38 protein-coding genes and 6 pseudogenes are annotated in these 42,138 nt (G+C 36.0%); 36 read left to right on the forward strand and 8 right to left on the reverse strand.

The features are described 5' to 3' along the window. Nucleotides 1-523 precede the first annotated feature (523 nt). The 15 genes and pseudogenes from WG67_RS08065 to WG67_RS01205 form a co-directional block, all read left to right on the forward strand. Nucleotides 524-652 (forward strand): annotated as a pseudogene (locus WG67_RS08065) (Holliday junction resolvase); the annotation flags it as partial. 314 nt (nucleotides 653-966) lie between these two features. Continuing rightward, nucleotides 967-1,335 (forward strand): annotated as a pseudogene (locus WG67_RS01140) (Holliday junction resolvase); the annotation flags it as partial. A 126-nt stretch (nucleotides 1,336-1,461) separates the two neighbouring features. After that, nucleotides 1,462-2,691, forward strand: coding sequence for a DNA modification methylase (locus WG67_RS01145; RefSeq protein ID WP_070356774.1), 1,230 nt, complete (start codon nucleotides 1,462-1,464; stop codon nucleotides 2,689-2,691). 16 nt (nucleotides 2,692-2,707) lie between these two features. Then, on the forward strand, nucleotides 2,708-3,199 hold the full coding sequence (locus WG67_RS01150) for a MarR family transcriptional regulator (protein ID WP_070357038.1): 492 nt from the start codon (nucleotides 2,708-2,710) through the stop codon (nucleotides 3,197-3,199). Between the two features lie 169 nt (nucleotides 3,200-3,368). Next, nucleotides 3,369-5,195: a phage terminase large subunit family protein gene (locus WG67_RS01155; protein ID WP_070356775.1), complete on the forward strand. Its 1,827-nt coding sequence runs from the start codon at nucleotides 3,369-3,371 to the stop codon at nucleotides 5,193-5,195. Next, nucleotides 5,195-5,416 (forward strand): gpW family head-tail joining protein, encoded by a 222-nt coding sequence (locus tag WG67_RS01160; RefSeq protein ID WP_010082193.1) that lies wholly within the window; start codon nucleotides 5,195-5,197, stop codon nucleotides 5,414-5,416. Before WG67_RS01155 ends, WG67_RS01160 begins: the two co-directional genes overlap by 1 nt. 45 nt (nucleotides 5,417-5,461) lie before the next feature. Next, nucleotides 5,462-5,875 (forward strand): hypothetical protein, encoded by a 414-nt coding sequence (locus WG67_RS01165; protein WP_010082194.1) that lies wholly within the window; start codon nucleotides 5,462-5,464, stop codon nucleotides 5,873-5,875. Nucleotides 5,876-6,075: 200 nt separating this feature from the next. Further along, nucleotides 6,076-6,297 (forward strand): hypothetical protein, encoded by a 222-nt coding sequence (locus WG67_RS01170; RefSeq protein WP_010082195.1) that lies wholly within the window; start codon nucleotides 6,076-6,078, stop codon nucleotides 6,295-6,297. Then, nucleotides 6,278-6,586: a type II toxin-antitoxin system RelE family toxin gene (locus WG67_RS01175; protein ID WP_010082196.1), complete on the forward strand. Its 309-nt coding sequence runs from the start codon at nucleotides 6,278-6,280 to the stop codon at nucleotides 6,584-6,586. Before WG67_RS01170 ends, WG67_RS01175 begins: the two co-directional genes overlap by 20 nt. A 119-nt stretch (nucleotides 6,587-6,705) precedes the next feature. Next, nucleotides 6,706-8,123 (forward strand): annotated as a pseudogene (locus WG67_RS01180) (phage portal protein). 65 nt (nucleotides 8,124-8,188) lie between these two features. Next, nucleotides 8,189-9,283 (forward strand): S49 family peptidase, encoded by a 1,095-nt coding sequence (locus WG67_RS01185; protein WP_070356776.1) that lies wholly within the window; start codon nucleotides 8,189-8,191, stop codon nucleotides 9,281-9,283. Nucleotides 9,284-9,712: 429 nt separating this feature from the next. After that, nucleotides 9,713-10,725 (forward strand): IS110-like element ISWpi14 family transposase gene (locus tag WG67_RS01190; RefSeq protein WP_076611893.1). Its coding sequence is split into 2 segments (ribosomal slippage): nucleotides 9,713-10,601 and nucleotides 10,601-10,725, totalling 1,014 coding nucleotides; the frame shifts between segments, so codons are not numbered across the junction. A 23-nt stretch (nucleotides 10,726-10,748) separates the two neighbouring features. Continuing rightward, entirely contained in the window at nucleotides 10,749-11,120 is a 372-nt protein-coding gene (locus WG67_RS01195) for a head decoration protein (RefSeq protein ID WP_070356777.1), read from the forward strand. A gap of 77 nt (nucleotides 11,121-11,197) precedes the next feature. Next, complete coding sequence (locus WG67_RS01200; RefSeq protein WP_010962476.1) at nucleotides 11,198-12,199, forward strand: major capsid protein; 1,002 nt, start codon at nucleotides 11,198-11,200, stop codon at nucleotides 12,197-12,199. A gap of 90 nt (nucleotides 12,200-12,289) precedes the next feature. Continuing rightward, nucleotides 12,290-12,550: a head-tail joining protein gene (locus WG67_RS01205; protein WP_010082171.1), complete on the forward strand. Its 261-nt coding sequence runs from the start codon at nucleotides 12,290-12,292 to the stop codon at nucleotides 12,548-12,550. Between the two features lie 185 nt (nucleotides 12,551-12,735). Here WG67_RS01205 and WG67_RS01210 read toward each other — a convergent pair whose 3' ends face one another. Then, entirely contained in the window at nucleotides 12,736-13,758 is a 1,023-nt protein-coding gene (locus tag WG67_RS01210) for an IS110 family RNA-guided transposase (RefSeq protein ID WP_070357039.1), read from the reverse strand. Nucleotides 13,759-13,938: 180 nt separating this feature from the next. Between WG67_RS01210 and WG67_RS08070 the strand changes: the two genes are divergently transcribed. The 14 genes and pseudogenes from WG67_RS08070 to WG67_RS01270 all read left to right on the forward strand — a co-directional run bounded on the left by WG67_RS08070 (nucleotide 13,939) and on the right by WG67_RS01270 (nucleotide 23,069). Beyond that, nucleotides 13,939-14,082 carry a head-tail joining protein gene (locus tag WG67_RS08070; protein WP_156768651.1) on the forward strand — a complete coding sequence of 48 codons (144 nt, stop codon included), beginning with the start codon at nucleotides 13,939-13,941 and terminating at the stop codon, nucleotides 14,080-14,082. Further along, nucleotides 14,083-14,580, forward strand: coding sequence for a phage tail protein (locus WG67_RS01215; protein WP_010962479.1), 498 nt, complete (start codon nucleotides 14,083-14,085; stop codon nucleotides 14,578-14,580). It begins immediately after the preceding gene. Between the two features lie 6 nt (nucleotides 14,581-14,586). Beyond that, nucleotides 14,587-15,061: pseudogene (locus WG67_RS01220) on the forward strand (hypothetical protein). Then, nucleotides 15,048-15,512: a phage baseplate assembly protein V gene (locus tag WG67_RS01225; protein WP_015588920.1), complete on the forward strand. Its 465-nt coding sequence runs from the start codon at nucleotides 15,048-15,050 to the stop codon at nucleotides 15,510-15,512. Before WG67_RS01220 ends, WG67_RS01225 begins: the two are co-directional and overlap by 14 nt. A gap of 2 nt (nucleotides 15,513-15,514) precedes the next feature. After that, nucleotides 15,515-15,769 carry a PAAR domain-containing protein gene (locus WG67_RS01230; RefSeq protein ID WP_070356778.1) on the forward strand — a complete coding sequence of 85 codons (255 nt, stop codon included), beginning with the start codon at nucleotides 15,515-15,517 and terminating at the stop codon, nucleotides 15,767-15,769. Further along, a complete protein-coding gene (locus tag WG67_RS01235; protein WP_015588922.1) occupies nucleotides 15,766-16,101 on the forward strand; it encodes a GPW/gp25 family protein in 336 nt (111 codons plus the stop codon). The genes WG67_RS01230 and WG67_RS01235 overlap by 4 nt, the downstream gene beginning before the upstream one ends. 2 nt (nucleotides 16,102-16,103) lie before the next feature. Further along, the gene (locus WG67_RS01240) at nucleotides 16,104-16,913 is read left to right on the forward strand and encodes a baseplate assembly protein (RefSeq protein WP_070356779.1); all 810 of its coding nucleotides are present in this window, start codon (nucleotides 16,104-16,106) and stop codon (nucleotides 16,911-16,913) included. Further along, nucleotides 16,913-18,073, forward strand: coding sequence for a phage tail protein (locus tag WG67_RS01245; RefSeq protein ID WP_015588924.1), 1,161 nt, complete (start codon nucleotides 16,913-16,915; stop codon nucleotides 18,071-18,073). Before WG67_RS01240 ends, WG67_RS01245 begins: the two co-directional genes overlap by 1 nt. 173 nt (nucleotides 18,074-18,246) lie before the next feature. Continuing rightward, entirely contained in the window at nucleotides 18,247-18,849 is a 603-nt protein-coding gene (locus WG67_RS01250) for an ankyrin repeat domain-containing protein (RefSeq protein ID WP_010962484.1), read from the forward strand. A gap of 261 nt (nucleotides 18,850-19,110) precedes the next feature. Beyond that, on the forward strand, nucleotides 19,111-19,701 hold the full coding sequence (locus tag WG67_RS01255) for an ankyrin repeat domain-containing protein (protein WP_070357040.1): 591 nt from the start codon (nucleotides 19,111-19,113) through the stop codon (nucleotides 19,699-19,701). A 32-nt stretch (nucleotides 19,702-19,733) separates the two neighbouring features. After that, nucleotides 19,734-20,162 (forward strand): DUF2924 domain-containing protein, encoded by a 429-nt coding sequence (locus WG67_RS01260; RefSeq protein WP_015588926.1) that lies wholly within the window; start codon nucleotides 19,734-19,736, stop codon nucleotides 20,160-20,162. 2 nt (nucleotides 20,163-20,164) lie between these two features. Continuing rightward, nucleotides 20,165-21,667 carry a recombinase family protein gene (locus WG67_RS01265; RefSeq protein ID WP_010962487.1) on the forward strand — a complete coding sequence of 501 codons (1,503 nt, stop codon included), beginning with the start codon at nucleotides 20,165-20,167 and terminating at the stop codon, nucleotides 21,665-21,667. 69 nt (nucleotides 21,668-21,736) lie between these two features. After that, a complete protein-coding gene (locus WG67_RS06575; RefSeq protein WP_010962488.1) occupies nucleotides 21,737-21,880 on the forward strand; it encodes a hypothetical protein in 144 nt (47 codons plus the stop codon). Continuing rightward, nucleotides 21,855-23,069, forward strand: coding sequence for a WD_0033/WD_0034 family tandem repeat-containing protein (locus WG67_RS01270; RefSeq protein WP_070356780.1), 1,215 nt, complete (start codon nucleotides 21,855-21,857; stop codon nucleotides 23,067-23,069). The genes WG67_RS06575 and WG67_RS01270 overlap by 26 nt, the downstream gene beginning before the upstream one ends. Before the next feature lie 160 nt (nucleotides 23,070-23,229). Here the strand turns inward: WG67_RS01270 and WG67_RS01275 are convergent, their stop codons facing one another. The 4 genes from WG67_RS01275 to WG67_RS05925 form a co-directional block, all read right to left on the reverse strand. Then, nucleotides 23,230-23,904 (reverse strand): ankyrin repeat domain-containing protein, encoded by a 675-nt coding sequence (locus tag WG67_RS01275; protein WP_245683383.1) that lies wholly within the window; start codon nucleotides 23,902-23,904, stop codon nucleotides 23,230-23,232. A gap of 101 nt (nucleotides 23,905-24,005) precedes the next feature. Further along, on the reverse strand, nucleotides 24,006-26,123 hold the full coding sequence (locus tag WG67_RS01280) for an ankyrin repeat domain-containing protein (RefSeq protein ID WP_070356781.1): 2,118 nt from the start codon (nucleotides 26,121-26,123) through the stop codon (nucleotides 24,006-24,008). Between the two features lie 344 nt (nucleotides 26,124-26,467). After that, nucleotides 26,468-28,093 carry an ankyrin repeat domain-containing protein gene (locus WG67_RS01285; RefSeq protein WP_179945727.1) on the reverse strand — a complete coding sequence of 542 codons (1,626 nt, stop codon included), beginning with the start codon at nucleotides 28,091-28,093 and terminating at the stop codon, nucleotides 26,468-26,470. Nucleotides 28,094-28,097: 4 nt separating this feature from the next. Continuing rightward, nucleotides 28,098-28,493: a leucine-rich repeat domain-containing protein gene (locus WG67_RS05925; RefSeq protein WP_156768675.1), complete on the reverse strand. Its 396-nt coding sequence runs from the start codon at nucleotides 28,491-28,493 to the stop codon at nucleotides 28,098-28,100. Nucleotides 28,494-28,675: 182 nt separating this feature from the next. Here WG67_RS05925 and WG67_RS01295 point away from each other — a divergent pair, with 182 nt between their 5' ends. Beyond that, complete coding sequence (locus WG67_RS01295; RefSeq protein WP_220468173.1) at nucleotides 28,676-29,338, forward strand: hypothetical protein; 663 nt, start codon at nucleotides 28,676-28,678, stop codon at nucleotides 29,336-29,338. Here WG67_RS01295 and WG67_RS01300 read toward each other — a convergent pair. Then, the gene (locus WG67_RS01300; protein WP_070356784.1) at nucleotides 29,327-30,238 is read right to left on the reverse strand and encodes an Rpn family recombination-promoting nuclease/putative transposase; all 912 of its coding nucleotides are present in this window, start codon (nucleotides 30,236-30,238) and stop codon (nucleotides 29,327-29,329) included. The genes WG67_RS01295 and WG67_RS01300 overlap by 12 nt on opposite strands. 580 nt (nucleotides 30,239-30,818) lie before the next feature. Between WG67_RS01300 and WG67_RS08075 the strand changes: the two are divergent. From WG67_RS08075 to WG67_RS01335, 6 genes and pseudogenes are all read left to right on the forward strand, one after another. Then, nucleotides 30,819-31,916: pseudogene (locus WG67_RS08075) on the forward strand (IS3 family transposase). A 654-nt stretch (nucleotides 31,917-32,570) separates the two neighbouring features. Beyond that, nucleotides 32,571-33,335: pseudogene (gene coxB, locus WG67_RS01315) on the forward strand (cytochrome c oxidase subunit II). Between the two features lie 15 nt (nucleotides 33,336-33,350). Then, nucleotides 33,351-34,901, forward strand: coding sequence for a cytochrome c oxidase subunit I (gene ctaD / locus WG67_RS01320; RefSeq protein WP_070356785.1), 1,551 nt, complete (start codon nucleotides 33,351-33,353; stop codon nucleotides 34,899-34,901). 1 nt (nucleotide 34,902) lies between these two features. Beyond that, the gene (locus WG67_RS01325; protein ID WP_010081859.1) at nucleotides 34,903-35,790 is read left to right on the forward strand and encodes a heme o synthase; all 888 of its coding nucleotides are present in this window, start codon (nucleotides 34,903-34,905) and stop codon (nucleotides 35,788-35,790) included. 175 nt (nucleotides 35,791-35,965) lie between these two features. Next, a complete protein-coding gene (gene rnhA / locus WG67_RS01330; protein WP_010082655.1) occupies nucleotides 35,966-36,403 on the forward strand; it encodes a ribonuclease HI in 438 nt (145 codons plus the stop codon). Then, nucleotides 36,396-39,518 (forward strand): YhdP family protein, encoded by a 3,123-nt coding sequence (locus WG67_RS01335; RefSeq protein WP_070356786.1) that lies wholly within the window; start codon nucleotides 36,396-36,398, stop codon nucleotides 39,516-39,518. The genes rnhA and WG67_RS01335 overlap by 8 nt, the downstream gene beginning before the upstream one ends. Before the next feature lie 562 nt (nucleotides 39,519-40,080). Here WG67_RS01335 and groL read toward each other — a convergent pair. Both groL and WG67_RS01345 read right to left on the reverse strand, forming a co-directional pair. Further along, entirely contained in the window at nucleotides 40,081-41,730 is a 1,650-nt protein-coding gene (groL, locus tag WG67_RS01340) for a chaperonin GroEL (RefSeq protein ID WP_070356787.1), read from the reverse strand. 100 nt (nucleotides 41,731-41,830) lie between these two features. Further along, nucleotides 41,831-42,112 (reverse strand): co-chaperone GroES, encoded by a 282-nt coding sequence (locus WG67_RS01345; RefSeq protein WP_173862895.1) that lies wholly within the window; start codon nucleotides 42,110-42,112, stop codon nucleotides 41,831-41,833. Between the last annotated feature and the right edge of the window lie 26 nt (nucleotides 42,113-42,138).

Genomic DNA, 42,138 nt, shown 5'->3' on the forward strand with positions numbered 1-42,138 from the left:
TTTTTCAGAAAATCCCGGAAAAAGTGGTGAGAAATCCGGAGTATAGGGGCATTGAGTGTAGATGTGCTTCAAACACAAAAGTCGGCAAATAAACAGAGTAGAAAAGATTGAAGGAAGCAAAAGAAATTTAGGCTTTTGGTAAGTTACGTAATTGAGAATTTGTATTTTTTTAGATGAGGTAAAAACTTTGTTTTAAGGCTAGATGCAACTTTAGGGTACAAATACTACTATTACCAAAGAACGCATATAATACCCCTTAGAACTCGAATAAATGGCATTCTTAGCAATTCTATTACTGTATAGCAAACTCACAGGTGAGTTTAGCACGTTTTTTACGCTTTGCAAAGAAAAATTAAAAAAAAGTGANNNNTTTTTGTAAAATCGGTGAATATATATAATACCAAATCCTAACTAAGGTAGGTAGCATAAGATTCTTGTCATTGGCCAACAAAAACCCATTCATAGCATATTTTGAAGGAACCAGACGATATTTAGCGCTACTTATAGTTTTAAATAATAGCAAATGTCAATCCTCACACTCGACCTCGGCAAACAAACCGGCTGGGCTATTCTTACAGATGGAGTAACTCAAAGTGGGAGTGAAAGTTTTCATGGTAATCGTTTCAGCGGAGGTGGAATGGCTTTGTTGCATCGCTACTTATGAAAGGCTAACTATAGTTAGGATTATAAGCAACCTATTGAAAATCTTGTTTTTTTGCAATCAATCTGATCAAATTTAAGAATAGTAATTTGTTATTTATATTAATAAATTTAATTCTATTGAAAATAGCTAAAGCATTGAAATTCTTGAATTTTAGCCAGATTAGTGAGTGGTAGTGAAATTTCTTTTACTCAAATTTAGGTATTCACTGACCGTTCTTGTTATAAATACCAGAATAATAAGCTACTGATATTCGCTATCTTTTTTATCTTTAATCCATCATAGCTAGTGATGCAACAAAGCCAGGTGGAATGCACTTCTTAAATTTTCGTAGGTGGCTCAATGAGATGAGGGAAAGATTTTCAGATATTGAAGCAGTGTATTTTGAAGAAGTAAGAAGACACCTTGGAACTGATGCTGCTCATTGCTAAGGAGGCTTTCTAGCTCATTTAACAGCTTGGTGCGAGGAAAACAATATACCTTATCAAGGTGTACCTGTCAAGACGATAAAACGCTTTATCACCGGTAAGGGTAATGCAAGTAAAAGTGAAGTTATTGAAGCTGTGAAGGGAAAAGGGTTTATTCCTCAAGATGACAATGAGGGGGATGCTTTGGCGTTGATGTTCTATGTTAATAATTTTAGTAAAGATTTTAACATGCTAGATAGCACATAGGAAGTGGGTCCTTCCAGCCAGCAAGGCTGATTTGGGAGCGAAACCCCGGACCTTCTCCAGCGTCAGACGTTTTTTAATTATTAACTTTTTGTTAAGAATTTAAACATAGCAATTTAATACACTAATATGAACTTAGCAACACACTACTATCCTATTGAAAATCTTGTCGAATATGATCGCAACCCTCGCAAGAATGACGATGTAGTAAACAGAATGTGCGCCTCTATTCGGGAATTTGGGTTTCGTATTCCAATAGTTGCAAAAAGCGATGGCACTGTGGTTGATGGTCATTTACGCCTCAAAGCAGCAAGAAAACTGGGTATGGAAAGTATTCCAGTAGTCCTCAGTGATAACTTAAGTGAAGCCCAAACCAAAGCTTTTCGGTTACTAGCAAATCAATCAGCTAACTGGGCAAAGTGGGACGATGATCTTTTGAAGTTGGAAATTCAAGAGTTAGAAGATTTGCAGTTTGACCTAAAAATGACTGGATTTGAGCTGGAAAAGGTTCAACGTTTTCTTGATGATTTAGATGGAGAAAACAGTGAAAAAGAAGATTTTTCCGACTTAGCCGGTGATAGCAAAAAGGTAAAAATAACAAAACCAGGGGATCTATGGATTTTAGGTGGTCATCGAATCTACTGTGGTGATAGTTGTCTGGTTGAATCATTTAAAGCGGTATTAGACGATAAAATGGCAGATATTACCGTGTGTGACCCTCCGTATAACGTAGCATATGGTGACAGTCAGGAAAGAGAAGACAAAAAAATACTAAACGATGATCAAGGTGAAAAATACGAACTTTTTCTGTATGACATTTGTTCTCACGTTTTAGCGTACACCAAAGGTGCAATTTACATCTGTGCATCATCATCCGAGCTGGCAACGCTGCAAAAGGTATTTGAAGAAGCAGGTGGTCGTTGGTCGACATTTATAATTTGGGCAAAGAATCATCTTACGCTAGGAAGATCTGATTATCAAAGACAATACGAAACAATACTCTACGGTTGGAAAAATGGCAATAAGCGTGAGTGGCATGGAGGACGTAATCAAAGTGATCTCTGGTTTTACGATAAGCCAACGTACAACTCACTGCACCCAACGATGAAACCAGTGGAGTTAATAGAGAGAGCGATAGTAAACAGCAGTAGACCAGGGGACATAGTTCTTGATCCATTTAGCGGGTCTGGGAGTACGTTGATTGCATGTGAGAGGACAGGAAGAATCTGTAGAACGATAGAGCTAGATCCTACGTTTGTAGATGTGACCATAAAACGTTGGCAAGTATACACGGGAAGAGAAGCGATACTTTCCAATACTGGCAAAACCTTTGCCCAAATTCAAGAAGAAAAACGGTAAAAGAAGGGAGAAAAAAGTGGAAGGAGGAAAAATCACGCAGACGGAATGGGCAAGAGAACTAGGAGTTTCAAAGCAATACGTCTGTTACTTAGTAAAGAAAGGAATAGTTGAGCTGGAGGATGGTTTGATTGACCGAGAACAAGCAAATGAAGCGGTGGCAGCAATACGAGATCCAAGTCAACCACTGAGGAGAAAAAATCCAGAAGGTGAAGAAGTGGGAAATAATAAACTTTCCATGATGTTGCTAAAAACGCGGATAAAAAATGAGATGGAGCGGGGAAGACTGCTCGAGGCAAAAGCAAAAGCTGAGATTGGTGAACTTATCTCAGTAGAAGAAGTAAAGACTGAAGCATTTAATGTTGCAAGAGTTGTCCGTAATAATTTGCTTAACATTCCAGATAGGGTTTCAGCGTTACTAGCATCGATAAATGACACAGAGAAGATCCATGAGACACTGACTGAGGAAATCAGAACAGCTTTAGAAGAGCTGACACGAAGTGTATTTTAATGACTACATATAAATTACTGAAAAAGCGTCTTATCGCCTTGGTGAGCCTAATTCACATATTAGTTGCAATAATGATTTTAAGTAAAGCGTCAGCAGATACTTATTGTAGAGGGAAAATACCTTTTTCTCTTAGCTGTGTAAAAGTATAAAAATTGCAGCAGATGGCATTATGATATATAGCAGTAGCTTTTATACAGGGTTAAAGCCAGATCCACTGCTCAAAGTATCAGAGTGGGCAGATAGAAATCGTCAACTTTCAACGATAGCATCATCAGAGCCGGGGAAATGGAGAACAGAGAGAACGCCGTACCTTAAGGAAATAATGGATTCACTATCTTCGTCTTCACCGGCCGAAAAAGTGGTATTCATGAAAGGAGCGCAGATAGGCGGAACAGAAGCTGGGAATAACTGGATAGGATATATAATCGACCAAACACCAGGCCCTATGCTGGTAGTACAGCCAACAGTAGAAATGGGCAAGCGTTGGTCAAAGGGAAGATTTGCGCCGCTCATTGAAGATACGCCATGTTTAAGGAGTAAAATAAAAGACCCAAGGTCGAGAGATTCAGGCAACACTGTACAAAGTAAGGAATTTCCCGGAGGAACGGTAGTAGTAACAGGTGCCAACAGTCCAGTGGGTTTACGTTCAATGCCGGTAAGATATCTTTTTTTAGATGAAGTAGATGCATATCCAGGAGATTCAGGAGGAGAAGGAGATCCAGTTTTACTCAGCATAGCCCGAACTAATACATTTACGCGGAGAAAAATATTCTTAGTTTTAACACCAACGGTTCACGGAATAAGCAGAATAGAGAAGGAATTTGAGAGTTCAGACAAACGATACTTTTTTGTACCTTGTCCACATTGTGATCACTATCAGGTGCTGAAATGGTCACAGATAAAGTGGAAAGATAAAGATCCCTCAACAGCCCATTATGTGTGTATAGAATGCAGCGGCAAAATAGAAAACCATCAAAAAACAGAGATGCTAGCTAGAGGTGAATGGAGAGCAACTAGGAAGGAGGGAAAAAAAGAGGCAAAAATAGGGTTTCATTTATCGAGCTTGTATAGCCCAGTTGGTTGGTATAGTTGGAAACAAGCAGTGGAAGATTATCTGCATGCAAAGGAAAATGAACAATTACTAAAAGTTTGGATAAATACAACACTCGGAGAAACCTGGGTAGATAAGGGAGAAGTACCAGACTGGAAGCAACTATTTGAGCGTCGAGAAAATTTTCCGATAGGCATGGTGCCAAAAGGTGGAAAAATAGTGTTAACGGCAGGGATTGATGTACAAAAAGACCGCTTAGAAGCAGAAGTAGTAGCATGGGGTATGGGTCGTGAGAGTTGGTCAATAGACTATCAGGTATTAGAAGGTGATACTGGAAGTGGAGAAGTATGGGGGAAACTGTCAGAGCTCTTGAATCATCATTTTATCGGTGAAAATGGGCTTGAATACATGATAAGTATGATGGCGGTAGATGCTGGGTATGCAACACAGGAGGTATACAATTGGGTAAGAAGTCATCAAGGATCGGGAAGAGTAATGGCAGTGAAAGGGGCAAACAAAGCCCTAGTGCCGCTTAACAGCCCAAGTAGAGTAGATGTAACAGTTGGCGGACAAAAGCTAAAAAGAGGAATAAAGCTCTGGCCAGTTGGAGTATCGATATTAAAGTCAGAATTGTTTCAGTTGCTGAATGTTTTAACAGAAGGGGCGCCGGGATATTGTCATTTTCCCGAATATCCACCTGAATATTTTAAGCAGCTAACCGCAGAGCAACTAATTACCAAAGTAGTAAAAGGATATACCAAACAAGAGTGGCAAAAGATAAGAGACCGAAATGAAGTATTAGATTGCAGAGTTTACGCAAGAGCAGCGTCTATTGCCCTGGGGATTGATCGTTGGCCAGAGAGTAAGTGGGAGAGTTTAGTAGGTGAAAAAGCTAAAAAGTCAAAAAAAGTGAGAAGAAGTCAATGGTTGAGTGAGCAAAGTTGATGTACAACCAAGAATATTTAACTCAAGTAAAAGAAGCGATAAAGAAGCTACAGAGCGGGGAAAGAGTAGTATCGATTGCATATGGCGATCACGTGGTTAGGTACGGAGAAGTGCAGATAAATGACCTCTTGAGCTTAAGACAACGCATTAAAGCTGAGCTGAAAGTTGCAGGTGTGAAGAGAAAGATTGTTATTTCAACGAATAAAGGAATTGACAAGTGAAAATGTAATACTGTACGTTAGATAATTTATAAATATAGGGGTAACATGATAGGAAATGTAGAAAGATTGCAAAGAGAACTACTTGAAGAAATGGGGTCTATTTCTTTGGGGAGTAGTAATACAAGGGCATTAGAGATTGTCAATCAATTAGGAGAAGATCACATTAATGATACTATTATGACCCTTGATGGCAGGCAGTTTACAGCTTTAGATTGTGCAATTATGTTTGACAGTCAAGGTAATAATCCAAGAATAAATGAAAGGCCGAGAATAAATAACAATGCATTTAGAGAATTAGAAGGTGCTATTAGGAGTGCTGGAGGAAGAACATCAGAAGAATTGGGTAGAAGACAAGATATTCCTTATGATCGAGAAAGCTTTAATGAGCAAGTGAGTACGTTTTTAACAGACGTTACTATAGAGCATGTTATGGCAGGGAGACTACATCTAATGGTTTAAATTGAATGCGGAAAAAATTATCCTAACGGAAAAAAGCTGAGGAAATTGGTTAACCAATTGTTAAGTATTTAAAGGAGATCCGGGACGTAAAGAGGAGAGTTGTGATTTCGACGAACAAAGGGATTGTATAAAGAAATACTTATTGAAAAATTAAAAGAGATACTGTATAATTAGTGTAACATCTAGGTTTGGTTAAACATATGGTAAACTCAAGAGTTAATGTAACCTTCAATCCAAAAACTTCACAGCATCTTATTGAACTAGCTAAAGCAACTAAGCAGTCTGTTCAAAAATTAACAGAAAAGCTAATCAAAGAAGCAATTGAGCTTGAAGCAGAAGACATTGCGTTTTCCAAAATTGTTAGGGAGCTTGATGCTGACGATTCAGAAGAAGTAGAGGATAGTGAAGACATCTGGAAATAAGCGGTACACTATAAAATACCTTAAGCATGTTCTTAAAAGGAATTTGCCCTCCTTACCAGAAGCTATAAAGCCAAAAATTAAAGATGCAATAAGAGAGTATCTTGCAACTGATCCCATTGGTAATGGTGTATTGCTACGTAATAGATTAAAAGGACACAGAAGAATAAGAGTTGATGATTATCGTGTCGTCTATCGTGTAAATACTGCAGAACGTAAAGTAACTATTGTTTCAATAGGACACAGGGACAACATTTACAAGCAGGCAATATTAGATCTACTAAAACATTAAGAAAAGACATTTGTGCAGGAATCTCTTGCATAAATAGAAAATGTCAACAGCTTGTTTTCTCCAGCAGCTTGACGTAATTTTAAATAGCGCAACAATTTATTGCCCAATTAATAGTCTAAATGTTACTCAAATCATTCAAACAATTATTCCGCAAACCAAAAATCAAGAGCTCAGCCTGGGATGCGTCAGGCTCAGGAAGAAGATTATTGCACTTTCAACCAGAAGTAGGAAGTATAAATAGCTTACTTTCCCAGAGCCTTGAACACCTGCGTAGTCGGTCACGTGACATGGTAAGAAAGAACTCCTATGCGGCAAACATAATCGATACGATAGTGAGTAATTGCGTTGGAACGGGAATAAAACCGCAATCAAAAGCCAAGGATGGAGAATTTCGGAAAAAAGTGCAAGAATTATGGCTGAGATGGACAGATGAAGCAGACAGTAGTGGAGTAAGTGATTTTATGGGTTACAAGCTTTGGTTTGTAGGAGCATGATAGAAGGAGGAGAATGTTTTGTAAGACTTCGAACAAGAAAACGAGAAGATGGTCTTTGTGTGCCGTTGCAATTACAAGTACTTGAGTCAGAGCATTTAGACAATAAGAGCAATCAAACCCTTGCCAATGGTAATGTAATTAGAAACGGGATTGAATTTAACCGACTTGGGCAAAGAGAAGCGTATTACCTTTTTCGAGAACATCCGGGTGAAGGCTCGTTTGGAGAATCAGTTAGAGTGCCAGCAAACGATGTTTTACATATCTATAGACCACTAAGACCTGGGCAGATTCGAGGAGTACCATGGTTGTCCAGTGTACTGTTAAAGCTCTATGAACTTGATCAATACGATGATGCGGAATTAGTCAGAAAAAAGACTGCAGCAATGTTTGCGGGATTTATTACCAGACTTGATCCTGAAGCAAACATCATGGGAGAAGGAGAGAGTAATGAACATGGAGTAGCGCTGTCTGGCTTAGAACCTGGGACTATGCAATTACTTGATCCCGGAGAAGATATTAAGTTCTCGGAACCATCAGACGTTGGGGGAAGTTATGAAGCATTCATGAAACAGCAGCTTAGGGCAATAGCAGTAGGCACAGGGATAACTTACGAGCAGCTAACAGGAGATCTAAGTGGTGTCAATTATTCATCAATAAGAGCTGGGTTAATAGAGTTTCGTAGGAAGTGCGCGATGTTACAGCATAACGTGGTAGTATTTCAGCTTTGCCGGCCAGTATGGAATAGGTGGCTAGAATTAGCACTACTCTCTGGAGAACTGGACATAGGTGAAAATTGGGCAAAAGAAACAGCAAAAGAGGTAAAATGGATACCGCAAGGGTGTGCTTACGTAGATCCACTAAAAGACCAGCAAGCACAGCAAATGGCAGTAAGAAATGGATTTAAGAGTCGATCGGAAGTGGTTTCAGAACTAGGTTATGATGTAGAAGAAATAGACCAAGAAATTGCTGAGGATCAAAGACGTGCGAGTGAACTGGGCTTAAGTTTTGATTCTGATGTGAATTCTAATGCTGAAATGATATAAAATTCTATTTCTATGACAAATGGGTTTTTATTGCCCCAGACACAAATAAAAAATTTTAAAAACATATGACGACACAAATAAATTGGATGAATAAGCCGATGATGATAGAGCAAAGGAGTTTTGAATTATTGTCATTACATGCTGGAAAACACCCTACGTTTAAAAACATAAAACACACTGCAGAAAACAACGTAGAAAAAATAGCAATAATACCAATACATGGAATTTTGACCAAGAAACCAGGAGCTTTTGATGACATGTTGGGACTGACATCATATGAGAAGATACGTGAAGAGATAGAAAAAGCTTTAATAGATGAAGAAGTAGAAACAATAATTTTGGACATAGACAGCCCTGGAGGGGAAGTAAACGGTTTATTCGACCTTTCTGATTTTATTTACGAAGCAAGGGGATTAAAAAAGATCGTAGCAATAGCAAATGATGATGCGTATTCTGCGGCGTATGCAATAGCGTCAAGTGCTGAAAAAGTATTGGTAACGAGGACTTCAGGAGTTGGAAGCATAGGAGTAATAGCAAGTCATATAGATCAAAGTGGGTTTGATGAAAAACAGGGGATAAAATATACCACAGTATTTGCAGGAAAGAGAAAAAACGATTTAAATCCGCATGAGCCGATAACATCAGAAAGTGTGGAAAGCTTACAAGATGAAGTAGACCGCCTATATGAGATGTTTGTCGAGCTTGTAGCAAGAAATAGGAATCTTTCCACGGAAAAAATCAAATCAACGGAAGCAGGGCTATATTTTGGTGAGAAAGCAATAGAGATTGGACTTGCTGATGAAGTGATAACATATTCTGAATTTATAGATAGGAGAAACAATATGAGTAAAGCTGAATTTAACTATAAGGGCCACACCATCGATGCTGATGAGTTAATGGAAGAATCAAAACGAATAGGTTATGAGAGGTGCCGCAAGGAAGTATTAGAGGTAATAAGATTGTGTAATTTGTCAAAGATGCCAGAGAAGATAGGAGAATTTATTGAGCAGGATGTAAACGCAAAACAAGCCCAAGAGATATTAATGTCGATACTGGCGGAGAGAACGAAGAAGACAGAGATACTGAGCACAATACCACAAAGTTCATCAGAAGATTTAATGATGCAGGTAGCAAGAACTCGAGCGCAATCTGGCATTTGAGAAATTTAGGTACCAGCAATTACAAATGCCGCGGTAAACAAGTCCGCCAGAATAGCCAATTATAAAGTTTTCACCGCGACGTATAGCAACTTTAAACACCGCGGTAAACAAATCTTGTAACCGCCGTATATAACACTAACAAAAGCGGCGGTAAAACAATTAAGGAGATGGTATGAATAGTTATTGCTTGGTTGGAAGCATGAGAAGATAATACCTTCTCAGAGTGGATAGGTGGCAGATTGAAAATGTTTGTGAGGCCCTTTCTGCTTTTTGCAGTATAGGAAAAAGACCTCGTGAAGGAGATTAATCGCCCCTGCCACCGAAAACCATCGTGCGGCCTATAAAATTTAGTGACCGCGTATAGGAGAATGGACCAACCGGTAATATTCTACTCTGATATGTTGGAGTATTCAATAAGGGAGAAGATTTATGCGTTACATAGGTGTTGATTTACATACTAATAGTTTCACTGCTTGCTACTTAGAACAGGAAAAACCAGAGTATATTAAAACGTTTCGCTTACAGGATTTAGGTAATTTTATCAAAAATCTTCAAGAAACAGATGAAGTAGCCTTAGAGGCAACGGGAAATAGCTGTTTCTTTTATGATGAAGTGTCACCTTACGTTAAGCGCGTTGTTGTGGTTGCTCCCTTGCAATTTGAAGTTATTCGTCGTTCTGTGAACAAAACAGATAAACATGATGCAAGAGCTATTGCTTTTTTTCTCAGCAAAGATATGTTGCCTGAAGCAAAATGCAAGAGCAAACAATGCCAACAGTTAGCTTCTCTTCTTAAAACAAGAGATCAGTTAGTAAAATCACGGGTATCTTTAATCAATAAAATACATGGACTTTTCAATTACCACGGAATAAAGATTAAAAAGGAAGTACTGACAATCAAAGCGGGATTTGAATGCTCTCTTGGTAAACATGATTGGAGTCACTTGGAAAAGGTTGAGATTGAAGTGATTAGCAGTAATCTGGAAGTCATTCGAGAAAGTCTCAAAAAACTTGAAAAGGAAATTATAGCTTTTGCTCAGCAGCTTCCTGGATTTAATAATCTCATCAGCATTAAAGGTATTGGTGCGATTTCTGCAGCAGTTTTTGTTGCAACAATTGGTGATATTAATGATTTTAGTAATCCTGAAAAACTTACAGCTTATTTTGGAGTTGTACCGCGAGTTTCTCAATCCAATCAACAATGCACAATTGGAAGAATTACTAAACGTGGATCAAAAATTGGGCGTACTTCTTTAGTACAGTGTACTTGGATTGCTATACGTTATAGTCCTTATCTGAAAAGTTTTTACGAGCGTGTGAAAAAAAGCGTGGTTCTGCTAAGGCTATTATTGCTACTGCTAGGAAGTTTCTCACAACTATTTTCTATACTCTTAAAAACAACTGGATTTTCAAAGATTTTACAAAATATGAAATTTCTTATTGACAACAATCATAGGAGAAACATTTATGAGTTGTATAACCGAACAAAATAACCTTGGTGACCTATTAAAGTATGAGGCATCAAATCTATACTCAAGAGACCAAATAACAGTAGCAAAGGGGCAAAACCTAAGCTTGGGTACTGTAGTTGGCTGTAATATTGAAGATAATGTAATTAAGATTATCAATCCAACTGCAACAGATGGTACGCAAACAGCTATAGGAGTGATAGCAAGTGATGTAAACGTGAAAGAAAATACCAAAGCAGTAATCATTACACGTATAGCAATGCTAGCAGATCATGCAGTTGTGTGGCCAGCAAATATAACAGAAGAGCAGAAAGCTGCAGCAATAAAGCAACTTGAAGCACGAGGCATCATTATCCGCAAAGGGGTTTAGAAGCCCAGCAAACATCTTAATCATTCGCAAAGGGCTTAAAAGCCAACAAACATCTACAGCATTAAAGGGGAAAAAACATGCAAAATCCATTTACAAATTCAGCATTTAGTATGACGGAATTAACTAAAGCAATAAACATATTGCCGATAAATTATGGTCGAACAGAAAGCTTAAATTTATTTCCAAGTAGATCGGTAAGATTCCGACATATTACGATAGAAGAGCAAAACGGTGTTTTGAGCCTATTACCAACGCAAGTTCCCGGAGCACCAGCAACAGTGGGAAAACGTGGAAAACGAAAAATAAGAACGTTTACGATACCACATATTCCCCATGATGACGTAGTGTTACCTGAGGAAGTGCAAGGGATAAGGGCATTTGGGTCAGAGAATGAACTGAAAGCGTTGGCTAACGTGGTAACAGATCATCTGGAATTGATGAGGAACAAGCACGCGATAACGTTAGAACATTTGCGAATGGGGGCGTTGAAAGGGATTATTCTGGACGCTGATGGCAGTGAATTGTTAAATCTTTACAACGAATTTGAAATTACGCCAAAAGTAGTAAATTTTGCACTGGGAATAGCAACAACAGATGTAAAGCGTAAGTGTATGGAAGTACTCCGGCATATAGAAGATAATCTAAGTGGTGAATATATGACAGGAGTACATGCTTTGGTAAGCCCTGAATTTTTTGATGCATTAACTTCGCATAGTAAAGTAAAAGAAGCATATGAAAGATGGCAAGAAGGAGCAGCGCTTCGGAATGATATGAGATCAGGATTTACGTTTTGTGGAATAACATTTGAGGAATACAGAGGACAAGCAACTGATCCTGAAGGAACCGTGAGAAGATTTATTGAGAAAGATACAGGTCACTGTTTTCCACTTGGTACAGCAAGCACATTTACTACTTACTTTGCGCCAGCGGACTTTAATGAAACGGTAAATACACTAGGACAACCGCTCTATGCAAAACAAGAGCCAAGAAGATTTGATAGAGGGACTGACCTTCATACCCAATCAAACCCTCTACCAATGTGCCATCGACCAGGTATACTTGTAAAACTTGCTGCATAACAGGTGAGGTAAAGCTAAGTGCAGATTGTTTTTAATACCCCGAACAGGAAGCATTATATCAACTAAAGAATAAAAAGCAACTAAAAAATTATGTTTAGAGATATTAAAAGATTATTTGCAGATTGTTTTGCACATCTAGGGCAGCAAGCGTTGTATGAATCAAAGGATAAGTCATATATGGTGCAAATATTAAAACAACAGCCAGATAAATTATACGAGATTGGTGAAGGACAATTTGTAGGGGAGATATTGATTTTGGAGGTGAGTATATTCGATGTATTGCAGCCAGTAGTAGATACCGTCTTGCAAGTCAACAAAAAAATTACAAAAATTGTTCAAGCTGTATCATAAAATTAAAAAATACTTCCAATTCACATTTTGTGTAACGGTACACAGATTATAGTTAGTGAATATGTTGATAAGTAAATTTCCGCTTTTTTGTACGTATAAAATTAATTTACTTATCAACATATTCACTAACCAGTTACAAAATTTGTGTAAGATACTATTTTACATAATTGGAGCGTTTTTTGATTTTAAAGCACTAAACTTTCAGCCAAACTCCTAGCTCTGTAGTTTTTGATATGATCTGGATCAAAAGCCTTCTTTGACCTTAAAACACCAAAAACAATATGGAGTAACTTACGCATTGCAGCTCCCACAATGGCCATGTTATGCTTGCCTTTCTCTTTTAACCTTTTGCAAAAAGTCATAATAGTAGGATTATGATTCTTAGCTACTATGGCAGGAAAGTACATTGCCTTACATAATGTTCGTGAACCGGATTTACTTAATCTGGGCTTGGCATGTACAGACGTACCTGACGTTATATTTCGTGGTATAGCTCCAGCATATGCTGCCAATTGCCTGGCATCCTTGAAAGCTTTTATGTTAGGAACTTCAGCCAAAATAGCTACTGCTGATTCTTCTCCTATTCCTGGAATGGTCAATAGAAGTTGAAAATTTTCCAACAATTCTTTGTGTTTATTTAATAGTTCACGTAAGGAGTTTTTTATTCTTTCTATTTTTTGTTTTATGTTCATTGCAAGGTCTTCCCAAGCATTTGCAACTTCTTTAGGCAGTCTCTCTTTTTTTTCTAAGTGGTTATTTACTAATGTCAATTCATCTTTTAACGCAGCCGAGCAACGATAAAGATGCTTTAATTTCTTTAACTCAGGAGAAGGTGGTGCCCAACGAATAGGTTCCTGTCTTTGGCAATAATCGGCAATTATCTCTGCATCAGTCTGATCATTCTTTTGTCGTATAAGCTTACTTTTTGCATAAAATCTTATACAAGCTGGATTAACAACACTCACAAAATGTCCAGTATTGTGTAGAAATTCAGCTAAGGCTTCACTATAACAACCAGTAGCTTCCATGCAGGCTTTTACTTGTTCTACATTATGCTTTTGTAGAAAGCTCAGTAAACCTTGAAACCCATGATCATTATTCTTGAAACTCCTTTTCCTGGTTTCACGTTTTCCTTTGTTGCTTATGAATGAAAGAGAAACATCAAAGCGATCTTTTGATATGTCTATACCCAAAAAGTTGTTGATCATATATAACTCCATACGTTACTATTAAAATGAAAAGTAAGGCTAACCTTGTGGATACAGAATTATAACCATTTAGGTCTTTCTACGATACCGTTCAGCCTATACTTTTGAGAAGGGAACTCTTGTCTACCACACAGATTTTATATCTAAGGAGATATTCAAAGTTCTTCCCTTCTCCACCTAATGCTTAAGCTTAAAACATCAGATGCTTTTGACAAGATACAAGGAGATATCTTTATTATTGATAAGCGTAAGTACAAAGTATATGCACCACCACTTAGGGACAATTCGGGAATGCTATGGAAAATTCAAGCGTCAGGGGTGTAGATGCGTATTAACATCGAAGTCACCGGTAGTATTATACAAAGTATAGATGCTGAAAGGAAAAAAGTGGAAAAAGCAACGGTGAGGGCACTAAACAAAACAGCACTATGGGTAAGGTCACAAACTGTCAAACAAGTTAGCGAAGAAAAACAAATACCAAAAAAAGCAATGAGAAAAAAGTTAAGTGTGGATAAAGCAAATAGAAAGCGCTTATGGTCAGTAGTAAAGCTCAGTTCGCAGTGGATAGGAGTAGCAAAACTTGGGAGTATAAAACAGACAAAGATAGGAGCAAAAGTAGGAAGCCGTACGTATGAAGGAGCATTTATAGCAACAATGAAAAATGGTCATATAGGAATCTTCAGACGAAGGTATACCACGTCTTTGCCAATAGATGAAATTAAAATAAATACCCATGCTCGGGAAACAATGAAAGAGTTAGTCTCTAATGAAGTAGAGAGAGTATTTGAGAAGTATTTTGACCATGAACTTAATTTTATTTAAGAGCGTATGTTTTGGAGAGATCTACATCAGAAGATTTGTAAAACGCTAAAAGAAGAAATCCCAGCAATACAAACGTGCGAAGTGTATCCAGCAATACGTAGGGAAATAATAGCGCCAGCAGCATTTGTAGAGCTTGCAAGTTTAGATACCAGGGAAAGATCCGGGGACTGAGGAATTAGCGTTGAGGGCAAGATTTGAGGTAAGAGTGGTAGTTGATGGAACAGTTGAGGATTCTCAGGTAGTGGTAAGGTCACTGGCAGCGGAAATTGCAAGGGTAGTGAATAAGAATACTTGGGACGTGGAAAATGTTTCAGCAGGTGAATTTATATCAGCAGGAGGGGATGATTTTAAACCAGAGTTGGATGCATATTTGGTGTGGTTGGTCGAATGGGTTCACGAGCTACATACAGGTCAATCAATGTGGTTAGAAACTGGTATCATACCACATACAATAAGTGTTGGCGAAAATGTTAGAGCATAATTTTGCAATTTCAGAGCTGAATAGGAAGTTAGCGAACATTATTCGTATAGGTCTAGTTAAAGAAGTAGATTATGAAAAAGCAAGAGTGCGGGTAAAAATAGGGGAATTTTTAACGGATTGGCTTCCGTGGGTAACGGCAAGAGCAGGAGAAGATAGAAGTTGGTTTGCGCCGAATATTGATGAGCAAGTAATAGTATTATCGCCATATGGAGAGTTGTCATTAGGGGTAGTATTACCAGCAATATATCAGGAGAAATATCCCCCTCCGGAGAATAAAAAGGAAATAAATAGTGTAAAATTTCAAGATGGGACAAAGTTATCATATGAGCAAGAAAAGCACCATCTTAAGATAGATGTAGTGGATAAAATAACGTTGAAAGTAGGAGAATCAAGTATGAAGATTACCAAGAGAGGCATAAAACTCAAAGCAAAGAGAATCGACCTTAATTAAGTATGGCTAAAGCTGTGGTTTGTATAGGGGATTATTGCAGTGGAATACCAGCACATGTTTGTATGAGTGGAAGCAGCGATGTTTTTGTAAACGGTAGATCTGTGTGTCGAAAAGGAGATATCTTAACTCTAGGGGAGAAACTAACTCCGGGATCAAATAGCGTATTTGTTAATGATATTGGCATAACAAGAACAGGTGACTTGGTATCGTGTGGTTTTCATGTGATGGGTGATAGCAAAAATGTATTTGCAGAATGAGAGGCATGAATGCTAGCACGGGAAAGGAATTGGAAGGATTAAACCATCTAAAGCAATCGATAGTTGACATACTGACCACGCCGATAGGATCACGTGTTATGCGAAGGGATTATGGGTCAAGACTACTTGAATTAGTAGATAAGCCAATTAATAGGGATTTAACTTTGGAAATCTATGCAGCAGTAGCAGAAGCTCTACAAAAGTTGGAGCAAAGATTTAAGTTAGAAAAAGTAAAAATTACAGAAGTGAAAGAAGGAAAGGTCAATATTTCATTAGATGGTATTTATCTACCAAATGGGAAAAATATTCATTTTGATGGGATTATGGTATAGAGATGGAGCAGCCAAATATTATCGAACCACTGAACTTTGAAGAGATTTTTTCCCGGATGAAAGAAGAATTAGTAAGTCGTGATGAAAGTTTTACGGCATTAGTAGAAAGTGACCCAGCAATAAAGATTTTAGAGGTAGCAGCATGGCGAGAACTTTTGCTGAGAGAAAGAATAAACGAAGCGGCAAGGAGCAACTTACTGAAGTTTGCAAGGGGGGAAGAACTTGATAATTTAGCTGAGTTTTATGGAGCAGAGAGGCAAGATGGAGAAGAAGATGAACGATTTAGAAAAAGAATCAAGGCAAAAATAAAAGGCTGGTCAACTGGAGGAAGTCAAGAACATTATCGATATCATGCACTCTCAGCAGATAGAAGAGTAAAGGATGCGCTGGTTGAATCAAAAGTGCCAGGGAGTGTAGAGATCTCGATTTTATCCACGGAGTTATCCACAAATGGCATAGCATCTGAAGAACTACTTGATATTGTAAGAAAGCGAGTCACCAGGGATGATATAAGGGTATTGACAGATACGATAACAGTAGTTGGTTGCAATATTATTGAAATAGATATCCACAGCAAAATTAGCATTAAAAGACCGGATATTATTGAAACGGTGAAGAAGAAATTTATCGAAAAATTTGAAGCAACGAAAAGATTGGGATGGAAGGTGACAAAATCATGGATCATAGCAAATCTATTTGTAAAAGGGGTAGAAAACGTGGAATTAATAGAGCCAAGAAAAGATGTTGTGGTACTGGGGAATGAGTGCGTTTGTTTAGGCAAGCTAGAAATCGAATTAATGGGCAAAAGCTAATGTTACTTCCACCTAATAGCACAAAAGAAGAAAGAGCCATAGTAGAGGCTATCGATTACAAAGTTGATCCAAGCAGGATAAAAGGATTTAAGTTTAATTCTAAAGATGAAATACTACCGTGGATAATAGAAGAATATGGATTGGGGGAAATTCTGCGTTGGGTAAAAGACAAAGGAAAGGCGATAAGAGAAGGAATAAAATTTCAAAGACTGCGTGGCACACCTGCCTCACTGAAAATAGCATTAAAGTGGGCAAATATAGAAGATATTACGATCATTGAAGAGCCACCCGGTAAACACTTTTTTGAGTTGCAGGTAGGGATAAGAGATGTTCCGAACGACTTCTTCGTGGATGCAGTAGTAGAACTAGCAAAACTATCATTGCCAGCAAGATCGAGGCTAATGAGGCTTTTCAATGACCACTATAATATTGGAAGATTTATTTTAGATGAAAGCTTTTTTGGCAGCTTATTATCAGACTACTCTGGTACAAAGATCGAAAAAGATGGACCAGTGTTATCATTTGGGAGAGTAAATTTTTTCAGGTCTAGTGGTCCAGTTGTTAGGATTATAGAGAACTATCTACGCAATCATTATGAACAAGCTTTGAGCAATGATATATATCGCCTAGATGTAGCAATACTTGGAGAAACCGAGCCTCATACTAAGAACTATAACGGTATTTATGAAAGGAATCATGTGTGGTATAACTTCAAAGCGCTATATCCGCTACCACAGAGCTTATTACCGGCAATTAAGTTTGCTAAGGCACAAATAGTATTATCAGATAGCTGGAACTTAGGGGAAATAAACGCATGTTTTCCGGTTACTAGTATAGAAGAGGAAGGGGATAAATTTTTATTGGGAAGTAGCAAACTATCTGAACAACTGTGGAATTTAAAATATAAACCAGTTTTAGAAAGGTTTAGCGTTACTCACCACTACAAGGTAGAAGATTTTACCAACCAGAAAGTTATAAGATTTGGTTTAGCAGAACACAATGTTCATTTTGAAAGCGATTTAGATTCAGAGCAAAAGGATTCAATACATGAGTTAGAAAGGTACATTTTAGTGTTTTACCCAGGTGTACTAACATGGCACGAACATCGACATTTGAACAGAAGTTGGGAAGAAAAACAGGTCGTATGTTTAATGAGTTAAATACATATACTTATATCTTCATACACTACATTAATATTCGGTAAAAATGTGTGTTTTTTGAAAAAAAGAAGTTGCTTTTCCATGCCAAAACACCTATAAATTAGGTAGGTGTAGGTAAACAAAAAAGATTTACCAAACGCTAGAAGTTAGGAAGTTTTATAGTGAGGTACATCATGTGGATTAGTCAAGAAGAAAGGGATGATTTTAATGAATTATTTCAAGAGTTGCTTGCAGGCAAATTGTCTAAAAAGCATATAAATAGAAAAAATGAAAACGGTGAAACAATGTTGCACCGAGCAGCAAAAATGTCGACGAGAAAAAAAGTAAACTGGCTGATATGGGAAGGAGCAGATGTAGATGCAAGAGATAACGAAGGTTATACACCACTGCACTCAGCAGCGCTTGGAATGCGTCTGGAAAACGTAAAAGAATTAATAGAAGCCAGAGCAGATATAAACGCAACCGAAGAAGATGGAAATACGGCACTACATCTAGCGTGTATGGTAGGTGGAAAAAAGATAGTAGAAGAGTTAATAAAAGCAGGGGCAGAAATAAACCTGGTAAGTATATCAGGATTTAGCCCAATGTATTACGCAAGTGATGAAGAGACAAGGGAGGTATTAAAGAAAAAAGGAGGAAAAATAGTGAACAAACAGAGGGAGTTAATGGAAAAAATAAGTAAGGTATCGGAAAAGCAGGTGGTAAATGGTGGAAAGAAGCTAAATGATGTGGAGGAAAGGGCTGTAGATGTTTGCAGACTTTTTGTGAGGAAATAAGAGGCTAAATATATGGAAAAAATAGAAGAGAAAAGCTGGCAACAGCAGGAGAGGAATTGCTATTATTTAACAGATTAAATATATAGATTTATATCTTAATATAATATGCTGAAAAAATGTGTATGTTTTGTAAAAAAAACTTGCTTTTTATGCCAAAACAGCCCTAAGTGAAAAAGTAGCTGGTAAACAAACAAAGTTTGCTAAGCGCTAAAGTGAGCCAAATTGGAGCCACTTTATATTGCATTAATAGCTGAGGAACTTATGGTAAAATTTAGTAAGAAAGAAAGAGAAGAATTTAATAAGTCGTGGAAAGAAGTATTAGATAACTCAATAGAAAATATTAACAAAAAAGACACAAAAGGAAGGACGATACTACATTACGCGGTGGGAATGCCAGATCCGAAAAAAGTGAAATTATTAATCAAAAAGGGAGCAGATGTAGATGCAGCAGATGCCGGGAAATATAGACTACTACACCTAGCAGTGATGGGGCAACGTCTAGAAAATACAAAAGAGCTGATAAAGGCAGGAGTCGATGTAAACGCAGTGGAACGAAGTAGCAAATTTGCCGCGTTACACCTTGCGTGCATGGTAGCAGAGATAAAAATAGTAGAAGAGCTAGTAAAAGCGGGAGGGAATGTGGAACAAAAAGATAAATTTGGCAAGACCCCAATGGATTATGTGAGAAATAATAAAGAGATAAAAGAAGTGTTAGAGAACGTAAAAATGGCAAATAAACAGAGGGAATTTATAGAAAGAATAAGAGTTGTATCGGAAAGTACAGCAGCAGGTGTGATAGTAGCAAAAGAAGAGGTGAAAGAGCTAGAAACTATGGATGAAAAAGTGCTATGAGCCGCAACTTTTTTTTAAATTCAGAAGCTAGGATGGAAGGAATAGAAAAGAAAGTATTGAATTTAGAGAAAAAAGCGTTGGAAGAGCTGAGAAAAATATGGAGGAAGGTCTTTGTGGAAGAAGCGCCTAGAAACTCAAAGAAATATTTGATACCAAGATTGGCGTATAGGTTGCAGGAGAAAGCGTATGGAGAAATATCAAGAAAAGGAGCAAAAAGACTAAAATACCTGGCAGATCGGCTAGAACAGGGAAAAAGGATAAGTAGCGATAAACTGCCAGCAGTAGGAACGGAGTTGATATTAGAAAGAGGTGAAGAAACGCATGCAGTGATGGTAACAGATAAGGGTTTAATCTACAGAGAAGAATTTTTTACGTCATTATCAGCGGTAGCCGGAAAAATAATGGGAATGAGCTACAACGGTCCTTTATTATTTGGGATGCGTGATAAAAAGGTAAGTTGAGAATGCTAAAAGAGGTAAGGTGTGCGATATATACGAGAAAATCAAATGAAGACGGGCTAGAGCAGAAGTTTAATAGTCTTGATGCACAGCGAGTAGCATGTAAAAAATATATAAAAAGCCGAGAAGGGTGGGTAGCATTAGCCAAAAGGTATGATGATGGAGGCTATTCAGGAAGTAATTTAAATAGACCAGCGATAAAGGAATTATTTGAAGATGTAAAAGCCGGAGAGGTAGACTGCGTGGTAGTATACACGTTGGACAGGTTATCAAGGGAAACGAAGGATTGCATAGAAGTAACGTCATTTTTTAGAAGGCACCGGATAAGTTTTGTAGCAGTGACGCAAATATTTGATAACAACACACCAATGGGAAAATTTGTACAAACAGTGTTATCAGGAGCGGCACAGCTAGAAAGAGAAATGATAGTAGAGAGAGTAAAAAATAAAATAGCAACATCGAAAGAGGAAGGATTATGGATGGGAGGGAATGTGCCACTAGGGTATGATGTAAAAGAGAAGGAATTAATAATAAATGAAAAAGAAGCAAAAGTAATAAAGCATATATTTGAGAGATATATGGAGCTGAGATCAATGGCAGAATTGGCAAGAGAGTTAAACAGAGAAGGATATCGAACGAAAGCAAAATCAGATATCTTTAAAAAGGCCACAGTGAGGAGAATAATAACAAATCCGATATATATGGGAAAAATACGGCATTATGAGAAGCAGTATAAAGGAAAGCATGAGGCAATAATAGAAGAAGAAAAATGGCAAAAGGCACAGGAATTAATAAAGAATCAGCCATATCGAGGCAAAAAATATGAAGAGGCGCTACTAAAGGGGATGATAAGATGCAGATGCTGCAAAGTAAACATGACGCTGACATACTCAAAAAAAGAAAATAAAAGGTATCGATATTATATATGCAATAACCATTTAAGAGGAAAAGGTTGCAAGTCGATGAACCGAACAGTAGTAGCCGGAGAAGTGGAAAAAGAAGTAATGAAGAGAGCGGAATGCTTATATGAGAATTGGGAAAAAGGGGCAAAAAAAGAAAAATGGGAAAATTTAAGTTTTGGAAAACAGAAAGAAGCAGTGAAGAAATTAATAAAAACAGTGTGGGTAAGAGAAGATGGAATAGAGGTGTGTTCTGAGTCAGAGGAAAAATTTATACCAATGAATTTAAAGAAGAAAGGAAACAAATGCACAGTAGTGGAACCAGAAGGAAAAACAAACAATGCGCTACTGAAAGCAGTGGTAAGAGCCCATCTTTGGAAACGTCAACTAGAGGAAGGAAAATATAGAAGTGTGAAAGAGCTGAGCATTAAAATTAATATAGGTACAAGACGTATACAACAAATTTTAAGATTAAATTATTTAGCACCAAAGATCAAAGAAGACATAGTAAATGGGAGACAACCGAGTAATTTGCGGTTAGTTGATTTAAGGGAAATACCGATGCTATGGAGTGAGCAAATGGAAAAATTTTACAAATTAGCGTCTTAAAAATCACACAATTAATACGTTATTAACGCAACTAACTTATAAAACAAACATTATACGAAGGGAAATACTATGCCAGTAAAGAAAAAAGAGCGTACTGATAAATTATGTGGATTAACAGAAAAAGAGAAAGGTAAGTTTGATACTCTGAAGCAAGAAATAGAAAATCTAGGGAAAAAAAAAGTCCTTTATGTTCTGGAGAAGGACGAAAAATGAGAATAGCATTGCTGAAAAATTTAATGATGATACATTACAGAAAATTTTAACAACAAAAATACCTTATAGTGAAGAAGGGAGGAAAGGAGTATTTACGCTACCGTGTTATGCTATATCTCTTAAGAATAATCAAGCTTTTGAGACGTTTTTACAAGAAGCAGCAAAACGAAAATTTTTAAAAGATCTTCTGAATGACGAATTAACCGGAGAAATTCTGGGTGTTCAAAAAACAACCTACACGGTACTAGCATACTGTATTTCAGAGAAAAATAGCAAAGCTGTTAGGGCAGTTTTAGAAGTTTCTAAAGAAAACGGTATTTTGAAAGAAATCCTCGACCAGAAAATGATAAAAGAAAAAGCAAATAGCCAGAAGATAAGCTATACACTAATTGATTATGCTAATAAACAAAATTGTAAAGAAATTGTAGCAACTCTCAAGGAATTTAAAGAAAGTCTTAATATAGAAGTTAAACCTGTAAGTGGTAATGCTGAAACTAGCTGTGAAGATATCAATAAAGACTGTGAAGATCTTGAAATACATGAACCTATGCTTGCAAGCAGTGAAGAAGCTAAAAATATTTTAACAAAAGATGATATAGATCAGACACAAAGTTCCAGTATTTCTACAACCACTTTTACTGAAGTTGTGAAAAGAGATCAAACGCAATCGTGCTCTCATAGCAAATCTAGAAGTGCTGAGAACGGAAAATCATTAACAGAAATAAAGCATAAAAGAAAATTAATCAAAACTGATACAGAATCAAGAGAGAAGTTGACAGATAATTTAACATGGGAAAGTAAAGCTACAGCTCAATTGCGTGGAGATATTAATAAAGATAGCGAGCTAATATTTGAAACCAGTGAGAAAGCTCAAAATGCTTTAACAGAAGAAGAGCCTGATATCCCATCTCCAACTGAACTATATTTTGATAGTAAAGGAAATTCTGTAGACGAAAAATCATCAAAAAAGGCAATTCAACCAATTGTAGCTGGTGTTGTTGGTGCAGTGTTATTGGCAAGCGGTGTTGCACTGTATATCATGAAAATGCCTGTAATAGCAGCGGTTGTGGGAATAGCTGGATTGGTGTGTCTGAGCTTTGCGTTGTATAATGTGCTAAAGCCCAGCACAAAGCTAGAAAAAGTGGAAAGTGTGGAGCAGCCTATTCAGTCTTCTTTGAATCTAGCATAAAAGGCTATGCTCAAAAAATCATAAACAACAAGATAACTTCTTTAGAAGATTTCTTAAACTATTAACTAAAAATTACCTCCGTTAGTCCTGCTGCTATTTTTAACAATAACTTGACGTGTATAACCTATAGAAACATCCTCCCTTTTTTGCTTATATCAATTCATACAGTCCTTTTTCTTGGTATAGAGAGTTGAGATACCGATACATCTGTCACTTTTGTATTTATACTGCTTAACATATTTACAACTTCCGTACTTCCTCCTTCTCTAGCGAGATCTAAAGGCGTTTCACGTCCATTGTTTTTAGTATGAATGCTAGCTCCTTTGTCAATTAAAAACTTTACAGTTTCCAAATTACCATTAAAGGCAGCATAGTGTAGGAGTGTCCAACCCTCTTTATCAATATCATTAACCTTTCCTCCTCCTTTATTTAGAAGAAGTTCCATAATGCCTTTATATCCATCATCTTTACCATAATGAATTAAATCTATAGGCTTTTGACCATAAGCGTTTTCAGCACGAACATTAGCCCCATCAGCAACCAAAAGTTTTGCTATTTCCAACTCACCACCAAAGGCAGCATAGTGTAGAGGTGTCCAACCGCTGTTATTGGTATCGTTAACGCTTATCCCTTCATTTAAGAAAAACTCTACGATATTTTTGTTCCCTTTCTTAACAGCAATGTGTATAGCTTTTTTACTACTAATTTCTCTAGCATGAATATCAGCCCCATTTCTAATAAGCTCTTTAACCTTATCAAGGTTATTTTGTTCTACAGCATAAAATAGCTTGCTATTTAAATCTTTCTCTGCTGCAGTAAGTTTAGATGTGTGCATAAACCCTCCTAAAAATATTATTATTAAAATAAAAAAAATAAAGTAAAACCTTTTTGAAGCAGTAAAAACCATACCAACGTTTTTGTCTACAAAGCTTAGTACTATCCAATTTGTGCTCCATTTTTTCTTGTATATCGTACTTGATCTGCCCATTTACCATTTTGTAATTTTTCTTCCTGGACAATTCTTGAAGATGGAGCAGGCTTTTCGAAGTACCCACGTTCAATAGCATCATAAACTGAGTGATAACCAAGTGAGCAATTTTTTCCTATTTCTTCTCCACAATCTTTTAATTTTTTCAACATCCCTTGATCTCTTGCTTCTACCCTAATCCTGTTTTCATTTTGCTTATCAGAATACAATCTAACTTCTAATTCTCCAAAAGAGGTACAGAAAATCAATGCTATATTACTATTGGCTGTAAGGTCTGTGTAATGCCTTTTACCATTTTGCGTTATAATTTCCACCTCACTTTCACCAATCTTTACTATATTTCTTTCATATCCTGCATTTTCATGAGTTAACCATAAACTTCTCGCTCCATCGGTGATCTTTGCAATATCTATTTTGCTCTCCTCCGAATATTCTAAGTAAAGAGTAGTATTACCTATTGCTATATCATTCAATTTACTAGTGGTTGCACTTTTCGCAACTTTAATAAACCTATGGGCATCATTAATGTAACCTTCAAAAGCTTTTATCATATTGGCTTTGTGATCTTTGCATTCTAATCCCAGTTCATCAATTACATCAATGCTCTCTGGGCTACCAAACACTGCTCCTTTTGATACCAATTGACATATTATACCACTAGCAACTTTAGGAGACTTTTCTAATTCACTAATTCTTTTTATCACATAATCTGTGAAACTATAACCTTCAAAAGGTGAAGGAACGGTGAAACGATAATTAAGTCGCACTCCAGACTTGATAGCTATCTTCACGAATTTTTCCAATTGATTTATGTCTTGAATTTCAGATAAAATACCTAAGGATCTACTTAGCTTTTCCTTCTGAGCTGGTATTATATTACCCCACAAAACCCCAGATTTAGGTAAGCATTTTTTCCTTTCATACGTGAACTCTTTTGCTCCCGCTTCCAAAAGTAATTTCTTTATTTCATCAGCAGCTTGAAAGCCGGAAAAAGCATTTTTTACATGTTCCAGCACTTCTGACTTTCCTGCTATGTCCCGAGTATTTAAAACTACTTTTAGGTCTTTATTATTCTTATGTTCATGTAAAAACTCCTCTAGATCTTCGAGAAACTGAAATAGAGTGAGTGTAACAATATAGCCTAAATTGCCTTCTTTGTAGCGATGTTCATTAAGTATATTATTTAATTCTTTTCGCAACTTTTTTTGATTGTCAGTAAAAAAACACCTTTCAACATGGTAATTATGATTATCAACTGCAGTTTGTTGTGGAGTTTTCCCTTGTCCATCACATATATTGGGGTCAGCATTTCCCCTTAAGAGAGAATATATATTTTTATCATAGCCCATAGCAGAAGCGCGATGCAAAGGTGTTTCTCCTTTATCATCCTGTATATTTGGACTGGCTCCTGCTTCTAAGAGTAAATTTATAGGTCGGTCTTCTTGACGGTAAGATGCACCTATATGAGCTCCCGCAATCGCATGCAATACTGTTGACCCAGATTCTCCTCTTTTGACATTTAGAACGGCTTTTAGATCTGGATTGCCTCTATTATTTTTTAAAAATTCTTCAAGCTCATCGACCTGACCATTATCATAATCAAAAAGAGCACCTTCATCATGCCATTCTAGATACTTTAAAACATTTAGTAACTCTATGTTTAACTTCTTTTGACTTTCTGTGAGATTATGATCTAAAGCGGACCAAACAGATACCTGTTTACTCAGTGAATATTTACTATCCATTAAAGACGGTGGACTATTATAACTTCGAAATGACGATATGGTTGATTGAGTATACCAAGAATCCCCCTGACTAAACATTTCATCTATGTCACTCTGTGAATGTCCTTGCTTTCGTAAAATTTCTAACCGATCATTAGATGGTGGAATCTGCAACAGATATTCTATAATCAACTCATATTGATCATCAAACGATCCGCCTATTTCTGACTGCCCTTGTCGAGTATTTGATTTCTCTTCTAGCTTTTTTAATAGCTCTTTTTTTTCGCTTATTTCTGCTCCACTAAAAACCTGCTCAGGCCTTGAAATATCTCTAGTTAACATACTCCCCCCATTCTACAAAGATATTATGTACAGCACATAGCACAAATAAAAACTAATGCAAGAATAATTTTTCTAACTTTGATATTTTTTAGAGATCTGTGTTTTCTTTCCTTCTATACCCATTCTAACTTCATAAACTTCACTGACATTGTGAACCTGCTATTTGGTTCTTTTTAGCTATATAACAAGCTACCCTGCAAAATTTTTGTCAGAGTCCCAATTTCCTTGTGTCATTACTGCTCCTTCTAAAAAAACACTTTTATTATGAAAATTTTTCTTTCTTCTTCTCTTGGGTAAGGTCAATTTTTTCCTACCATGAACCCACAGTTTGCTCAATGATCCTATTAGAGAGAAAGAGCCTGATCAATTACTCTTGTTACCCTTGGTTCACTTAATTGACACCCATGCTTAAATGCAATTACTCCTAACTTAGGAACATCATCTCTCTTTTCAACATTTTTTAAATCTACAAAGTTTTTCAGAGTTATTCCTCCATTTCCTAGCTTTTCTTTAAAATCATCCCTGTGAACAACTTTAAAAAAGTTTTCTATACCAGCAAATGTCATTGTTTTTATATCACATTTATAATGTGCTGATAAAGCATCAATTAGCGGCTTATGATTGTGCAGAAAAATTTCTTTTTTCACTTCATTAGCTTTATTAATTAAAATATGAGCGTATTCTGGATATTGCTCTTTTAGGTTATCGTGATTATCAATCTGATTCTGTATGTCTGCATTCCTTTCCCACACACTAATTAGTTCATTAATATCACTTTTTTTCAAAAAGGAATGTAGTTCCTGACTTTCTTTTTCAATCTTTTTGACTTCTTTTTTACAGTTTTGAAGCTGTTGTGGATAACTACTGTGTAGATCGTGCAAATCACCTATCAATCTATTCTTTTCTTCTAAGTTCTTTTGACTAACATACAGATCAGCAGCTTCTAGTTTTGTTACGTAATTTATTAGAGCTTTCACTGTATCTATATGGCCATTTCGATCAGCAAAACGCAGAGGTGTATCTCCATTACTATTCACTGCATTAACATCTGCCCCTTTTTCTATTAGAAGTTTTACTATCTCTTCATGGCCATAAGCTGTATGTAATGGAGTACCGTCACTATTTCTTGCGTTAACATTAGCACCTCCTTGTATTAGAGCTTTCACTATATCTATATGGCCATCTCGAGCAGCAAAACGCAGAGGTGCATCTCCATACTTATTCACTGCATTAACATCTGCCCCTTTTTCTATTAGAGCATTTACTACCTCTATACCACCTTTGCTAGCAGCCCAATGTAAAGGAGTCCTTCCCTGTCTATCTTTTGCATTAATCTCTGCTTTTTTGTCTATTAGAGTATTTACTACATCTGTCCTGCCAATTTGAATACTCAAATGTAAAGGAGTCCTTCCCTGATTATCTTTTGCATTAATCTCTGCTTTTCCTTTTATTAGAGCTTTTACTGCACTTGTACGATCAATTAGAGCAGCCCAATGTAAAGGAGTCCTTCCCTGATTATCTTTTGCATTAATCTCTGCTTTTCCTTTTATTAGACCATTTACTACATTTATATGACCAACTTTAACAGCCCAATGTAAAGGAGCCATTCCCTGATTATCTTTTGCATTAATCTCTGCTTTTCCTTTTATTAAAGCTCCTACTACTTTAATGTTTAATAGTTTGTCTAGGAAAGACTCTATAATATTTTTGCATGCTTTAATATATATAGGTTCCTCACTTCCGGTTTCTCTAGCATGAATATCATCCCCGTACATTTGAGCATTTACTACCTTTGTATAACTTCCGGTAGCAGCCAAATGTAAAGGAGTCCATCCCTGTTCATCTTGTGCATCAACATTTTTTCCTCCTTTTATTAGATCATTTATTTTACCTACATTGCCATTTTTAACAGCATAATGTAAAGAAGTCCATCCCTGTCTATTTCTTGGTACGTTAACTAAGTCCTTCATATTGTTACCCATCTGAGTTAAGTAAAGCAAGAGTTAAAGCCTTACCGCCAGCTAAGAACTCTACTAAGCCATTTGGACCTTGGCCACCAATATTACCATCTAAGTTAATTTTAGTATAACCTAAAAGCTTACTGTTAGCTAAGGCCTCTACACCTTTGTCACCAATATTGTTACCATCTAAGTTAATTTTAGTACAACCTAAAAGCTTACTGTTAGCTAAGGCCTCTGCACCTTCGTCACCAATATTGTTACCACTTAAGTTAAGTGAAGTAAGATTTGAAAGATTACCATTAGCTAAGGCCTCTGCACCTCCGTCACCAATATTGTTAGACTGTAAGTTAAGTGAAGTAAGATTTGAAAGATTACCGTCAGCTAAGGCCTCTGCACCTCCGTCACTAATTTTGTATTACAAAAGAAGCTAAGTGTGATCTATCTTATGATAATGCATCAGACAATTCATCGCAAAGTGACGAAATAGGCTATAACAAAATAGGAGCTACAAGCGGAGCAAGTAAGCCGTCTTCATGGATAGATGCTGTTAAAGGTGTTTTTCAGTTTATCTCTTCCCCTTTAAGGGCTGCGTTGCCTTCATTTTCAGAAAATAGCTCTAGCCGTTCTGGTACAGCAGGAAGTAGCTCCAATCATTCTGATACAGTAAGAAACCCAAATATCCAATATACTAGCCAATTTAGTCGTGAAGTTTGTGCGAGTAATAATGCTAGCTTGATGTTTTTCTTGTTACAAGCTTTTCTAGATAAAAAGTGTCCTCTTCCTAAGTTTTCTGATGTTAATCCTGTAAAGGCTCTTTTTTACACATCGGATATTATAAAGTCGTTCAAGGAAGTATTAGAGAAGCAAGCTGAATCGAAAGGTGGTATAAAAATGCACCGCTTAGATATTAATTTTGAGAAATTATTTGAGAAGATTAATGAAAAAATTAGGAGTGGTGAATTTAATGAAATTTCAGGGATTTTAAAATCATACGCAGAGGAAGCATTGCCTGGTAGAGAACCCGGAGATCCCGGTAGATTAAGTCCGAAAAAGTTTGATAAGTTTATGGCTGAATTTAATAGAAGAATAGACCCAGTAATAAATCAATTAATGCAACAAATGTTAAGCAGATTAGAAGTGAGTGACGTAAAAGAACAACAAATAAGCTTGGAGCCTAAAAGTTATCTAAATAATACTTCTGTTCAATGTCATTTAACTCAAGCTAGAGGTCAAGGTAAAGTATTAATTCCTTAATTTTTGAATTTCATCTATCGAAAGGCCGGTAATTTGAGCGATAACATCAATAGAGACACCGGCCTTAAGTGAGTTCTTTGCCACTTCGATTTTCTCTGCTTTTCTGCCTTTTTCATGTCCGATTTGGATGCCTTCTTCTTTACCTTCTTCTCTACCTTTTTCAGTAGCATCATCAAGTTTTTGAGCGAGGACAGCCTGTTCATCAAGAATACGTTTTATTTCCTGTTCATAGGCAATAAATTCTTTTTCTGACCAGTTGAATCTATTTAGCTCTTCATAGGCCTTTTTAATTATTACATCACTACCTATTATTTTTTCCAGCTCTTCTTCACTAGTCTCATCTGCATATCGAAAAAAATAAACCCATTTTTCAACTATATTTTCCAACTGATCTTCCTTATTCTTTGGAAATTTTGGCAACTCAATAAATATAAAATAGAAATCTTTTAGATCATGCTCATTAGTGTCTTCATCTCGAATAGTATGCTTTGATTTGTACTCAGATTTATTAGGAAACAGTACACAATCTGCTATAGCAATGAAGATAATTTCCTTAAGGTTATGATACTGGTCACCTTTATCAGCTTGCCTTGAGTAAGCTTTAGCAGCATAGTATTGGGCACGTTTTTCAAAGCCCTTAGTTTTAGCGACCTGCATCTCGCAAACGTACTGAACACCTGAAGAATCTCTACAGAGGACATCAACAATACTTTGTTTTTTAGCGGCGATATCGGGGTCTTGAATAGTACTTAAAAACTCTATATCCTTTATTTCATTTTTACCAGTAAAGCCAAGAATATCATTGAGGAAGTGAATAAGGATATCTCTATTTTTTTCAGTACCGAAGATACGCTTAAACGATACATCATTTTTGGGATCAAGAAACTTAGAAAAAGTCATAAGAAAGAACCTTAAAAAGCATTAATAATTATACATAATTCTGAAGAAATGTTCAAGTTTTTTATTTTTTTAAGTTTTGAATGCGTTGATGAAAAAAATGTCTCCCATAGATGGCTTTAGAATGCTACTACGCATCTTAGACGTCCTTTTGTACATCTTTTATTAACCCTTCTATAAAGCGCCTTAAAAGGCCGGCAAATGGATGCTATGAGTTTGGAGCTGTAGGAGACATCAAAGATACCCTTTTTGGTGTATAAAAATACGAATCTACGACAACATCGTTTAAAGAAATTAGCAGCTATTAATAGCTTCTACCTTTTCATAAAAAAATAAACAAAAAAAAATTGAAAATTTGATTTGACTTCACCCAAAAGCTATGGCTTTATGCCAATACTGCTAAGAAAATAACAGTAAACATTTAAAAATAATTTATTATTAGTGAAGAGTATATTATATGAACAATAAGAATAAAAGTAAAGATCGTAAAAAAGAAATAGAGTTCCGAATTGACCTTACCCAGAAAAAGTGGAGAGAAAGAAAGGAGTTTTTTCGGGTAAAATAAAATTTTGGAGGATTAGAAATGGCAAGAGAATATACGGCAGAATTCAAATTGGAAGCTGTTAAGCTGGCAAATGAACAAAGAAAGGTAGGTCAACCAGTTGCNNATCTAGAAGAGAAACTTAAAACACTAGTGGATAGTGTATTAGGAAAATGGATGAAGAAATATAACGAAAAAAAAGTCAGCGGCAAATGCATTTCCAGATGTGGCTCCTTACGACAAAGAGAGATTTGATTTACAGAAAGAGTTAGCAAAAGTAACAAGGGAAAGAGACATTTAAAAAAAAGCCCTGGCCAGTCAAAAAGAGTAAAATATTTTTTTATATAGTAACTGCTATAAAGTACAGGAATTATGTAGGATTTTCTGCTAGTGGCTACTATAAGTGGACCACAAGAAAAATAAGCAGTAGAGAATCAGCAAATAAAGAGTTATTAGCAGATATTCAAAAAATATATCAAGCTTCTAAATGTAGATATGGAGCTCCTAAAATTCATGCTGAATTGAAGGCTTTGGGTAAAAGTTGCAATTTGAAAACGGTGCAAAGTATTATGCAGAAAAATGACATCAGGGCTATACTGAAAAGAAAGTTTAAAATTAAAAAACAACAAACAGATAATAGAGCTGTAGCTCCCAATATACTAGATCAAAACTTTATTGTTGATCAACCAAATAAAGTATGGGATTACTTATATAAAAACCAAAGAAGGATGGCTATATTTGGCAACAATAATCGATCTATATTCACGCATGGTAGTTAATGAGCAGTTCAATAAATAAACAATTGGTTATGGACTCTTTATTAATGGCCGTTAACAAGCGTAAACCTGCCAAAAATCTACTATTACATAGTGATCAAGGTTCACAATATACTTTGCAAGGTTATCAATATCTCTTATCCATAAAAAACATAGATGAGTCATAAAGGTTGTTGTTACGACAATTCTGTTGTGGAAAGCTTCTTTAGCTCATTGAAAAGAGAAATACTTATTGATACTTCACAACACTCTGCTCAACAAACTAGAACTGCAATATTTGAATACATAGAAATTTTTTATAACAAACAACGTCACTATTAACTATTGCATTCCTGAGCATTTTGATTCATCATTCTCTTTGTGAAAAACATTCCAAACTTTCTCTCCACTTTTTCTGGATAAGGTCAAAAAAAACGCCGATATTTTAGTACATAGTAAATAGCCAACCACCACGGGGCTTCTTTTGCCTTTTTTTTTATTTGGTAAATTTCTTAATGTTTATGGCTAAACGACAATCGTCATCCCGCTACGTGTTAGCGGGATCTATGCTTTGAGATACTGCGAATGAATCGCGGTATGATGGTTAAGTAAGGGATCTATGCTAAGAGATGCCAAAGACCTTCATGAAACTTTGCCCATTTGGCTTCTCTAAAGATTTCGTTGTATAATGAAATAAAGAAACTTGTAAGACTTTGATCTTACAGATTATAAACTTGTCATAAAGTTTAATAGTGTCTGTTACTGCTTTTAGGTGTGAGGCTAGAGGGTTATTAGCAGTAACAGACACTATTAAACTTATTATAGAATTTACTTAAAGTAAATACTTAATTTAAAATATTATAATATTTTTACTTACAATAGATTTATGTAAATGCTTTTTTCCTCAATTAGTATTGTACTATTATACTTGTTGAATGCTAAAAAATTATTAACCATCACTAATCTCTATTTGCATAGTAAGTTTATATATACTATTATACAGTATATCACTTAGTTTTATAGCAAACAAACAAAAGATATGGTGAAGTTATTTGCACTATTGATAATATTTTACTCAAATATATCTGTTGCCTCTGCTCCTACTTCCTGGCAATTTGGATTTCCTGCTCCTGCAACTGAAGTAATGGAGGCTGTAGTTAGGTCACATTCGTTTGTGATGCTTGTGATGGTTACAATAATGCTTTTTGTGTGGGCGCTGCTTGCTTATATAGCGTTTCGCTTTCGTAAAAGCAAAGTAACAAATATTTTTTAAACTACCCATAGTGTTCCTTTAGAAATTATTTGGTTTGTTATACCAACTATCATTGTTGGAATATTAGCCTTTGAAAACGCTAAATTACTGAAGCTACAGGAAGAAATACCGAAAGCTGATATAACACTGAAAGTTATTGGCCATCAATGGTATTGGAGTTACCAATATCCAGAATATCAAGGTGTGTCATTTGATAGTTATATTAAGGGAAAAGAAGACTTTATCGAAGGAGATTTAAAGCTATTCTCTGTTGATAACAACATCATTTTACCCGTTAATACTAACGTTCGTTTACAAGTTACAGCAGGAGATGTGATACACAGTTGGGGAGTACCGGCTTTCGGTGTAAAAATTGATGCGATACCAGGTAGGCTGAATGAGGCGTGGTTTAATATCAAAAAGCCTGGTGTTTATTATGGGCAGTGCTACGAATTGTGTGGTCAAGGCCATGGATTTATGCCAATTGTTGTTGAAGCAGTAAGCAAAGAAGATTTTAATAAGTGGATTGAAAATAGAAAATTAGTGAGTTAAATTTGGAGTATAGATATGAGTGACGTACCAAAGGGCATAAAGCGTTGGTTGTTTTCCACCAATCATAAAGATATAGGGACACTGTACATTATTTTTTCCATATTAGCTGGAATTATTGGTGGATTATTATCGGTGATTATTCGCACTCAGCTAATGCACATTAATATACTTAACAATAACTATCAATTATATAACGTAATGGTTACAGGGCATGCGTTGATAATGGTGTTTTTTATGATAATGCCAGCCCTCATGGGAGGATTTGGTAACTGGTTTGTACCTCTCATGATTGGCGCACCAGATATGGCATTTCCTCGTATGAATAATTTAAGTTTTTGGTTATTAGTGTCATCTTTTATTTTGCTCATTCTCTCAGTGTTTATTGGTGAAGGTCCAGGTACAGGTTGGACTTTATATCCACCTCTATCACAGGTAATGTCCCATCCAAGTGCAGGAGTTGACATTGCTATACTTGCACTTCATGTTGCTGGTATGTCGTCAATTGTTGGGGCGATCAACTTTATAGTTACTATATTTAACATGCGCACAAAAGGAATGTCATTAACTAAGATGCCACTGTTTGTTTGGTCTGTCTTGCTAACAGCATTTATGTTGATTGTTGCCTTACCAGTGCTTGCCGGTGCTATAACTATGCTTCTTACTGATCGCAATATTGGTACTTCCTTTTTTGATCCTGCCGGTGGCGGCGATCCTGTGTTATTTCAACATCTATTTTGGTTTTTTGGTCATCCAGAAGTTTACGTAATTATTTTTCCTGCATTTGGCATCATAAGTCAGGTTGTATCAACTTTTTCTCACAGACCTGTATTTGGTTACATAGGGATGGTTTATGCAATGATAGGTATAGCAGTATTTGGCTTTATGGTTTGGGCTCACCATATGTTCACTGTTGGGCTTAGTGCTGACGCTGCTGCATTTTTTAGCACTACCACAATTTTTATCGGTGTTATAACTGGTGTAAAAGTCTTTAGCTGGATTGCAACTATGTGGGGTGGAGCAATTGAGTTTAAGACCCCTATGCTATTTGCACTAGGTTTTATTTTCATGTTTGTTGGCGGTGGCATAACGGGAATAATTCTTTCTCATGGTGGAATAGATAAGCTCCTGCACGACACCTATTATGTTGTTGCTCACTTCCATTATGTCATGTCACTTGCTGCATTATTTGGAGCTTTTGCTGGCTTTTATTATTGGATTGGTAAAATGTCGGGTAAACAATATAATGAGCGCTTAGGTCAAATCCACTTTTGGCTTACTTTTATTAGCACCAATATCACTTTTTTACCTCAACATTTCTTAGGATTAGCTGGTATGCCAAGGCGTATACCTGATTATCCTGATGCGTTTATCCCTTGGAATTATATATCCTCAATTGGTTCGTATATGTCCTTTGTTTCAGTTATGTTTTTTGTGTTTATAGTTATACATCTTTTTAAATGGGGCAAGAAAGCTGGAAATAATCCTTGGGAAGGTGACACCTTGGAATGGACGGTATCTTCACCACCGCCTTTTCATACTTTCGAAAAGCCACCAGTGGTAAAATAGAATGTACACAAGTGTTTTGCTAAATGTTGAATCAACAATACTGGATTTTTGGCGTTTGCTGAAGCCAAGGATAATGTATCTTGTGGTATTTACTGCAGTTGCTAGTATGGTTACTGCACCAGGTAGTATGCACCCTTTTCTAGCACTAATATCTCTTATATGTGTTGCTCTTGGCTCAGGATCTGCAGGTGCTATAAATATGTGGTATGACAGAGACATAGATCTGCTCATGGAAAGGACAAAAAACCGCCCTATACCCTCAGGTAGAGTTTCTGCAGAAAGTGCGCTTGAATTTGGTATAACTCTTGGAATATTGTCAGTATTTATCATGGCAATAGCAGTAAACTATATTTCTGCTGCTTTGCTTGCTGTTAGCATATTATTTTACGTTTTCATATATACAATTTGGCTAAAAAGGCGTACTCCGCAGAATATCGTTATCGGTGGTGCAGCAGGTGCTTTCCCTCCAATGATTGGCTGGGCAGCTGTGACTAATTCTGTCAGTTGGGAAAGTTTCATTTTATTTTTAGTAATTTTTATGTGGACTCCACCACACTTTTGGGCCCTATCTTTAAATAAGTCTGAAGACTATGCAAAGGCATCGATTCCAATGTTCAATATTGTTTATGGTCCGGAAAAAACAAGAAAATATATATTAATTTATAGTGTTTTGCTGGTGCTAACTAGCTTGCTTCCGGCTCTATTTTTGAAAAAGGCTTTACTTTATCTAAGCATGGCAACCTTTGAAGGTTGCGTTTTTATTTGGTACGCTGTATCTGTTATGAAGTTCAAGAATCACAGCTCACAGAAAAAAATGTTTTCTTATTCAATTTCTTATCTATTTTCCCTATTCGCCAGTATTATTTTTTGTTCTATTGATTTATTTTAGTTATGAAAGAACGGCAGAAGCATAAAAACTATTTTTTACTTTTCCTTTTGGTAATGCTCGTTGTCACACTTTTTTTTGTTTCTATAATAAAATTTAAAGGTGCAGCTTAAACTACCTTTAGAAATTGTGCTTTCATAAAAGCAACTATATACTTTGTTAACCGATATAAACAAAGATGAGTAAAAAAGAAGTGATAATATATACGGATGGGGCGTGTTCTGGTAATCCTGGAGCGGGAGGATGGGCAGCTATCATATTATTTCAAGATTACAGAAAAGACATTTATGGTAGAGAAGAAAATACCACAAACAATAAAATGGAGTTAACAGCGGTGATCAATGGGCTGAAAGTATTGAAATTTTCTTGTAATATTAATTTATATACGGATAGTCTTTATGTTAAGCATGGCATAACAGAATGGATAAATAAGTGGAAAATGAATGGCTGGAAAACAAGTAATAAAAAATCAGTAAAAAATATGGAATTGTGGAAAGAGCTAGACAACGTTGCTTCACAACACGAAATTGATTGGAAGTGGGTTAAAGCACACAGTGGCGATAAGTATAATGAGGAGGCTGATAGTTTAGCAAGAAAAGCAATAATCGATGCTTAAAAAAATTACTATATTATTTTCCGTAGCTTTATTATTCATATTGTGCTTCTTTATTTTTTTTAAGCCTTTAGAAATCAATATTAATTATATTGATTTTTATGTTAAACATAAAATATCAAAAATATTTGTTGGCTCAAGCGTTAATATGGAGAATACCTCAGTTGTTTGGCAGAAAGATGGCAAAGATCCGTATTTAGTCATTACGGATTTGGCAATAGCAAACCCTAATTTTACTATAAAAGTTCCTGAGCTTTTTGTACATTTTAAGTTAAGTTCCTTATTTAAAGCTAGCACAAATCTCTCTCAGGTTTCAGCTGATAATGTGCATGTATGTATCAAGAGAGAAGAAACTAATGTTAATCCGCAAAACTCATTAGACCTTTTGGATAATCATTATTTAAGTAGTAACCGCCTTCCTTCGGTGTCATTCCAGCGCGTGACGCTGGAATCTAGAAAAAAAGAAACAAGTAGTCAAGCTACTTGGATGACAAGGACGAGTGCTGGGATGACAGGAAAAAAAGATACTGGGATGACAGGGAAGAATTTCAAGATGACAGAAAGTAGTGCAAAAAATCTATTAAAAACAATAAGGGAATTTTTTTTTGACTTAAATGCGGATTCAAAAATTGAATTTACTAACATCGCTATTGATAAAAGCACAGAAGATGAATTTTTTATTGATAAATTATATATAGGGAAGGGGGAAGATTTTAATGTTTTAGATATTCATGTGAATACAAAAGATGGAAAGGGATTTTTGGATGATTTATCAATTACGATAAAAAATCGCAACAATTTGCTAAATGTGTACGGGACATTTTATGATCTAAAATTGGGACTATTGAGCAAGTTTTCTACATTAGTTAAAAGCTACAATTTGGACAAAAATATAGGATTCAAAGGAAGCTTCTCAGTGAAAATTAATAAAAAGGATGAAATTGTAGATGGAAATATATACGTATTGAATACAGAAAATTATTTGAACAAAAATTTGGCCTTAACTAATGTAAATATAAATTTAACATATAGTGATGGAATTATTAGTGTAAAAAACTTCCATTTTAAGTTAAATGACACGTATCTCTCTTTGATAGGCAAAATGAACTTTAGTACAAGTCATGCTTTGCTTAGAATTAATATTAGTAAGTTTGCTGCAAAGGATTTATGTACTTATATACCAGATAGTGTAGTAAATAGTAAATTTAAAAGCTGGTATTGTGATAATATTGATGGGGATGTTTTAAATACCATTGTAAGTTTCAATGGCAAAATTAACAATTTGGTTGATGACGATCTGTCAGACATTGTAATTGTTGCTGATATAGAAAACGGTAGCGTAAAATTTGATGAAGATTTTGAGCAAGTAAAGGAATTGAAGGGTGATTTGATCATCAAGAATAACGATCTTGAAATTACTGTAAATAGCGCTAAGTTTCAGAATTTCACTGTTAATGGTGGTGATATTGAAATGAAATCTCTAAATAAGGAAGATTCAGTTCTAACCATTAATGGCAAAGCTGTAAGTGATGCGTATGGTTTATATGAGCCTATAAGATTTAAGCTGGATGATGTGGTGAAGGTTGAAAGGGATAAAGTAAGTGGAATGGCAAAATCCGCATTTAATTTTCGCATTTTTAATCTAAATGCTGATGACAAAAAAGTAGACTTCTCAGCAAATTTTCATTCTGAAATTGACAATTTGGCCGTCTATAATGCAAGTCTTGGTAAATATGATATTAAGCTTAGTTTTGGCAGTGACTTTATAGATTTAAATGGTAGTGGTATGGTGAATAACACACAGCTATTATTTGACCTGAAAAGTAGCAATAGGAATGAAAGTTTCGCCTGGAATTTGACCGGAGATTTACCCGCTCAAATATTTAATTTTGATAGTGGCTATGTCAGTGCAAATTTAGAGTCAGTGATAAATCAAGATAAGACGGGGTATGTTAATGGTGATATAGATTTATCAGAATTTGAATCACATTCAAGCTACTTAGGGTGGAAAAATCGCTTTGAAGATCACAATAAAATTTTGTTTTCTACAAGGTTAAAAGGAGCAGGTGAATTGTTAGTAGATAAATTAGACATTGTAGGAAATGACCTAGATATAAAATTCAGCGGAAGAGTAGAAAATGGAAATTTATATTTAAATTCTAGTAGCTTTAAATTGCCTGATAATGATTTTAGTATAGAAATTGAATCAGGTAAGGAGAAAAATGCCATAACTATTTATGGTGAGGAAATTAACTTAAGTGATATTTTAGGCTTGCTTGGCAAAAACAGTAATGGATTAAATAAAGATATAGAGATTAGTATGAATGTTGACAATGTAATTATGAAAGAAGGCATCGTTATCAAAAATGCTAAGCTGAATGTAACCTGTACTAAAGGTAATTGCAATGGAAGTCAATTTACAGGGCAGTTTCTGGAAGATAGCAGCAACATACTAGCAGAATACAGTGGAATAGGGCTCGAAATATATGCGGATAATTCAGGTATGCTTTTGCGTTCCTTAGGCATTAGTAAATCAATTAAAAACGGCAAATTGTCTTTTTATCTCTCTCCTCAGAGAGAAAGTGGAGAACATTATGGTACGTTATCCATTAGCAATTTCTACATCAAAGATGCTCCACTACTTACTACTTTATTGTCGATGTCTTCATTGCCTGGCATTGTAAATGCCATAAAAAATGAAGGTGTATACTTTTACAAATGTAATGCACCTTTTTCATACAAAGATGGCACTATTGAAATTGAAGAATCTTGGCTTGAAGGGGCGGAGTTAGGTATTAGCACTGGTGGTAAGCTCGATATTAGAAATTATAAATTCCAGGTTGCAGGACAAGTAATACCAGCATATTTAATTAATAAATCTTTGTTAAAAATTCCTATAATTGGAAAACTTCTTACTGGTGGGAAAAGTAGGGGAATCGTTTCAATAGACTATAAAGCAAGTGGTGATGACAAAAACAATAACGTATCTGTTGATCTTATCTCTTCGCTAACTCCAAACCTATTAAAGAGGTTATTGGGAGTGTTTGATCGCATTATGACAAAAACTAACGAAAGTGGCTTAAAAGGTGGTGTGAAAAAGAAATTTGGTTCGATATGACCAAAAGGGAAGTTATTTAACAAAATTATGGACAAAAATGCAAGAATTTCAGAATGATCTACCTGGTTTTTTATTTAGTTGTTTAAGTAATACCACTCCCTTTAACCTCTCTATATTTGCTGAACAACTAAAAAGGGTAGGGGGGTGGTTGTAAATTGTATCTGTTCAGCAGAGTGGCAAAATAAGGTAGACGAGAAAAGACAACTATAGGAACAAATGGGTGTCATGCCAGTGCGTGACACTGGTTTCCATCCAAAAGGGTGTCATTCCAGTGTCAGCTACTTTCATGACATCGTTTACTATGTGCCATATTGTAATGTTCGTACAGTTGTGGAATGAATCGCGGTATGACGTGTTGCTTGGGTCAGCTATAGTATAAATATACTAGGGGTTATAGTTTTCTTATGCTGCCTTTTTGTTATTAGACAACCACAATATAAAGGAGTGAAACGGATGCAAACAGTAGTGCATTTCTGCACCAAACGTATTACCTTTAACGAATAGTAAAATGTGAGATTTTTTGGAACTACCGTGGAGCAATTGCTCCACGGTTTCATTCTACTTAGAATCCACCCATGCCACTCATTTCTCCTGCACCCATAGGAGATGAAGCATTTTCTTTGCTTGGTACATCAACTATCATAGATTCAGTAGTTATCAGCACACTCGCAACAGATACCGCTGTTTCAAAAGCAATACGCACCACTTTTGCTGGATCAATCACACCAGCTGTAAATGCATTAGCGTAATTCATAGCCTCAACGTTGTATATAAGCTCTTTATCATTCTGCTTAATCAAATAGTCAATTATAACAGCAGATTCAAGACCAGCATTTTTGACTAACCTTCTAATTGGAGCACTGAGAACTTTCTTGATAATGTTTATGCCTATTTGTTCCTCGTCACTTGCACCTTTTAATTTGTCGAGAACAGATGAAGCATAAAGAAGCGCAACCCCACCACCTGGAACTATACCTTCTTCAATTGCAGCTCTTGTTGCATGCAGCGCATCTTCGACTCTATCTCTACGTTCTTTAACTTCCACTTCAGTTGCTCCACCAACTTTGAGCACAGCAACGCCACCTGATAATTTCGCTAAACGTTCTCTTAGCTTTTCTTTATCATAATCAGAAGTTGAAGTTTCAATTTGAGATTTAATCTGCTCGATTCTAGCTTTCACACTGTCAGAATCGCTATTTTCGCTGACAACTGTGGTATTATCTTTAGTAATTTTAACATTTTTAGCCGTACCAAGATCATCAAGCGTGAGATCTTCCATCTTGATTCCAAGTTCATCTTTTATGACGTACTTAGCACCAGTTAAAGTTGCTATGTCTTCGAGCATCTCCTTTCTTCTGTCACCAAAACCTGGAGCTTTTACTGCAGCAACTTTTAAACCACCACGCAATTTATTGATAACTAAAGTGCTTAATGCTTCACCTTCGATATCCTCTGCAATAATAACCAAAGGTTTACCAGATTTAACAATAGCTTCAAGAATAGGAAGTAAAGGTTGAATAATATTTAATTTTTTCTCTGTAATTAATAGATAAGGATTATCAAGCTCCACGATCATTTTTTCATTATTTGTAATAAAATACGGAGAGAGATAACCGCGATCAAATTGCATGCCAGTAGTCAGCTCAACTTCTAACTCTTTTGAACCTTTACTCTCTTCAACAGTTATTACACCCTCTTTTCCAACTTTTTTCACGGAATCAGCGATACTGTTACCTATATCCTTATCACCATTTGCAGAGATTATTGCAACTTGTGCCACTTCGTCTATTTTCTCTAGAGAAATTGTACGAGACATTGACGCAATTTCCTTTAATATTACATCTTTTGCCTTCTGTATTCCGTTTTTAATACCAACACGATCGTTTCCAGCAGCAATTGATTTTGAAGCTTCCATTATCATGTTGCTAGTTAGTATTGAGCACGTTGTTGTACCATCACCAACTTTATCGTTACATTGAGAACAACTCTGTGCAAAGATGCTTGCTATCGCAGAGTTTAATGGTTTTTCAGGCTTGATACCCTTCATCACCTTATAACCATCTTTTGTAATTTCTGGTGCTCCATAGGGCTTATTAATCCCTACTGTTTTTCCTCTAGGTCCTGCAGTTATTGCTACCGTTGAATCCACTATTGCTGCAACTTCACGAAAGGCTTCTTGCAACTGCTCACCTGATACTACTACATTAGTCATTTTTATCACCTCTTGTTAATAAAAAATTTAGAAAACTATAATAAAATCATTTACAATGCGCTATGTTGCGCTTTGTTTCAGTTTAGTAAAATAAAGACTGCTACTTAATGACAGCAAGTATATCGGACTCTTTCATCACGATAAGCTTCTCATTATTATGTTCTATTTCTGTACCAGCCCATTGGCGATAGAACACTTTATCACCAGCTTTCACAGTTAAAGTTACGCGTTCGCCACTTGAATTGCGTGAACCTTCACCAATTGCTATAACTTCACCTTTAGTAGGTTTCTTTTCAGCACTTGATGGAAGCACAATTCCACCTTGCTTTTCTTCGCTAATAGGCTTGATCAGCACGCTATCATCTAATACATTTAAACTTATACTTGACATTTGTTTTTCCTCATCAA

Origin of the sequence: Wolbachia endosymbiont of Drosophila incompta (genome assembly GCF_001758565.1) — a bacterium.
GTDB classification, from domain to species: domain Bacteria; phylum Pseudomonadota; class Alphaproteobacteria; order Rickettsiales; family Anaplasmataceae; genus Wolbachia; species Wolbachia pipientis.

Excerpts from the sequence above, each read along its gene's own strand:
- WG67_RS01145 (WP_070356774.1), top strand. The coding sequence starts at position 1,462 with ATGAACTTAGCAACACACTACTATCCTATTGAAAATCTTGTCGAATAT.
- WG67_RS01155 (WP_070356775.1), top strand. The coding sequence starts at position 3,369 with ATGATATATAGCAGTAGCTTTTATACAGGGTTAAAGCCAGATCCACTG.
- WG67_RS01160 (WP_010082193.1), top strand. The coding sequence starts at position 5,195 with ATGTACAACCAAGAATATTTAACTCAAGTAAAAGAAGCGATAAAGAAG.
- WG67_RS01165 (WP_010082194.1), top strand. The coding sequence starts at position 5,462 with ATGATAGGAAATGTAGAAAGATTGCAAAGAGAACTACTTGAAGAAATG.
- WG67_RS01170 (WP_010082195.1), top strand. The coding sequence starts at position 6,076 with ATGGTAAACTCAAGAGTTAATGTAACCTTCAATCCAAAAACTTCACAG.
- WG67_RS01185 (WP_070356776.1), top strand. The coding sequence starts at position 8,189 with ATGACGACACAAATAAATTGGATGAATAAGCCGATGATGATAGAGCAA.
- WG67_RS01195 (WP_070356777.1), top strand. The coding sequence starts at position 10,749 with ATGAGTTGTATAACCGAACAAAATAACCTTGGTGACCTATTAAAGTAT.
- WG67_RS01200 (WP_010962476.1), top strand. The coding sequence starts at position 11,198 with ATGCAAAATCCATTTACAAATTCAGCATTTAGTATGACGGAATTAACT.
- WG67_RS01205 (WP_010082171.1), top strand. The coding sequence starts at position 12,290 with ATGTTTAGAGATATTAAAAGATTATTTGCAGATTGTTTTGCACATCTA.
- WG67_RS01210 (WP_070357039.1), bottom strand. The coding sequence starts at position 13,758 with ATGATCAACAACTTTTTGGGTATAGACATATCAAAAGATCGCTTTGAT.
- WG67_RS08070 (WP_156768651.1), top strand. The coding sequence starts at position 13,939 with ATGCTTAAGCTTAAAACATCAGATGCTTTTGACAAGATACAAGGAGAT.
- WG67_RS01215 (WP_010962479.1), top strand. The coding sequence starts at position 14,083 with ATGCGTATTAACATCGAAGTCACCGGTAGTATTATACAAAGTATAGAT.
- WG67_RS01225 (WP_015588920.1), top strand. The coding sequence starts at position 15,048 with ATGTTAGAGCATAATTTTGCAATTTCAGAGCTGAATAGGAAGTTAGCG.
- WG67_RS01230 (WP_070356778.1), top strand. The coding sequence starts at position 15,515 with ATGGCTAAAGCTGTGGTTTGTATAGGGGATTATTGCAGTGGAATACCA.
- WG67_RS01235 (WP_015588922.1), top strand. The coding sequence starts at position 15,766 with ATGAGAGGCATGAATGCTAGCACGGGAAAGGAATTGGAAGGATTAAAC.
- WG67_RS01240 (WP_070356779.1), top strand. The coding sequence starts at position 16,104 with ATGGAGCAGCCAAATATTATCGAACCACTGAACTTTGAAGAGATTTTT.
- WG67_RS01245 (WP_015588924.1), top strand. The coding sequence starts at position 16,913 with ATGTTACTTCCACCTAATAGCACAAAAGAAGAAAGAGCCATAGTAGAG.
- WG67_RS01250 (WP_010962484.1), top strand. The coding sequence starts at position 18,247 with ATGTGGATTAGTCAAGAAGAAAGGGATGATTTTAATGAATTATTTCAA.
- WG67_RS01255 (WP_070357040.1), top strand. The coding sequence starts at position 19,111 with ATGGTAAAATTTAGTAAGAAAGAAAGAGAAGAATTTAATAAGTCGTGG.
- WG67_RS01260 (WP_015588926.1), top strand. The coding sequence starts at position 19,734 with ATGGAAGGAATAGAAAAGAAAGTATTGAATTTAGAGAAAAAAGCGTTG.
- WG67_RS01265 (WP_010962487.1), top strand. The coding sequence starts at position 20,165 with ATGCTAAAAGAGGTAAGGTGTGCGATATATACGAGAAAATCAAATGAA.
- WG67_RS06575 (WP_010962488.1), top strand. The coding sequence starts at position 21,737 with ATGCCAGTAAAGAAAAAAGAGCGTACTGATAAATTATGTGGATTAACA.
- WG67_RS01270 (WP_070356780.1), top strand. The coding sequence starts at position 21,855 with ATGTTCTGGAGAAGGACGAAAAATGAGAATAGCATTGCTGAAAAATTT.
- WG67_RS01275 (WP_245683383.1), bottom strand. The coding sequence starts at position 23,904 with ATGCACACATCTAAACTTACTGCAGCAGAGAAAGATTTAAATAGCAAG.
- WG67_RS01280 (WP_070356781.1), bottom strand. The coding sequence starts at position 26,123 with ATGTTAACTAGAGATATTTCAAGGCCTGAGCAGGTTTTTAGTGGAGCA.
- WG67_RS01285 (WP_179945727.1), bottom strand. The coding sequence starts at position 28,093 with ATGAAGGACTTAGTTAACGTACCAAGAAATAGACAGGGATGGACTTCT.
- WG67_RS01300 (WP_070356784.1), bottom strand. The coding sequence starts at position 30,238 with ATGACTTTTTCTAAGTTTCTTGATCCCAAAAATGATGTATCGTTTAAG.
- ctaD (WP_070356785.1), top strand. The coding sequence starts at position 33,351 with ATGAGTGACGTACCAAAGGGCATAAAGCGTTGGTTGTTTTCCACCAAT.
- WG67_RS01325 (WP_010081859.1), top strand. The coding sequence starts at position 34,903 with ATGTACACAAGTGTTTTGCTAAATGTTGAATCAACAATACTGGATTTT.
- rnhA (WP_010082655.1), top strand. The coding sequence starts at position 35,966 with ATGAGTAAAAAAGAAGTGATAATATATACGGATGGGGCGTGTTCTGGT.
- WG67_RS01335 (WP_070356786.1), top strand. The coding sequence starts at position 36,396 with ATGCTTAAAAAAATTACTATATTATTTTCCGTAGCTTTATTATTCATA.
- groL (WP_070356787.1), bottom strand. The coding sequence starts at position 41,730 with ATGACTAATGTAGTAGTATCAGGTGAGCAGTTGCAAGAAGCCTTTCGT.